Below are 57,671 nucleotides of genomic sequence, written 5' to 3' on the forward strand. Positions count from 1 at the left end.
TTGCGTCTGCAATTTCTGGATCAGTTTTTCTTATTATTTCAATATCCATGACTTTACCCCCTATGTTTCATTATCTACCTCTATTATAAATCTTTTGTATACTATATTCAACAGCACTTCTTTTTGAAGAAAATAACGCCAATTAACAAAAATTTAACATAAACTTAACAAAATTAACGAGATTTTAATTTTAAAACTCACAAATTTGGTTATAATATAAGATGAGCTCCCTTAAAGATACCCCCTATCCCTCAAAAAAATTTTATTGAGGTCTTGATTTTTTTGAAAAAGGACTGTATAATGTATACTTGGTCAAAACAATGACTCCCCCTTTAACATATGCAAGCCCTTGGAGTATTCCAGGGCTCTTTTTGTTTTTATATTAGAATTTTTTTGATAAGATTTTCAAAATTTCTGTGAGAAATCTTATCAATCTGTTCTTGGGTGTATCCTCTTTTTCTTAGTCCTTCTAAAATTGCGGGGAAATAAGATATGTCCTTTAATCCTTCAGGAGTACTGCTAATCCCATCAAAGTCAGAACCAAAACCTACATAATCTTCTCCTACTAATTCGCATATATAATTTATATGATTTAAAACATCTTCTAATGTAGCTTGACCTTCATCTCTTAAAAATTGTGGAGCAAAATTTATTCCAATTACACCGCCTTTTTGAGCTATCGCTTTTATTTGCTCATCTGTCAAATTTCTTCTGTGGGAGCATAGGGTTTTAGCATTAGAATGAGAAGCTATAATAGGTTTCTCACTAAGTTCTACTACATCCCAAATTCCTTTTTCATTAAGATGAGATACATCTACAATCATTCCTAAGCGATTCATTTCTTTTACAACTTCTCTGCCAAAGGAAGTAAGCCCCGCTTCTTTAACACCGTCTACTCCGTCCCCTAAATCGTTTCTCAAACTCCAAGTTAAAGTGAGAGCTCTTACCCCTAATTTATAAAACATCCTAAGAAGAGAAATTTCACCTTCTAAAGCTTCGCCACCCTCTATAGAAAGCAATGCTCCAATTTTTTCTTCTTCTTTTGCTTTGTCTATATCTTCTCCTTTTAATATTAATCTAAATTCTTTTGTTTCTTCGATTACTTCATGCATTTTGTCAATCATTTTTAAAGCCATTGTGGCAGCATTTTTTCTCATTTGTTTTGGGTCTACAAATACAGCAAAAACCTGCAGATGGACTTTGCCTTCTTTCATCCTTTGTAAATCCACATGACCTTCTTTTGACCTTTCAGTGAAATCTATTTTTTTGTCCACTAAACGATAAAGAGTATCACAGTGAAAATCTACAAACATATTCATCCTTCCCTCTTTTTATTTTTTCTTCATAGTATGATTGTAGCACAACAAAATATTTTTCAAAATTTGATATCATGTAATAATTTGTTCATAAATGTATAGTAAAATAATAGCATGAATGGAGGCAGAGTAGCATGATAAATAAACGGACTATTTACTTTTCTTTGTTTATTGCTTTATTAATAGGAATATCCTATATAATGAATTGGGAAATGGCTATTGCAAACTTCGCAGAAAAAGGTACACTGCCAACTTTTGATGACCCTGGGCAAAGAATCCTCATTATAGTTCCTCATCCTGATGATGAGACTTTAGGAATGGCAGGAATTATTCAAAGAGCTGTAGAACTTAAAAGGCCTATTAAAGTAGTAATAGTCACAAGTGGAGAGAGTTACAAGAAAGCTGCAATGTCATTTTGTGGTAAAACAAATCCTACTCCTCAAGATTTTTATCGTTTTGGACTTGCAAGACAGCAAGAAAGTATTGTTGCCATGAGAGTTTTGGGATTACCGCGACAAGATTTAATTTTTTTAGGGTTTGCTGATGGGAGCACCAGATTTTTGTGGAGCCAATATTGGGATAATGGCCGTCCAAGAGTGAGTGGCGGAATTCATGTGGCATATGCTCCTTATGATACAGTTTATAAGCCGGGTATTCCATATACAGGACAAAATTTAGTTAATGAACTTACGGAAATAATTAAAGATTTTAAACCTACTGATATATATTATCCTTTAGCAGATGATATGCATCCCGACCATTGGGCAGTAAGCAATTTTGTGAGATATACTATTACCGCTGTGAATATAAATGTCCGTGAGCATATGTTTTTAGTCCATCATCCACAATGGCCAGTGCCATGGATGGCGGAGAAAAATAGGCCCATGTTACCTCCTGTAGATATGAAAGATAGTAACACAGAATGGCAATCTTTTGACTTAACTCCAAAAGAAATAGATTTGAAACAAGTGGCTATAAAACAATATAGGACCCAAATAGATGTTATGGAACCATTTTTAATGGCTTTTGTAAGAAAAACCGAATTATTTGCTACAAAACCTGTCATCACTATTCCTGTAGTTGATTCAAAACCAGATTTACAAAGTAGAGCTTTGCCTCATACTCTTTTAAAAGTGTATACTGGTGGCATGTTAAATGAGGAAATATACAGAAGTGCAGCTTTAACGCGATTAGGAGCTTTTTATTACGACAATAAATTGTACATCGGCTTAGAATCGGCAAGACCAATATCTAAAAAAGTAATTTACCATGTTGAAATGAGGCTATTTTATAAAGATCAAAATGATATAAAACGTATTGATTTAGGAATTGTAAATGGAAAATTATATCAGTATAAAAGGGCAGAAAATTCTTTGACAGATGTCATAGCAGCAAAACCTATAATCAATGGAAATAAAATGTGGGTTGAAGTAAAAATACCACAGGTGAATAATTTAAGATATATATTTATGGGAGCGGATTCTATTTATAGGAATCGTCTTATAGATAAAATACCTTGGAATATGTATAAAATAGGTGAGTAAAAGAGAAGGCTTTTAAGGTTTTCTCTTTTCTTTTATGTTTAGAAATAGAAAAGTAATCATAGGTAAAATTATTTGTAGAGGTACATGTATGTAAAAAGGAGTAAATTTAAGACCTATAAGTATGTGGGTTTGATAACTGTCGGCAATTATAAAAGAAGCAGCAAAAATCATCGACAAAACAGGGAAAAGCAGGTATTTATAACTTTTTAATTCCAACGCATTTTTTATCATGGTAAGTCCTGCATAAGTAAATACGCTAATCTTAAAAAATACCCCTATAATCATTATAAATACATACAAAGTGTCTAGGTTTTTTAAATTTCCTAAATTTATTAATCTTATAACTTGATACAATGGGAAATTTTCTCTTGAAGCTTCATCTGCTCCTAAAGAAGAAATTATAATGATATTGTTAAAGGACAATAGTAGACCAGTAAAAACAGTGGTTATCAGCATTATCTTTTTTATCTTTTCCTTTTGTTTTACTTTATCAAAAACTGTAGTAAAAGCAATAAGTTCACCAAATGGAAAAGTCACAATTAGAGGAATTGCTGCTTTGATTACGGGAACAATTCCATTTTCTAAAATTGGTAAAAGCCTTGAAAAACTAAAATTATCTCCCATCATTATCATAGTTGTTTGAAAAGCCATAATAGCTAAAATAAGAGGGAGCAAAATTTTAGCAACGCGGGCAAGTACACATATATCAAATAGGAGGTAATACATTACTAATATAAGCATAAAAGAAGAAAAAATATATGTAGGTGTTCGAGAATATATTGTATTTACACTGAGTTCTACATAGTCTCTTACGTTTCTTGAAGCAATGTATAAAAAGTACAGAGCATAAATTAGAGATAAAGTTTTACCTATATATTTCCCATAAACAAACTCAAGTAACTGTGGAAGATTTTTTTGCGATTTTTCAAAAGAGGAGACGTACATAAGTGTAATTGGCAGAGAAATAAGCATTGCAATTAAAATAGAAAGCCAACAATCTTGTTTTGCTTTAATTCCCAAACAAAAGAGTACTGATGTTCCAATCTCAAAAGTTATCATTAAAAACAATAAATCGCTAACTTCTAATCTTTTGTTCATTGTTACCACCTTGAAAATAAACTTTAATATTAGGATTCCTATTAATTGAATTTTTTATTTATTTACTAATTTATCTATTAAAACAAAAAGTTGCTTAAGAAAAGGAATTATCAAAAGTGCAGAAAAAAGATTAAAAAATGTGTGGGCGTTTGCCACCTGTCTTAAAGGATTGTGGGGGGAGATGAGTTTCAAAAACTCTGCAAAAAAATTTGTAAAAGGCAAAAAGAGTATAGTGCCCCCTATATTAAGAAAAATGTTAAAGAGAGCTATTTTTTTCCCTTCTTTGTTAGAGGCAAAGCTCAGTATGATAGCCTCTGAGCAAGTTCCAATATTTAAACCATATATTATTGGCAATGCTTGAGGCAAGGTTATTAGTTGAGAGGAGACCAAAACTTGTAGTGTTGCTATACCTACATTACTTGATTGAAGGATTAATGCTGTGATTATTCCAGCAAGAATTCCCCAGAAAGGATTTGAAAGATTAGCACTAATAAGCTCGAAGTTAGAATTTTTTTTAAGAGGCATTGTAGCCAGTTCCATTATCTTAAGACCATAAAATACTAATCCAAATCCTAAAAATACATTTCCTACAAATTTTAATTTAGTATTGCAATTTTGGAAATGTAGTACAGAACCTATAAAAACTAAATAAGGGGCTATTTTAAACAGATTAAATGCGTAAAGCTGCACGGCAATAGTAGTTCCAATATTAGAACCTATAATTATACCTGCTGCGCTTTTAAGAGTTAAAAGCTCTGCTCCTGCCATTGTTACTGCGATTACAGTTACCATGCTACTGCTTTGAATAATTAAGGTTATAAAAAAACCTATTATTATTGATTTTAATAAATTGCTTGCAAAATTGTTAATAATTTGAGAAATTTTTTGTTGTGAGAAGACCTTTAATCCCCTTGTTAAAGTAAAAATTCCCCAAATAAATACTCCTATTCCTGCCGCGAAATATATTAAAGAGATTATCATTTTTACTCCCCCGCAAAGTCCTTTCCTATTTCAATTTTATGTTGCCAATGTCTTAAAATGAATAATTTTTCATTAAATAAAAAACACTAAGAATTAGAGGTTAATAATATTTTTTAGAGGTGGTTGGATGAAAGGGATAATCATGGCGGGTGGAGAAGGAAGTAGACTAAGACCTTTAACAGCCGATATACCTAAGCCTATGGTACCTGTTGCAAATAAACCTGCGATAAAGCACATAGTGGAACACTTACACAAATATGGAATCAAAGATTTAGCTGTTACGCTTTTTTACTTGCCTCAAAAGATTAAAAAATATTTAGAAGAAGAATATGGGGATGAAATAAAGTTTTATATAGAGGATAAGCCGTTAGGGACGGCAGGCAGTGTCAAAAATGCTAGAGACTTTCTAAATGATACTTTTATTGTTATGAGCGGAGATGTAATTACTGATGTTAATATAAAAGAAGCTTATGAGTTTCACAGAAAGAAAGGGGCAAAAGTTACTCTTATTTTGACAAGAGTAGATGTGCCGTTGGAATATGGTGTTGTGATTGTGGATGAGGAAGGCAAAATAAAAAAATTTTTAGAGAAACCTTCTTGGGGAGAAGTGTTTAGCGATACAGTAAATACGGGTATATACATAATAGAACCAGAAATATTGGAGTTTATACCTCAAGATAAGCCTTTTGATTTTAGTAAAGATTTATTTCCTATGTTGTTGAAAAATGATATTCCAATGTACGGTTATATTACAGGAGGATATTGGTGTGATATAGGAAATACCAATCAATACATCACTAGTCATTTTGATATTTTAGAAGGAAGAGTAGATTTAGGATATAAGGATAAGTTACTTAAAAAGGGAAAGGTAATAGGTAAAAATGTTACAATTTCTCCTGAAGCTAAAATCATCCCTCCTGTGATTATAGGAGACAATGCAATAATTGAAGCTAACGCTGTTGTAGGACCTAACGTAATAATTGGTAAAAATAACTATATAAAGAAAGGGAGCAGTTTAAAAAATGCTGTATTGTGGGATGAAATAATTGTAGATAAAAATTGTGAATTAAGGGGTTGTGTAGTTTGCAATAGAGTGAGAATCGGCAATAATGTCCGAATTTTTGAAAACAGTGTTATAGGGGAGAGTTGTAAAATAAAATCCTTTGCTGAAATAAAGCCAGAGGTAAAAATATGGCCCTATAAAATAATAGATGAAGGCTCTGTTGTCGCAAAAGATGTAGTGTGGGGGAATGGAAGGAAGCCCTTGACTTTTGGATATAGGGGAATTAAAGGGGTTCTTAATGAGGACATTACTCCTCAAATTGCAGTTGAAATTGGAGAAGTTTTTGGCAATATAATTAATAGCAGTGTGTTGGTAGGACACGATGGGGATATTGTATCTCAATTTATAAGCGATTTAATAAGTTTCGGGCTTGTATCTGGTGGTTGTGAGGTTTTAAAAGCCAATAATACTCTTCTCCCCTCTTTAAGATATGGAATTAAGAAAAATAAGTGTGGAGGAGGAATTTATGTAGAGGAGGAAGAAGGAAATTTAAGAATTTTGTTTCTTGATAAAGAAGGGTGTGATATCGATAGAAACTTAGAAAAGAAAATAGAAAACAAATTGAGGGTATATGATATTGAACGAGTTGATGGGAAAAATTTAAAATCTATAAGAGAAATTGATATAAACAATGATTATCTTAACTTTCTTTTTAAAAAAAGGACTGCCTATAAAAGTTTTAAAATTAAACCTTACGATGAAAAAACAAAACTGCTATTAGAAGCCGTAGGTAAAAATGAGTTTTTTATAACGCAAGAGTCTTATGATGTAGGGGTGCTTTTTTATAAAAATGGGGAAAAAGTTAAACTCTACGACGAAAAGGGAAGAGAATTTGATGAAGATGAACTTGAGTTTATAAGAATGTTAATTGCTAAAGAGCAAGGGGCCAAAAATTTTGTACTTCCTTTCGATAGTTCCAAATACTTGACAGAATTTGCGAAGGAATTTGCTATTGAGACTGTAAGCAGCAAAATTTCCCATAAAGATAGAATGAAAACAATAGTGTCGAAGGAAGGCGTAGAAAAAGATCTACAGATTAATTTAAATTTTGACGGATTTAGTTTTTTACTAGACCTTTTAGAATATTTACAACATACCTCTCAAAAACTTTCCTCTATAAAAGATAGTTTTCCTTTAAGATATAGAATAACCAAAAGTATAAAATGCGATTGGAGAGATAAAGGAAAAATAATAAGAATGCTTTTTGAAAAGGCCGATGGAGGGGCAGAATTTTTAGATGGTTTAAAGTTTAATAAAGAAGATTCATGGGTGTTAGTAGTACCGGATTATGAATTACCTGCTTGTAATATTTATATAGAAGCTCCTACAAAAGAAAGAGCTGAAGAGTTATTTTCAATGTATGAAAAAGAAATTAAAAGTATTGTACAAAAGTAAAATTTTATTTGAAGTTTGCGAGACAAAGAGACGTAGGCGGGGCCGGATGCAAGGATGCCGGAGGCTGGCCTTATGCACGCACTACAGTTTGAAGCGGGTTTTACCCCCGTTTTTTTATATGGTATAATAAGGGCATGAAAAATTTCTCTTGAAGGTGTTTTATTATGAAAAAAGAGGGTAAATATATTTCCGCTACAGAGATAAATCAATTTCTTTATTGCCCTTATCAGTGGTATTATATAAAAAAATATGGATTTGAATATATCAATGGTTTGAGAGAACCAAAAGAGCAAGACTTGCAATTTAGTAACTTTAAGAAAGGGATAGAATATCATGAAAAATATTACAAGGATATTGTGAAAGTGCGATATAAAAAATATGCAATTATTTTTGGAATTATAGCTATTTTATTAATAATTGCAATTATGAGGGTTTTAAAATGATTCTCAATATAATTTTTTTATTTTTCACCATATATTTACTTGTTCAGTCAATTATCGAACAAAGGCCTTATTATAAAAAAATGAAAAGAAGCATAGGATTTCGAGGTGGCAAAATAATATACATAGATAAGCCGCAAGAAGTGAAGAAAAAAGGAGTAATATATGGAAAATTATTAAAATCAGATAAATATGGTTTATCGGGAAAACCAGATTATATTTACCAATTAGGAGAAGAATTGATACCAATAGAATTAAAAAGCAGTCAAGCAGAGGATACACCTTATTATAAAGATGTTATGCAGCTAGTTGCGTATTTTTTGATAATAGAAGATGTATACCAAAAAAGGGTAAAAAGAGGGCGAGTAGTTTATAAAAATTCAATGTTTGAAGTGTATAATAGACGATCGCTAAGAAGAGAGCTTTTTAATATATTAAAGCAAATGAAAAAAATGCAAGAAGGTAATTATTTGCCTGAAGTAAATCCTTCGTATGCTTTATGTAAATTTTGCCCCTGTAAAGAAACTGTTTGCGAAATATACAAAAATACTTCCAAATAAATACAGAATATTGCGTTTATATAGAGAAAAAATAAAAAAGAAATATAGAAAAATTGAAGTGAGGTATGGCTATGGTAAGAAAATTATTCTTTATCTTAATAGGAATTTTTCTGTGCTTTTCGATTGTCTCTTGTGGAATAGCTAAAAAAGACATTACAAAAGCAGAAAGAAATGAAGCTTTACAAAAGCCTTTAGAGAAACCTAAAGAAAAAGTATCTAATACAGTTAACAAGACGGTTTATACTAACACAGAAAATTTGGACAACACTTTATATGGTTGGGGAGTAAGAGTGTTGCCAAATCATCAAACTCCAGAAATAACTCCTAAGGCGATGGAGCTTATAAAAAAATACGACGCTATTTTTGTAGGTGACACGACAAAAAAGGTAGTTTATTTGACTTTTGATGAAGGATATGAAGCTGGTTATACTCCTAAGATACTAGATATACTCAAAGAAAACAATGTAAAAGCAGCTTTTTTTGTAACTGGACCTTATGTAAAGGAACATGCTGATTTGGTTAAAAGAATGGTGGAGGAAGGACATATAGTTGGCAATCACACTGTCAATCATCCAAGTTTGCCTACTTTGTCTGATGAAAAAGTAAAAGAGGAAATAACTAAATTGGGGGATATGTTTAAAGAGCTAACGGGGAAAAAGATGAAATATTTTAGACCTCCCAAAGGAGAATATAGTGAAAGGACTCTTTATCTTACTAAGTCTTTAGGATACAGGACTGTTTTTTGGAGCCTTGCTATGGCTGATTGGCAGCCACTTCCTGGAGGTCCAGAAGAAAGCTATAATACTGTTATGAAAAGGCTTCATCCGGGGGCGGTAATACTTCTTCATGCAGTTTCAAAAGACAATGCTTTAGCCCTTGATAGAATAATTAAGAGTATTAAAGCTGAAGGATATGAATTTAAAACTCTAGACGATATACCATGAAAAAAGCAAAATTTATACTTCCTCCCAGTAAGTTAGAAATTTTTATAAATATATGGAGATTTTTTGTTTATTATGTTTACTTAGGAATTTTGGCTATAGGATTTTTTATGGCAATAAAAAATCAAGAGGAAAAGAGAATGTTAATTAAATAACATTTTGATACTAATTATCATGATAAAAAATGACCTTTGATATTTTATACCAAATAGTTATTTTTTTTACTCATTTTACTGAAGAGTTTTTTGGCATATTACTTGCATAAAGAAAAGATGGGGGTATAAAAATGAGAGAAAAGATTCTGGATGCAATGAGAGACTTCCCGATAATAGCTGCAGTGCGAGAGGCAAAAGATTTAAATACGGCTCTTTCTTCAAATGCACAGGTGATATTTTTACTTACTGGTGACATAATGAACATTTCTGAAATAGTTCAAGAGGTCAAAAGACATGATAAAATTGTTTTTGTGCATTTTGATTTGCTTGAAGGTTTAGGAAAGGACAACAAAGCAGTAGAGTATTTGGCTGAAAAAATAAAGCCCCATGGTATAATCTCTACCCGCAATAATATTTTGATACACGCTAAACAATTTGATCTTTTCTGCATCCAGAGACTTTTCATTTTAGATTCCCAGGCATTAAAAACAGGGTTTGCTTCAGCAAAACAAATAGTTCCAGATGCAATAGAAGTAATGCCTGGGATAATTCCCTCAGTGATAAGTGAAATATCAGTAGATGTGCATCAACCAGTCATCGCAGGAGGTTTAGTCAAGACAAAAGAAGAAGTTATAAATGCACTTAAATCTGGAGCTATTGCCGTATCAACGAGTGAAAAAAATCTGTGGTTTATTGAGTGAAAGGAGGGTGAGAGACATAAAAATTGAGTTTTAAAAAATAAAACTTAATAAATTTTGGAATCATGGAGGGATATTTTATGAGTGACCTTGCAAAATATGTTGCTGAATTTTTTGGTACGATGATACTTATATGGTTAGGTGATGGCGTGGTTGCAAACGTTGTCTTAAATAAATCTAAAGGGCAAAACAGCGGTTGGATTGTAATCACCGCGGGATGGGGATTTGCAGTAATGGTAGGAGCGTATACAGTTGGGTGGATAAGTGGTGCTCACTTAAATCCAGCTGTGACAATTGGCTTAGCAACGATAGGCAAGTTTTCATGGAGTTTGGTGCCAGGCTACATTATAGCACAAGTTTTAGGAGCTTTTGTGGGAGCTATAATTGTTTATTTGATGTACATGGATCATTATGCAGCAACTGAAGATCCCACAGCTAAGCTTGGTACTTTTGCAACTATTCCAGCTATAAGAAAGTTGGGTAAGAATTTTATGACAGAGGCATTTGGTACTGCTATGCTTTTAATAGGAATACTGGGTATAACAAATGGCAACAATCAATTAGTTGGAGGATTAGGACCGCTTCTAATTGGTTTACTTATTTGGGCAATAGGGTTAAGCTTAGGTGGACCTACAGGTTATGCAATTAATCCAGCAAGAGACTTTGGACCAAGGCTTGCTCATGCTGTTCTTCCTATTCCAGGTAAAGGGGATTCTGATTGGGGATACGGCTTAATAGTTCCAATATTTGGGCCGATAGTCGGAGGAATACTTGGAGCCATAGTTTACCAACTTATTGTGAATATACATTAGTGAAAGAGCTTAAATCGGCGAGAGTTTTTCTCTCGCCGACAAATATAACAAAAATTATGAGGGGGAAAAGAGATGGCAAAGTACATTATGGCTTTTGACCAGGGGACAACAAGTTCCCGTGCGATAATTTTTGACCGCAGCGGGAAAATAATAGCTTCACTAAACCAGGAATTTAAGCAAATTTATCCTAAGGCAGGTTGGGTAGAACATGATCCAATGGAGATATGGGGTACACAAATAGGTGTTGCAAAAGGTGTTATAGAAAAAGCGGGTATTAATCCGGAGGATATTGCAGCTATTGGCATTACAAATCAGAGAGAGACAACTGTTGTGTGGGATAAAAATACAGGAAAACCTATTTACAATGCAATAGTATGGCAATGCAGGAGGACTGCTCCTATATGCGATGAACTAAAAAATAAAGGTTTTGACAAGAAAATTAGAGAAAAAACCGGACTTGTAGTAGATGCATATTTTTCTGGTACTAAAATAAAATGGATTTTGGATAATGTTGAAGGAGCAAGAGAAAAAGCAGAAAAAGGAGAATTGCTTTTTGGAAATATTGATACATGGCTTATTTGGAATTTGACAAGAGGTAAGGTACACGTAACCGACTATTCCAATGCTTCAAGGACGATGATCTTTAACATACATGAGCTTAAATGGGATAAAGAGATATTGGCTGAACTTAACATACCAGAGCAAATGCTTCCGGAAGTTAAGCCTTCCAGTTATGTATATGGCTATACTGATAAAAGTATATTTGGAGTAGAGATACCTATTGCCGGAGATGCGGGAGACCAGCAGGCAGCTTTGTTTGGTCAAGCTTGTTTTAAACCTGGGATGGCAAAAAACACCTATGGAACAGGCTGCTTTATGCTTATGAATACAGGGGAAAAGGCCGTGCCTTCAAATACTGGACTTCTCACTACAATCGCTTGGGGAATTGATGGAAAAGTAGAATATGCCTTAGAGGGTAGTATATTTATAGCAGGTGCTGCGATACAGTGGTTGAGAGACGAACTTAGAATAATTGACAATTCACCGCAAAGTGAAGAATATGCGATGAAAGTTGAAGACACAAACGGTGTATATGTTGTTCCTGCTTTTGTAGGACTTGGAGCACCTTATTGGGATATGTATGCAAGGGGTACGATTGTAGGACTTACAAGGGGAGCAAAAAGGGAACATATAATAAGGGCAACACTGGAATCCATTGCTTATCAGACAAGAGATGTACTAGAGGCTATGCAAGAGGATTCGGGAATCAGATTACAAGCTTTAAAAGTTGACGGTGGAGCAAGTGCTAATAACTTCTTGATGCAATTCCAATCTGACATTTTAGGCGTTCCGGTTGACAGGCCTCAAGTAATTGAAACTACTGCTTTAGGTGCTTCTTATCTTGCAGGATTGGCAGTAGGATTCTGGAACAGCAGAGAAGAAATAGAAAAGAATTGGAATGTTGATAAGCATTTTGAACCTGCTATGGATAATGAAAAGAGAGAAAAATTGTATAAAGGTTGGAAAAAGGCTGTAGAAAGGGCTATGAAATGGGCTGAAGAATAAAATAAAAAATTGATAAAAAGTAGCAGGAATTTTAAAAGATTTGTAGAATATATCTTATTAAAGGGAGAAAAAATAAATAATAAGTATGGTGGAGATTTGGAGAACCATATATAGCCGATAGGATCGGTTATATATGGTTTTTTATCTTTTAAGGAGGTTTTAATGACTATGAAAGAAATGTACGATGTTTTAATAATAGGTGCTGGAGTGGTTGGTTGTTCAATTGCGAGAGAACTTTCAAAATACAAATTAAAAATATTAGTTGTAGAAAAAGGTGAAGATGTGGCTTCAGAAGGGGCTTCTAAAGCTAATAGCGCAATACTACATGCGGGTTATGACCCTGTACCTGGTACTTTAAAAGCTATGCTGAATGTCAGAGGAAATGAAATGTACGATGAGTTGTGTAAAGATTTGGATGTTCCAATAAAGAGAACAGGTTCTTTAGTTGTGGCTTTTTCTGAAGAAGAGGTAAAAGAGCTCTATGAATTGTTTGATAGAGGAATAAAAAATGGTGTCAAAGGGTTGTCTCTCATTACAAAAGATATGGTCAAAGAGATAGAACCACACATAAATGACACTGTAGTTGCTGCTTTGTATGCCAAAACAGCAGGAATAATATGTCCTTATGGATATACTATTGCAGTGGCAGAAAATGCTGCACAAAATGGAGCAGAATTTGTTTTTAATTCAGAAGTAATTGATATCAAAAAAAATGGGGACTTCTTTATAGTAAAAACTCACAAAGAAGAATTTTACAGTAAATATGTTGTCAATGCTGCAGGACTTTATTCAGATGTCATAAATAACATGGTAGGGGCGAAGCCATTTTCTGTGCATCCTAGAAAAGGAGAATATTTGATATTAGATAAAGACCAAGGATATCTTGCAAGGACAGTAATATTCCAGGTTCCAACTAAAATGGGTAAAGGAATACTAGTTTCTCCTACAGTTGATGGAAATCTATTGATAGGACCTACTTCAGAAGACATACAAGATAAAGAATTTAAAGCAACTACCAGAGAAGGGCTCAATAAAGCAATTACAGTTGCAAAAAGAAGTGTGGATAAATTTGATGTCAGAAAGACTATCACTCAGTTTACAGGACTTAGAGCGACTCCTGATACAGAAGACAAAGACTTTATAATTGGAGAATCTGATGTGAAAGGATTTATAAATGCTGCTGGAATAGAATCTCCTGGTTTTACTGCAGCTCCTGCTATCGCTGAAATGATAAGGGATATACTTAAAGATGCTGGACTTCAGTTGATTGAAAAAGTAGATTTTAACCCAAAAAGAAAACCAGTCATAAGATTTACTGAACTTTCAGACGAGGAAAGAAACAAGCTTATAAAAGAAAATCCTGCTTATGGAAGAATAATATGCAGATGTGAGACAGTGACGGAAGGAGAGATAATAGATGCGATAAGAAGACCTGTAGGTGCAAAATCTTTAGATGGTGTTAAAAGGCGTGTAAGAGCTGGAATGGGAAGATGCCAGGGAAGTTTTTGTGGGCCGAGAGTTGTTGAAATATTAGCAAGAGAACTTAATATTTCTCCTCTTGAGGTTACAAAGCATGGAAGAAATTCGAATATACTAACTGCAGAGACAAAAAAATTTTTATTAGAAAAAGCATCGGAGGTTTTAAAGAAAGAGGTGTATGAGAATGCTTAACTATGATATAGTCATAATAGGTGGCGGCCCTGCAGGCTTGGGTGCTGCTGTAGAAGCCTATGAAAAGGGTGTAAAAAATATAGTCATAATTGAAAGAGATAAATATCTTGGGGGTATTTTAGAGCAGTGCATACACAATGGATTTGGACTTCAGGAATTTAAAGAAGAATTGACAGGACCAGAATATGCACAAAGATTCATTGATAAAGTAGAAGAATATGACATAAATGTAATGTTGGAAACTATGGTTTTGGAAATAACTCCTGATAGAATTGTAAAAGCTGTTAATTCTAAGGAAGGTGTGTTCACAATAAAAGCTGGAGCTATAATTTTAGCTATGGGATGCAGGGAAAGGCCGAGAGGTGCTATTATGATACCTGGCACTCGCCCAGCAGGTATTCTCACAGCAGGTACTGCTCAGAGGTATGTAAATATGGAAGGATATCTTCCAGGGAAAGAAATAGTGATATTAGGTTCTGGTGATGTTGGGCTTATTATGGCGAGAAGGCTTACATTAGAAGGAGCAAAAGTCAAAGCAGTTGTAGAACTCATGCCTTACTCTAGTGGACTTACAAGAAACATCGTTCAGTGTTTAGAGGACTTTAATATTCCTCTTCTTTTAAGTCACACTGTCATTGAAATTCACGGCAAAGACAGGGTAGAAGGAGTTACAATTGCCAAAGTTGATGAAAATAGAGAGCCAATTATGGAGACTGCACAGTATATAAGTTGTGATACGTTAATACTTTCTGTTGGCTTGATTCCTGAAAATGAGCTCTCTCAAAAGGCCGGTATAGAGCTAGACCCTATAACAGGAGGACCTATTGTAAATGAAATGTTAGAAACAAGTGTTCCTGGAATTTTTGCTTGTGGCAATGTCCTTCAAGTTCACGACTTAGTTGACAATGTTACTGCAGAAGCGAGATTGGCAGCTAATTCAGCAATACGATTTATTCGAGAAGGTGAATTTGGAAAAAGCAATATTGCCGTAAAAGCTGGTAATGGCATACGTTATGTTGTTCCGCAAAAGATAAATGTAGATAACATAGAAAAAAGGATAAAATTCAGAATGAGACCTGTTAACGTTTATAACAATGCTATGTTAGCAGTAAAGTCAGGAGACAAATATTTACTAAGACAAAAAAGGCAGCGCTTAACCCCTGGTGAAATGATTGATGTAAATTTAAGTAAAGACATACTAAAAAATGCAAATCTTGAAGAAGGTATTGTCTTTTTAGTTGAGGAGGGATAAAATGGAACTAAAAGAAATTACATGCATAGTTTGCCCCTTGGGCTGCAGGATACAAGTTGAAATGGAAGGAGGGGAGATAAAAAGCGTAAAGGGATATTCTTGTTCTAGAGGATTAGAATATGCTAAAAATGAAGTTACTATGCCTAAAAGGACTATTACTACAAGTGTGAGAGCGATAGGGGGGCATCTTCCACTTTTATCAGTTAGGACAAAAGAGCCTGTTCCAAAAGAAAAGATACAAGAAATAATGCTTGAATTGGCTAAGGTAGAGGTTAAAGCTCCTGTAAAAATAGGAGATGTAGTGGTGAAGAACATTTTAGGTACGGGGGTTGACATAATTGCTACAAGAAACCTCTATGTAAAATAAGTTTTTGCGTGGTGATAAAATGGAGGGAAGAAGGGAAATATTAAGAACTCCTGTGAGTATCCATTCTCAGATTGCTGCCCATATTGTTCAAAAGGTTAGTCACATAAGCAGACAAAACAATGTAAGCATATTTTTAAGGAAGATAAATGACAATAGGTTGATTCCTGCAAATAGTATGTTATCAATGGTGACTTTTTTTGCTTCTCGGGGAGAAGAAATAGAAGTAGTGGTAGAAGGAGCAAATGTGGACAATGCTATAAAAGAGTTTAAAGGCTTTTTTTACAACGAGTTAGGGAAAGAAAAGGAAGAAAAAACTACTTATGAACTTTTAAAAAATACCTCAATAGCCTATGAGAAAATATTTAATTCTATTGGCTCAGGACTTATAGTTACTGATGAAAATGGGGCAATAATGATTTTTAACAAAGCAGCTGAAAGTATTACAGGGATTAATATGGACCAGGCTATAGGGAAAAAAATACAAGAAGTGATGTCGGATATAAAAATTGCTGATGTGTTAAAAACTGGCAAAGAAGAGATGAATAAAAAACTAAAAATAGGCACAAATGTGGTGTTAACAAATATAACACCTATTTATACAGGTACAAAAATAGAAGGGGCGGTTATAGTATTTTATGACTTCCCTCAAATAGAATATTTGGAAAATGAGCTGAAAAGAGATAGAAAACTTGACAAAGCTTTTGACATAATAATAGGCAATAGCGGAAAATTAAAAGACGCTCTTACTATTGCTTCTAAAGCTGCAGAAACTGATTCAACAGTCCTCATAAGAGGGGAAAGCGGAACGGGGAAAGAGCTGGTGGCTAATGCGATACATTACGCCAGTAAGAGAAAGGATAAACCATTTATAAGGGTAAATTGTGCGGCTATTCCTGTGACTCTATTGGAGAGTGAACTTTTTGGGCATGAAAGAGGAGCTTTTACTGGAGCTGTAACTCAAAAGATAGGAAAATTCGAATTAGCAGATGGAGGAACGATATTTCTTGATGAAATAGGAGATATTCCACCTGAGATTCAGGTAAAGCTTTTGAGAGTGATTCAAGAAAAGGAATTTGAAAGAGTAGGGGGAATAAAAACTATAAAAGTAGATGTGAGGATAATCGCTGCGACAAATAAAGATTTAGAGAAGGCAATAAAAGAGGGGACTTTTAGAGAAGATTTATACTATAGATTAAACGTTATACCTGTGATTTTGCCTCCATTAAGAGAAAGAAGAGAAGATATTCCTCTTCTTGTGGAACATTTTATAGAAAAGCTTAACAAAAAATTAAATAAAAATGTAAAAAAGGTTACTAGAAAAGCTATGCAAGCATTGATATATTATGATTGGCCTGGGAATATACGAGAATTAGAAAATATAATTGAAAGATGTATAACATTGAGTGATAATGATTACATCGATTATAAGGACTTACCTCATTATATTCGAAATGAAAGTGCTGTTCTCTCAGATGATGATATTATTTATCTTGGAGAAAACAACAAGCTACTTACAATGGAAGAATATGAGCGCAAAATAATAAAAGCTGCGCTACAAAGGTATAAAAGTTTTAATAAAGCAGGAAAAGTTTTAGGACTTACCCATAAAACTATTGCTGCAAAAGCAAGGAAATTTGGACTTGTTGATAGATAATACCAAAAGAAATAAATAGTTGATACTTTTTACCAAAATAGCCTTTGAAGGCTATTTTTTTATTACCTGTTCGCTACAATTTATTTGGCACGTAAATTGCATTTAAAAACTAACAAAAGTAAATTAAGAGGAGGTAAATTATGAAAAAGTTGATTAATAATCCTAATGATGTCGTGAAAGAAATGATAGAAGGTTTGCTGGCTGCTCACCCATCTTACCTGAGAAAGCTTGACAACATAGATGTAATTGTCAGAAAAGACGCACCTGTAGAAGGAAAAGTTGGACTTGTAAGTGGTGGTGGCAGTGGCCATGAGCCTGCTCATGCAGGATATGTGGGCTATGGAATGTTAGATGCGGCTTGCCCTGGTGCTGTCTTTACTTCACCTACACCTGACCAAATTTATGAAGCGATTAAGGCAGTGGATGGAGGAAAAGGAGTATTATTGATTATTAAAAATTACACAGGTGACGTAATGAATTTTGAAATGGCTAGAGAAATGGCACAGATGGAGGGAATAGAAGTAGATGAAGTGATAGTGAACGATGATGTTGCAGTAGAAAATAGCACTTGGACGCAGGGAAGGCGTGGCATTGCTGGAACTGTTTTTGTTCACAAAATTGCTGGTGCAAAGGCACAAGAAGGGGCTAGCTTACAAGAAGTAAAAAGAGTAGCTGAGAAAGTAATTGCAAATGTAAGGTCAATGGGAATGGCACTAACACCCTGTATTGTTCCAGCAGCAGGGAAACCCAGCTTTACTCTTGCAGAAGATGAGATGGAGATTGGTATAGGAATACATGGAGAGCCTGGAACTCACAGAGAAAAAATAAAACCTGCAGATGAAATAGTAGAACATTTAATGGAGAAAATAATAAATGACCTGCCTTATAAAGAAAATGACGAGGTTGCTGTTATGATAAACGGGCTTGGTGCAACTCCTTTAATGGAACTTTATGTTGCGAACAGGAAAGTAGCAGAAATCTTAGAGAGTAAGAAGATCAAAGTTTACAAAACATACGTAGGAGAATTTATGACCTCTCTTGAAATGAGTGGATTTTCTATAACATTATTAAAATTAGATGAAGAACTTAAAACATTGTTAGATGCAAAGGCTGATACACCTGCTTTCAAACAATTATAAATTTTTAGGAGGTAGAAGATGGTTATCACAAAAAATGATGTCCTAAAAATTGTGGACAAAATTGTAGAGGTTATAAAAGAAAATAAAGAGTACCTTACAGAGTTGGATGCTGCTATTGGTGATGCGGACCACGGAATAAATTTAGATAGAGGATTTGATGCCGTAAAGCAAAAATTGACCACATTGCCTGAAACTACTGATATAGGGACAATATTAAAAACTATAGGCATGACTCTTGTATCTACGGTGGGAGGAGCTTCTGGTCCTTTATATGGTACAGCTTTTATGAGGGCTGGACAAGTAGTTCAGGGTAAAAATGAACTTTCTGAAGAGGATATAGTTAAAATCTTTGAAGCTGCTTTAGATGGCATCAAACAAAGAGGAAAAGCCGAAGCAGGAGACAAGACTATGATAGATTCTATTGAACCTGCATATAAAGCTTTAAAAGAGAGTTTAGAGAACAACATTGCATTACCTGAAGCATTAAATAGAGCAGCTAATGCTGCAAAAGAGGGAATGGAATACACTAAGAATATTTCTGCAAGAAAAGGAAGAGCAAGTTACTTAGGAGAAAGAAGTATTGGACACTTAGATCCAGGGGCAACATCAGCATATTTGATGATAAAGTCTTTTTCTGATGTTGTCAATTTATCATGATGGTGGAGGAAAAAATGGTTGGAATAGTGTTAGTCTCTCACTCAAGAAAAATAGTAGAGGGGATTTATGAACTTGCAAGCCAAATGACAGGTGGAAAAGTTCCTATAGGGATAGCTGGCGGGACACAAGATGGCAGATTGGGAACAGATGCTACAGAGATAATGGAGGAAATTAAAAAAGTAGACGAGGGAGAAGGAGTAGTAGTTTTAGTTGATATTGGAAGTGCTGTAATGAGTGCGCAAATGGCGATAGAACTCCTGGGAGAGGAATATGAAGGTAAAGTAAAAATTGCTGATGCACCTTTAGTGGAGGGAGCAATTGCAGCTAGTGTAGAGGCTTCTATAGGTAGTGATTTTGATAAAGTTCTTTTAGTGGCAGAAGAAGCAAAAAAACTTAATAAATTTTAATATTTTTGAGTCTGGACAAAATCCAGACTTAGTTTTTGTGTAGAATTTTTACTCAAAAGGTATTAAAATAAAAACATAAGGAGGTGATGGAATACGTCATTTTTAAATATTTATGATGTATACGATAACAACCTAAAAGAATTTATAGAAAAGGAGGATTATATAAATGCTTATTGGTATGTTTTTCAGCAAAAAAGTTTGGTAAAGAAATTGGACAAAAAATTATATGAATATTTGCTGTTGTGGCAGATAATACTTGAAATTTATATAGGTATTCCTGAAGAGGCAAAAGAGCATTTTTTTGAGCTAAAAAGCGAATTAGAAATTGATGAACATAATTTAGCTTTGTTTATAAAAAGTGTGATTCTTTTAGATTTGGTAGAAGAATCTTTAAAAACAAAAAACCTTTTTGAAGCATTAATGAATTATAGTGGGGAAGACCAATGGATAAAATTTTATTTATTGTTACTTTCTTTTAAAAATAAAAGAAGGATTTTAGAAGTTTTGGAAGAATTACTTTATATGGAGAAAAAAGTAGAAGATAAATTGTTACTGCCTAAAATATATGGGCTTATAGCTGAAATATACGAAGAAATTGGTGAGATAAAATGGCACCAATTCTTAGATAAAGCTTATAAATTAAATCCTCAAGATTTATATATATTGCGGCTAAAATTAAAATATGGCCTTATTAGTGAAGAAGAAAAACAAAATCTTAAACTTTATCGTTTGTTTCCAGAAGATTCGAAATTAATCAATGAATATTACCATAAAACCAGAAAAAATTTTAACTCCATCCATAACTTTAAATTTTTTTGTTGGGGAGGGGATAATATTGGTGCTAGCTCTTATTTGGTATCCTATGAGGGAATAAATATTTTACTAGATGCGGGAGCTTTGATTAAGGATAAAACCTTATATTACAATTCTATAAAAAATTTACCTATAGATATTAAAGATATTGATTTGGTAATTATTACTCATGCTCATTTAGACCATTCTGCAGGAATTGTGGAATTATTAAGAAAAGGTTTAAACTCTCCGATTATAATGTCAAGACCTACTAAAGAAATTTTGAAGCAAATATTTTTGCGGGGACATACAAGATTAGAGATAAAAATAGAAGAGGAGATTATAAATTTTGACAGTCAGATTATAAGTTTTGATACAGAAGAAGAAAGTAGTTTTAGAATAAAAAATAAAGAAGTAAAACTTAAGTTATTTCCTGCGGGGCATATATTAGGGGCTGTAGCTGTGTATCTTGAGATTGAGGGGATAAAAATTTTTTATACAGGTGATTTTACATTAAAAGATGTGGAAAGCAATAAAGGACTTAGATTTCTTCCCGATTTAAAAGTAGATATTTTAATAACTGAGGCTACTTATGGGTATGGCAATAACTTTGGTGTCCAAAATAAGTATTTACAGGATAAATTGATACTTAAGTCGATAGAAAAACTATTAAAAGATGAAGAGAGAATACTTTTGCCTGTATATGCTATTGGTAAAGGGCAAGACATATTATTATTTTTTAGAAAAACTTTTTCCTATATTCCTTTTAATGTGTATGTAGATGGAGATGTAGCATATTTTAGTAAATTATACGAAAATTTTGCTGGGCCCATATATGGAAATGGAATACTAAATGTGGCTGAAGATACTTTATACACTGATAGAAAAGATTTTATAAAGAAGGAAATAGCCCTAGGCAATTGTGTGGTTCTCGCCAGTTCAAATGACTTAAAAGAGGGAAGTGCATCTTTTGTATATGCTACTGAAATGAAAAATTTTACAAAGGGCTGTATTATGAATCTCGATTCTAATAATAGAGAAATTGCAGGTCTAAAAAATTATCAAATTGGAATGTTAAATCATGCAAATATAGTAGACCTATTAGAAACAGTTATAAAGATGGCTCCATCTGCTGTTTTTGTAATTCACAGGGGATACGAAAGTAAGAGTGAAATAACTATAGAAACAATTTTAAAAAGAATTGAAGGAATAAAAGTTTTTGCACCAAAAGAAGGAGAAATAATAGAACTTCAATAGGGGGGAGTTTATGAAAAGATATGTAGGAATAGATTTGGGTACTACGAATACGGTTGCATCAATTTTGGAAATATCTCGAGAAGGGGAATTACTGCCTCGGGTCATAGATATTGGACAGTTTAATGAAGACTATGAATATATTTATGATAAAATATTGCCTTCTTGTTTATATGTAGATGAAAGTGGAAATCAGTATGTGGGCAAAATAGCACAGTATATGAAAGCTAAGAAACCAGAAAGAGTTATTTATAACAGTAAAAATTATATAGGAACGCCAGGTTATTTTTGGGAAATTGATAAAAAACTTTTTTCACCGGAAGAAGTGGCAGCTTTAATATTAAAGGAAGCTAAACAGAGTTTGGAGAGGGAAATTGGCGAAGAAATAGTAAATGCGGTTATAACTGTGCCAGCATCTTTTAATCACGACCAAATTCGGGCGACAAAAAAAGCTGCAAAAATGGCAGGATTTGATGAACAAAATACTTATTTTATTTCCGAGCCTACAGCAGCACTTCTTGATTTTATAAATACTGAAAAGAAATTGCCACAAAACAAAAGACATTTAGACTTTTCACAACCGAGAAAAATGTTGGTATTCGATTTGGGAGGAGGCACTTGTGATGTCTCGATATTAGAAGTCCAAATGACGGATAAGGACTTCATTGTAGAAGAAATAGCTATCTCTTCCCATACTCTGGTAGGAGGAATAAATTTTGATTTAATAGGGGGCATTTATCTTTTGGAAAAATATTCAAAGGAAATGGGGATTTATTTGATAATGAAAATGAAAAAAGGCATGTATATAACAGAATGGTTTGGGAGATGGAAAAGGCAAGAAAGTTTTTTAGTATTTCAGGTGGGGAAGAAGTAATATATGAAAATATTATAGAAAATTTTATAAAAGGGAAACCTTACAAGTTTAAAATATCTAGTAAGGAATATGAGGAGTGTATAAGACCTTTATTGGTTAAAGAAGGAAACATGGGATATAATGTCGTAGACCCTATTTTAGATACTTTGGAAAAAGCGGGGCTTATGATTCAAGATATAGATGATGTACTTTTGACAGGAGGTATGAGCAATTATAAGCCTGTGCGAAATGTCATAGAGAAATTATTTATGAAAAAAGCCTTAATAAGTTTACACCCTATGTTTTCGGTGGCGAGGGGAGCAGCAATCTACCACTATTTAAGCGAAAAACTGGATAAAGGAAATAACAATATCAAAATTGAGCCTGTTCTGGCTTCCAACATATACATTGATATAAAGAATGGGTTACCTTTTTTGATTGTTTCACAAGGTACAAAAGCACCTTATGAAAGAGAGTATGACAAGATTTTAAGAGTAACTAATGCTACGGGTATGCGCTTGGATGTATTTTCAGGGAAAAATTTATGGGATCCAAAGATGAAGCGTTTAAAAAGCGTACAATTAAATTTTTCAAAGTTAATAAAACCCGGCACGCCTATTTCTCTAAAAATAAGTTTTGATAGAAATAGGATTTTGACTTTGAGCGCATGGGTAATAGCTTCTACGGAGCAAAGAGTCCAAGTGGCTATTGACGAGGAGAGTGAAAACTATGAGCATTGACTGGAAAGAGTTGCTTTTGGAGAATAAAGATTTTTTTATAAATGTTTCTAAAGAGGTGATGGATGATGGAATGGAATATTTGGGAGCAAAAAGGATGAAGGATAAAGATAAAAACTTTAAAAGAGAACTATTTAAATATTATATTAGCGAAACTAATGCAAAACTTGTTGGAGAAAAAATTCAATTGCTATCTACTCTTCACCAATCTGCACTAGCTTCTTTAGAAAAAGACATTGTTGAATTAGGGAGAAATATTTTATCAGAGGGGCAAAATCCAATTGAGATGATAGTATATAGTGCAAAAGCTTTGGATTTAAGACAAGAGGAAATTTTTAAAAGAATGGTGAGAATTCTCAAAAATATATCAAATAACAGCTTAGAGGCCCGCGATGCTCTTATCACTATTTTGCAAGAATGGGAATGGGAAGAACAAATTAAACTTGTCATTCAAACGCTTAGAGAAATAAAAGAAATAAGGGCTTATGAGCAATTAATTACACTTTTAGAAAATGATAATTTAAAGGAAATAGCAGCAGAAACTCTTATAGAATTGGGAGAGAAAAAATGCATTCCTTATATATTGAATATGGTTAATTCTCTTAATGGATTTAATAGTAGAGAAAGACATTTTGCTTTTAGAATTTTAACAAAGCTTGCTGGCTTGGGAGATGAAGCACTAAAGCAGATAATAGAAAGATATTTAGAGAATGAAAATAGCAGCTTGAATATTGTATATTCTAATGTTATAGCGAATTTAAAGGAAAAGGCCGTTGAAAATATTGCAGAGCTGCTATATGAGGAGAAATATAATCAAAAAGCTGCGATAACATTAGGGAAAATGAGGACAAGTATTGCTACAGAGTATTTACTTAAGGCTTATTATGATCCTAGCATAGAAAACAAAATGAATATAGTAATTGGGTTAGGGTATACGAAAGATGAAAGATGTGCAAATGTAATGTTGGAAATTTTGAAAGAAGAAAATCAATCGTTAGAGTTAAAGGCTTGTGCTATTACTTCTTTAGCAAATTTACAAATATTAGAAGCAAAACCTATGATAAAACAGATTTTAAAAAATAATTATTTGGCTATTAATGCTTATTCGGCTTTGGTTCAGTTGGGAGAGATAAAATATCTAAGTAATTTATTCTATTATATTGTAAAACCAGGTTTTTCTGTAGAGGAATTATTAAATGCAATAAAAGAAATTAAAAGATTGAAGGGGCTTAGGAACAGTGACATAAATAGGCAAATTGCGGAAGGGATAAAGTATATTATTAAAAATGATGATGGTTATGCTTGTGTAAACGCTTTAAAAATAATAGAAACAAATCTCGACGAGGAAATAGCAAAAGAATTAATGCAAAAATTAAAAAACACTGCAAAGGAAGAAATACAGTATTTGATTTATAAAATTTTAGGTAAAAATGCCAAAGGATTGAAAAATATAATTGATGAAAAAATATTTAGGGATGCAATGGAAAGCGATAGTGCTAGGATTAGGTATTTAGCACAAAAAATCATTGAAGAGAGCTATAAAAAAACAGACAAGCTCATTAGAATGTGAGAAGGTGAAAATATGTTGGAATTTAAAAATGTGACAGAAAAGAAGTATATAGATATTTTTTTATCTACTCTCCCCTATGATGTGCTTATAAAACCTTTCAAAAAAAATACTAATTTACAAAAAAAGTTGGCCGGTTTTCGATTAATAGAAAGTGCTTCTCCACCTAAAAAGATAATTCCAATTCTCAGAGAAGAGATTTTGAAAGGGAATATAGAGGAAGAAATGTTTATAAAAGAATGGGAAAAAATTTATGCAGATTTGGTAAGGCAGATACAGCCTTTGACTCTTGAAAAAATAGAGGAGAAAGTACCAGAGCTTTTGAGTTTATATAAGCCAGAAGTTATTTTTTCCGCACTTCTATTTTCAAAAGATGAAAGTTATAAAAAAATATTGCAGGACTTATTAGATGTAATTGAAGGGGAAAAAGAAAAAATAGAAAAAAATATTGAGGGGCAAGAGGCTATTGATAAATCAGTAAAAATCAACAAAAAATTATTGAAAGAGATTGAAAAATTACGGAAAAAATTGATTCTGCAAGAAAAAAAGAATATAATGGAGATAGAAAGGCTTACTGAAAAAATAAAAGAGCAAGAAGGAGAAATTTTAAACTATAAAAATAAAATTTCACAGTTAGAAAAGGAAAAAGAAATGTTAGAGGAGAGAATAGAAAAAATTGGATTAGAGTTTGAAAAAAGAATGAACAAGATTATTGAAAATGCTTCATCAAAAGAAAGACAAGCCGAAAATTTAAAAATCTTAGTGAATAGATTGCTAGTAGAAATCCAACAGCAAAAGATAGATTTTAACAATGCTTTGCTTGAAATAAAAGAAATTTTGAGTAATATAGAAGAGAAAACAAATTTTTTGTTTGACAACACTGTAGCTCAAGTAGCTGTAACTAAAGAAGAACAAGAGTATTCTTTAGTAGAAGACCTGTCGCGAATGCTAAAGATAATTGACTGAGAGGTGTAACAATGCAACAAGATGAAGTAAGAGAATTGCGGGAACAACTCAATAAAACTCCGAAGACACCAAATGAAATTTCTCTGTTGTTAAAAAGAATAATAAAAAAACAAAAAGAAATAGTACAAATAATTAGCATTTTGGAGCTTTTTAATGAGACGGTGTACTTATACCATGTACTATTTAGGAAAAAGAATGTGGCAAATGCTTTGGCATATTTAGATAAAGAAACACAAAACATTTTGGAGGTTGTTAAGAATATAGCAAATAATACAAAATATTTCAGCCTTATGGAAGAAAAAATGAAAAGAAATACAGAAAAGACGATTAGAAAATATAAAGAGTACTTTGAAAATGCTATAGATGTTTTGTATGGATATTATGTAGAATCGAGATATGTTAACGAAGTGGTAAGTGATAGAGCAAGAGATTTCTTTTCTGAGGAATTAATAGATGAGGAAGAATTTTATGAAAATGTTATTAATTTTATAAATGAGGTTGAAGAGGAAAAAGAAGAAAGGATAAAAGAAATAATATCCAGCATTCCTTTTGCTATGTCTAAAAAACGCTTTTATGAATATTTAACAAAGGGATTGGAGAAGGATTATTCAAATTATGAAGCTTTTTTGGAAAATGTAATAGATATAGAGGAAAATTTTTATGGAAAATTAATAGAAGGCTACGGCGAAATTTTCCCTCGTATTGCTAAAAAAATTGAGTACTTACAGTCACTGGATTTTAAAGAAATGACTCGGGAAGAAGTAGACGTGTATTTTAGAAAAAGTGTAGAGTTAATAAAAAGTGTTCAAAGTCTAAGAGAGATTTCTTTTTCTGTTTTAAAAATTATAAATAGACTATTGGTAGTGTTTTTGTCAGAAAATAAATTTGAAACTTTATTTAAAAAAGAGCCTTTTATTGGGGAGTATATAGATTTTTATGGTAAATTAAATAAAAATTCTTTAGATTACAAAGAAATAGAAAAAAATATCAAAACCTGTGATAATGTAATTTCAAATTGGTATTTTGAATTGTATAGGTATAATCTACTATTAGGAGAAATTGATTATTCTGATCTGGAGATTATGGAAATTATAGATGAGGGTATATTAGAAGACATTGAAACGCTTTCAGAGTACGAAAACTTGTTAAATGATACCAGTGAGGTAGTACTCGAGGATGGTCAAATAGAAGAAGAACCTATAGATATGGCTCTGATAAAAGGCGAAATAAAAAATGTCATTTCTTTAATTGAAGATATTTCAAGAAACATGAAAAATGAGTATAGAAAAGCGAGAATGAGAAGACTTATGGGAATTATTCCTGTGCCTCAGAATTTTGAAAAAGAAGTCTTGCATTATATAAAAAACTCCATTGAGCTTGATAATTCACGGAGTAGAAAGTTATCTTTTATGCATACAGTAAAGAAAAAAATAGAGCTTTACAAGGATTTAAAAAACCAAAAAAATTTTTATGAGGCTATAATAAAAGGCGCAAAGGATGTTATTTAAAATGGTGAGGAAAATTATTCATACCTTCCTTATTAGCGGCATGGTGGTTTCACTGTTTTTGGCTGTTTTTCTTACTAGTTTGCAATATGTGGCTTTTAACCGTAATTTTTATAAAGAGGAATATGAAAAAAATAATGTAATGTCAGTAACTGGCATGAGTATTGATGAACTTATGAAAGTAACCCAGATAATGCAGAAGTATTTAATGGATAAAGAAGAAACTTTAGATGTAATGGCAAAAATTAATGGCAGTATGCAGAGAATGTTTAATGATAGAGAATTAGCTCATATGAAAGATGTAAAAGATTTGTTTCAAATGGGTTTTTTAACAAGAAATATATCAATAATAGTTTTTATACTCATTTTTACATACTTTCTTTTTGAAAAATCCTTTTATAAAGCCTTTGATTATCTTCTAAAAGGTACAATATTTATAATAATTCTACTGTTGGTTTTTGCGCTGGCGGTGACTTTGAATTTTGATAATTGGTTTACTGGTTTTCACCTTGTATTTTTTGACAATGATTTATGGCTATTAAACGTTGAAACAGATAGACTTATACAAATGTTTCCTTTAGAATTTTTTCAAGATGCTGTGTTTGTAATTTTCAGAAATACTTTCTTTACTTTTATAGTTATACTTGCTATAGTATATGGAGTAGTGAAAATGACAAAAAAGCCTGTTTTTAAATAGGCTTTTTTGTCATACGCATAAGGTATTTTCTTCTTCCCATAATGTTTCTAATTCTTCTTTTGTAATTGATTCTTTTTCTAAAAGCTTTTCGGCTATTGCAATAACTTTATGTTTATTTTCCAGCAATATTTTTTTGGCAAGTGTATAACAGCTATTTATAATTTTGTCAATTTCTTTATCGACAATTTCTGTGGATTTTAACATATGAAGGTCAATAACCCTGTTTCCCAATTCACTCATTCCATAATTGCAAACCATCTGATAAGCAATTTTTGTAGCTTCTTTTAAGTCATTTTCGGCTCCTGTTGAAATTTCATTGAATATTATTTCCTCAGAAGCTCTACCCCCTAAAAGCATGGTTATTTTATTTTTCAACTCTGTTTTTGTTAGTAAAAAGGCATCTTCTTTTGGAAAGTTTAATACATATCCTAATGCTTCACCTCGAGGAACGATTGAAATTTTTTCTATAGTATTTACGTTTAAAATTTTTCCAATAAGAGCGTGACCTGCTTCGTGGTATGCAGCAATATTTCGTTCTTTTTCTAATACAGAAGGATTTTTCTTTTTAAGACCTGCGATTACGCGCTCTAATGCTTCTTCAAACTCTTCCTTTCCAATTTTACTTTTGTTTTTCATTACAGCCAGTATTGCTGCTTCGTTGCACATAGCAGCCAGATGTGCCCCTGTCATACCGTGAGTTTTTCGAGCTAATTCACTTAAAGATACACTTTCGTCAAGGGGTTTATTGCGAGTATGTACCTTTAATATTTCCAACCTTGCTTTCATATTAGGTGCTCCAATGTGTATGGTTCTATCAAATCTTCCAGGCCTTAATAAGGCTTCGTCTAACATGTCAATTCTATTAGTTGCTCCTATGACTATAATCCCTTCGTTGCTATTAAAACCATCCATTTCTACTAACAGTTGATTTAAAGTTTGATCTTTTTCTGAATTGTTATCAGTGTTTCTCTTTGTTCCCACAGCATCTATCTCATCTATAAATATAATACTGGGAGCGCTTTTTTTTGCTTTTGCGAAAAGAGCTCTTATGCGACTTGCACCTACTCCTACATATTTCTCTACAAATTCTGAACCGGAAGCACTGATAAAAGTAGAATTGGTTTCACCAGCTAATGCCGTAGCCAAAAGAGTTTTTCCTGTGCCTGGTGGTCCGTAAAATAATATACCCTTAGGAATTTTTGCACCCATTTTGTTGTACTTTTCTGTATTTGTCATAAAGTCGATTATAACTTTTAATTCATCGATTACTTCATCTAATCCTGCCACATCCTTAAAAGTGATATTGGTTTTTCGATGACTGGTATCTTCCTTTGTCTCAGTGATATTGTTGTAGTTTACAGGCATGAGCTCCGAAAATTTATTTTTAAATAGTAGGTAGGTTACAACAATTACTGCTGCTGTCAAGATAAAAGAAAGGTTGAGATTTAGATTTGGTTTTACTTCTGAGATAAAAATGTAAATAAAAAGTAAATTTATAAAGATAGAAAGCGCCAAAATAATAATATGCAAATTCTTTTTCATAATTTCTCGCCCCCACTTTTATTCTGAATGTAGTTTTTGCTTATTAATGCAATTTATTCGTTAATTGAAAGAGTATAAAAAATGATTTTGAAGGTAAAAATGTAAAATAAATGAACGATTTTAGGAGGTTAGATATGAAAGGTTACATGGGGATAGACGTAGGTTCTGTTAGTACTAATATTGCAGTAATTGATGAGAATAATAGAGTAATAGATTCTGTTTACATAAGGACACAGGGTCAACCTATTAAAGCAGTTCAAAATGCTCTTCGTGAGATAAAAAATAAAATAGGAGATATGGTTATTAAAGGAGTAGGCACCACAGGGAGTGCAAGGCAATTGACTGGCTTAATGGTGGGGGCAGACATTGTCAAAAATGAAATTACTGCTCATGCCGTGGCAGCTTCCAATGTAATAAAGGATGTCAGAACGGTAATTGAAATAGGGGGACAAGACTCGAAGATCATAATTTTAAGAGATGGGGTAGTAGTAGATTTTGCAATGAATACAGTCTGTGCAGCAGGTACCGGTTCTTTTCTTGACCAGCAAGCATACCGGTTAAATATTCCCATCGAACAGTTTGGAGACATAGCTTTGCAATCTAAAAGTCCTGTCAGAATTGCGGGTAGATGTAGTGTTTTTGCAGAATCTGACATGATTCATAAGCAGCAGATGGGATATGCTCTTCCAGACATAATAAGTGGCTTGTGTGATGCACTTGTTAGAAATTATCTAAATAATGTAGGGAAGGGAAAAGAAATAAAAGAGCCAATAGTGTTTCAAGGTGGTGTTGCTGCTAATAAAGGAATAAAGGCAGCCTTTGAAAAGGCATTAGGAATGAAAGTATATGTGCCTGAACATTACGGTGTAATGGGAGCCATCGGGGCAGCAATATTGGCAAAAGAAGCAGTGAAAGAAAAAGGATATACTTCCTTTAAAGGCTTTGAAGTAAGTGACTTTAAATATAGAGCGGTAGGTTTTGAGTGTACTGCTTGCCCAAATCGATGCGAAGTCGTAGAATTCATACAAGGAGATGAGGTAATTTCAAGATGGGGAGATAAGTGTGGCAGGTGGTCTAACAGTACTAGTAAGAAAGTCCATGCAAATACAGCTAGTTAATTAATGGGAGGCAATATAAGCCTCCCAATTTTAAACCTTATTTTTTTATATATGTCCATTTCCAATCATTATCCACGCCAACTGCATGCCTTACAATTCCTTTTACGTAATCCTGCTGTTAAAAATGTTAATCTATATTAAACTTACTAAAAACTCTTCCGAAATAATATGTAAAATTGTATAATAAAATTATAAAGTAATAATTTCGGAGGTTAAAGGATGGATAACCGTGATATTATTTTTGCTCTTGACATTGGGACAAGGGTAGTTGTAGGGATAGTTGGAATTGAAAATAATGGGAAATTCCAAGTGCTTGCTGTTGAACAGATGGAACATGAAAGTAGGGCAATGTTTGATGGGCAAGTTCATGATATAGATAAAGTTGCTAATGTTGTTGAAAAAATAAAGAGAAGGCTTGAAGATTCTTTAAATATAAAATTGACGGAAGTGTGTATTGCGGCGGCGGGAAGGTCTTTAAAAACTCAATTTGCGAGAGCGGAAAAAAATATTGATGAAGAGCACGAAATAACAGTAGAAGACATAAACAATCTCGAATTGGAAGCCCTTGAGATTGCACAAAATTCCATCATTTCTCAATCAGGAGTTACAAGATATCATACCGTCGGTTATACAGTATCCAATTATTACTTAAATAGTTTTCCTATTACCAATTTAAAAGGACATAAAGGCCGTGAAATAGCAGTAGAAATTTTAGCTACTTTTCTTCCTTACGATGTAGTAGAGGGACTCTATGCTGCAGTAAAAAAAGCTGGGTTGGAAGTTTCATATATCACTTTAGAGCCTATAGCAGCAATAAATGTGGCAATTCCACCTGAAATTCGGATGTTGAATATAGCTCTTGTAGATATAGGAGCAGGTACTTCTGACATTGCTATATCAAAAGAAGGAAATATAATAGCATATTCTATGGTGCCTTATGCCGGCGATGAAATTACCGAATCAATTGCTACCCATTTCCTCACCGATTTTAATACTGCCGAAAAAATAAAAAAAAGCACAAAAAAAGAAATAAAATTTAAAGACGTGTTAAATATAGAGCACAAAATAACAAAAGAAGAAGTAATGGAAATTATAGCGCCACAAGTTAAAGTTTTAGCGCAAAAGATATGCGAGGAAATTATAAAATATAATGGTAAAAGCCCTTCTGCAGTATTTTTAGTGGGTGGCAGTAGTAATCTTCCTAATTTGCCTGAAGAAATAGCCTCTATATTGAATTTACCTATAAATAGAGTATCTGTGCGAGATATAAAATCAGTAGAAATTTTAGATTACAAAGGGAAGACGTTAAAAGGCCCTGAAAGCATAACTCCAATAGGAATAGCTTACTCTGCAATGATAAATAAGAAAAAGGACTTTATAAAAGTTTCTATTGACAATAAAACAATAAAGATTTTTAACATAAAAAATCCCACGGTAATGGATGCTTTAGTTGCTATAAACTATGACTCTAAAAATTTAATTGTGCAAAATGGTGAAGATTTAGTTATCAAGCTTAACGGCCAAAAAGTTGTTATTAAAGGTGAAGAAGGAACACCTCCCAAAATATATGTAAATGGTTCATTAGCAAATTTAAAGACTCATATAAACGATGGGGACAAAATAACAATTGTAAAAGGTCAAAAAGGGCAAGATGCTACAATAACCGCTGGTGAACTACTAAAGCAGCAAAAGGGGAAATTAATTTTTGTAAATGATTCCAAAGTGGACAAAAATTATGTTATAAAAAATGGGGATGAGATAGTTATAAAAGAAGATTTAACAAGTTTTGTTGTTACAGTAAATGGGAAAGAAGTAGAGTTAAAGGGGAAAGAAGAGTATCTCTTTGTAGACGTATTTAATTTTATAGATTTGAAACTGGATAATAACAAGGTGCCAGAAATGAAAGTTAATGGAAGGCGTGCCTCCTATACAGATATATTAAAGCCAGGAGATAATATTGAAATTGAAATATAAAAGTAGGTGAAGTCTCCACTTTTAAAAGGGTGGAGACTTTATAAAGTTGTGGAATTTTGACATTGCTGATATAATTAAGGGAGAGGTGAAAAGAGAATGGATATATTTATTGAAAAATTGGTCAAAAAACAAAAAACTTCGAAGGATACTCTATTTAGTATTGGTGTTGTGGTGGCTACATTAATTATTGTGTTTGGCGTGATACCTTTAATACCAATAGTTAAAAATTTCTTAATTTTCTTTTTGTTTTTGTTTGGCTATTTAGCGCATTACTTAATAAGGTCGAGAAACATTGAGTTTGAGTATTCGCTTACAAACAGTGAATTGGATGTAGATAAAATAATTGACCAAAAAAGAAGGAAACATGTTATAAGCGTTGACTGCAGAGATTTTGAAATCATGGCAAGAGTTAACAGTGACAGATTCACACAAGATATAAAAACTATTAAAAATCGAATTGAAGCGGTAAGTTCTATGTCTTCTCCTGATGTATATTTTGCAGTTTTTGAAAATGGGGGAGTAAAAACTTTGCTATTTTTTGAGCCAAATGAAAAAATGTTGGAAGCGATAGCAAGGTATATACCAAGGAAGCTTTTTAGATAATATTGAGAGGTTTGGGATATGAAAGGAGAATTAGAATTTCTAGATATTAGTAAGAAAACAGGATTGTCTGTCACACTATTGAAAGAAATAATAAAGGTGATATCAAAATATACAAGTGTTGAAAAAGCAGTTATTTTTGGTTCCAGAGGTCGGGGAGACTTTAAAAAAACGTCGGATATTGATATTTGTATTTTTGGAGATGAAGTAACACATACAGAGATAAATCTTTTAGAATTTGATTTAAGAGAATTAAATACTCCTCTTGACTTTGATGTAGTAAGTTTTAAAAGTATTACGAAAGAGGAATTAAAAGAAAACATATTGAAGGATGGAGTAGAGGTATATGATAGAAAAAAGATTACTTCAGAGATTTGAAGATTTTAAAAATGCTTTTATGCGTTTAAAAGAAGCCTTTGATATCGAGATAGAGAATGAGATAATTATTGATGGGATAATACAAAGATTTGAATTTACTTTTGAATTAGCGTGGAAACTTATGAAAGATTATCTTGCTTATGAAGGGATTGAAGTAAACAGTCCGAGAAGTGTTATCAGGGCAGCTTATGAAAATCATTTAATAGATGATGGAGAAGCTTGGATAGATATGTTAATGGATAGAAATAAAACTTCACATATTTACGATAAAAAATTATCTTTAGAGATTTATAACAATATAAAGGATAAGCATTTAAAATATCTTGAAGATTTAAAAAGAAAATTGGAAATGATCATTGAGAGAGAAAATAAGTAAGATTCCTTTATCTTAATTTATGCTGCTATAAGGGGATTATTTGAAAATAGAAAGAAATAACTAATAAATTATAAGGAGTTGATGAAATGATTAAAGCAGTTATTTTTGACATGGACGGTGTAATTATTGACAGTGAGCCAATACACATTAAATTAGAAGAGGAATTATTCAAAAGTTTAGGAGTAGAGATAAGTGAAGACGAACATTTGACATTTGTGGGGACTTCTTCTTATTATATGTGGAGGAAGGTTAAAGAAAAATTTAATCTTTCTCAAAGCGTAGAAGAGCTTGTAGAAATAGATAGAAAAAGGTATTTAGAACATGTCTTGAAAACAGGCGAAATAATTCCTATAGAAGGTATAACAGAGACGGTAAAAAAGCTTTTTGAGAAAGAGTATAGATTAGCTGTTGCTTCTTCCTCTCCTATAGATGTGATAGAATTAGTTGTGAAAAAGTTGGGAATTGATAACTGTTTTGAGGTGCTTGTATCTGGAGACTATGTAAAAAATAGCAAACCAGCCCCAGATATATTTTTATATGCAGCAGACAAATTAAAAGTAAAACCTCATGAGTGTGTTGTAATTGAGGATTCATACAATGGAGTTCATGGTGCTAAAAAAGCAGGGATGAAAGTGATAGGTTTTAAAAATCCTAATTCCGGAAATCAGGACTTATCAGAAGCTGATTTTATTATAGATTCTTTGGGAGAAGAATTATTAGAAATTATAGATGAATTAAACAATGCGGAAGATGTTGTTAAAAACTAATAAAAATAAATGGTGCGCCTGACAGGAATTGAACCTGCGACCTCTCGGTCCGGAGCCGAACGCTCTATCCGCTGAGCTACAGGCGCACACTTTACACATAAAAGTTTACTATGAAAAAACTAACCTGTCAAATGGATTTGATATTTATTAAACGTAGTGGTAAAATAATATTTGGAAACAATAAACAAAAGGAGGAGTGACAGATGCAGAGCGTTAGTATCGAAGCTATAAAAAGAGATACTGGTAAAAATGCAGCTCGCCGTTTGAAAAATCAAGGCTATATTCCTGCTATTTTATATGGCAAGGGTATGGCGGAGAGCATTCCTTTGGCAGTTGAATATAACAAGCTTCAAAGGTTGCTACAAAAACATGGAAGGAATGTCCTCCTCAATGTGATTGTGGATGGTTCTACTCATAATGCGGTTATTAAAGAGATTCAAGAAGATACTTTGAAAGGGAAAATAATTCATGTTGATTTCCAAAGAGTGTCAATGTATGAAGAAATTGAAGCTACTGTTCCATTGAAATTTGAGGGAACAGGCCTTATTGAAAGTAGAGGTGGAATTGTACAGCATCAACTTTGGGAGTTGACAGTGGAAAGCTTACCCGACAAAATTCCTCAAGAAATTGTTGTGGATTTAAGCAATTTAGAGATTGGAGATACACTTTTTGTAAAAGATATACAAGTTCCTGAGGGAGTAAAAGTTGTAGATGACCCCGATGAGATTGTAGTTTCTGTATTGGCACCTAGAGAAAGTGAAGAAGAGGCAGAAGAAGAGGCTACTGAAACAGCGAAAGAAAGTGAATAATAAAAAAAGAGAGGTTATACCTCTCTTTTTTTAATAATTAGCTATTTTTCTTTTTTCATTGGTTAGCCTTTCTGGGATTATATCATTTCGGATTAGGTCTTCATAAGTTTCTCGCGCAACAATTATATCAGCCTGACCATTAGATACGAGTACTGCAGCAGGACGAGGTAACCTGTTATAATTGCTGGCCATCGAATAATTGTAAGCACCTGTACAGGTTACAGCTAGTATATCTCCTTCTTCAATTTTAGGTAGAGTAATGTCCCAAATTAGCATATCACCTGATTCGCAAAGCTTTCCTGCTATTGAAACTTTTTCTGATTTTATATTCTTAGCTTTATTAGCTACAATAGCATCATATTTTGCTCCATATAAAGCGGTACGTATATTATCAGACATTCCTCCATCTACCGCTACGTATTTTCTGACACCTGGTATGTCTTTAATTGCTCCTACTGTGTAAAGAGTAGTTCCGGCATTTCCTATTATAGAACGACCTGGCTCTACAATTATGTTTGGCATTTTTATATTTAAAGCAACGGAGTATTCTTTTACTGCTTGCATTATTTCTTGAGCTATTTGTTCGATTGGCTGGGGATCGTCCTCTTCTACATATGCTATTCCAAAACCTCCACCTAAATCTAGTTCCCCTACTTCCCAACCTAAAAATTCTTTTACTAATTTTAAGAAATTCATCATAATTTCTATTTCAGCTTTATAAGATTCTGCATCAAAAATCTGAGAACCGATATGAGAATGTAGACCTACTAGATTTACATTTTCCAAAGTTAAAGCATATTCTATGGCTCTCATTGCGTCTCCATTAAAAAGAGGGAAGCCAAATTTTGAATCCATTTGTCCTGTTTTTACATATTGGTGAGTATGAGCTTCTACACCAGGAGATACTCTTATATAAATATTAGGAACTTTATTCATCTTTTTTGCCAAGTCATTTAACATATTTAGTTCATACCAATTATCTACAATGATTCTCCCAATATTATTTTCTAATGCCATTATAAGTTCTTCTTTTGATTTATTGTTGCCGTGAAAGTATATTTTTTCAGCAGGGAATCCTGCTTTTAACGCAGTATATAGTTCTCCACCAGAAACGACATCAAGACCCAAGTTTTCTTCTTCAATTATTTTGCATATTGCCATTGTCATGAAAGCTTTGCTGGCATAAATCACTTCATTTCCTGGATAATCTTTTTTAAAGCCATTATAAAATGCTCTACAATTTTGCCGCAATAACTCTTCGTCTATTACATAAAGCGGTGTACCAAACTTTTTTGCAAGAGTTACAGTATCGCAACCACCTATTTCCAAATGACCCTTTGAATTTATCTTCATTGTCCCATGCAACATTCTATCAACCTCATTTACTTTAATAATTTAAATTATGAAACTAAATAACAAAATAAAATACAGCTAAGTATTACCTCAGCTGTCTAGTTTGCACATAGACATGGTAATACCTCCTTCCCCCTATAGCGAGATAGCTCTTCACTGAAGGCTCGGGAAACCTCCAGTGACAGTCCTATACCTATTCGGCATAGGCCCAGCTGCGTAAACTTTAAGGAATTTACGCGCTTCGGCGAGCATCCCTTTCATATACCTTCATCGGCCCTTAAATACCTCTGGTATACTACTCTTGATAACCCGCGCCTCTACCTCACCTTCCAAGAAGATGAGGTATTGTTATTCAATTTTTTTATTTTTTTATTATAATATCATTTATGAAAACACCTGTCAATAGATTTTCGAAAAATTCTTATTAGAAATTAAAAAATGGATAAACTAAATGAGAGGTGTTTATAAATGCCATGGATAATAACTTTCATAGTTTCATGGATTATATTCTTTTTGTTAGTTGATTGGAGGTATATAAAATATACTGTATGGGGAGGACTATTAGCTTTAAGCTTTCAACTTGTTGTAGATGAAATTGCAATTGGTCTTAATCTTTATGATTTTTCTAATGTTGTTATTAGGATCTTTGATTCAAGTTTATTTTTTACTTTAGGTGCGCCTTTTTGCATAGGGGTATTGTATGCACAAACATATCCTAAAAATAATATTTTGCGCCTTATAGATGTGATCATTTCAACCGCATTATTTTTTATAATGGAATATTTATTAGTGCATATAGGGGCACTAAAGTATTTTCACTGGCACTATTTATATAGTCTAATTATAGACGTGGCAGCACTTTTGGCCTTAGGAAATCTCATCACTATTTTTAAATTGTCCCCCTGGATGAGGAGGGAAAAATAGTGAAACTATATGTTTTTTTGAGTTTGATTGTTATTGATGGGGTATTGGTGTTCTTGTGGTTTAATTTTTTAAATAAAATTCAAAAAAAAGAGGGTTAAAGAAAAAAATACCTACTATTGTAGATATATTGTACAAAAATTTGTGCTAAATATCATATTTATTGACGATAGTAAAGTAGAAGAAATAGTATTATAATAAAGGCATCAAACGTTTTCTAATAGGGGGAATCTAAAAATGGCTGATGTTGTACTCAAACATGTTTACAAAGTCTATCCAGGTGGTGTTACCGCAGTTAAAGATTTTAATCTGGAAATTCAGGACAAAGAGTTTATAGTATTGGTTGGACCTTCCGGTTGTGGTAAAACTACAACATTGAGAATGATAGCAGGACTTGAGGAAATATCAAGTGGGGAACTTTATATTGATGGCAAACTTGTGAATGACGTGCCACCAAAAGATAGGGATATCGCAATGGTATTCCAAAACTATGCTCTTTATCCTCATATGACAGTGTATGACAATATGGCTTTTGGTCTTAAACTTAGAAAGGTTCCAAGAGCGGAAATTGATAGAAAAGTAAAAGAAGCAGCTCGAATTTTAGGATTGGAAGAATATTTAAACAGGAAACCAAAAGCTTTGTCAGGTGGACAAAGACAGAGGGTTGCATTGGGACGTGCTATTGTCCGCAATCCAAAAGTATTCTTGATGGATGAACCTTTGTCCAACTTAGATGCAAAGTTGAGAGTACAAATGAGAACCGAGTTGGCTAAACTACACGATAGATTACAGACGACTTTCATATATGTTACCCACGACCAAACAGAAGCTATGACAATGGGTACAAGAATAGTAGTTATGAAGGATGGCGTTATTCAGCAAGTAGATAAACCTCAGACTATTTATGATTATCCAAATAATTTGTTTGTAGCTGGATTTATTGGAAGTCCTCAAATGAACTTTATTGATGCAAGATTAGAAAATAAGAATGGCAAAGTATATGCTACTTTTAAGGGATTCAGCATTTTGGTGCCAGAAGGGATTTTAAAGAGATTAAAAGATCCAAGCTACGTTGGAAAAGAAATTGTGCTAGGAATAAGGCCAGAAGATTTGCATGACGAAGAAGTGTTCTTGGAAGCATATCCAGAGGCTGTAGTTGAAGCAAAAGTAGATGTTACAGAGTTGATGGGTCCAGAGACATATCTATATTTGGATGTGAATGGTGTTCCATTGACAGCAAGAGTAGATCCAAGAACAAGGGCAAAAGCAGGAGACGTAATTAAAATAGGATTTGATATAAATAAATTGCACATGTTTGATAAAGAAACAGAAATGTCAATTTTGAATAGAGTAATAAGCTAAAAGGCGGTTATTCCGCCTTAGACTGTAGACAAACTTTTTATATAACATGTTAGCATTTTGCATAAGTGTAGCGACTTGATAGAGCAGTAACTAAACTTAGCGAGGCTGAGAGGCGAAAGCGGGGCCGAAGCCAAGGAAGGCGGAGGCGGGCACTAAGTCAAGGATGACGAATGTGCCCGGAACCCCGCTTGAGCCCGAGGGCGAGCGATAGTTTAGTCTGCGATATCACCGGAGCGAACGATGCAAAATGCTAACAACGATAATTAGTTTGCCAGCAAACTGAGGCGGTTATTCCGCCTTTTATTTTTTGTGTCAAAATACCACATAAATTTACATTTGCCTATTATTTCTTCTAGGAAATAGTGTATAATTATTGTATACTATAAAGTAAGGTGGTATGAAAATGATCGGCTATGACCTTATAAAAAAGGTGGCTTACGATATTCAAAAAAATCTTCAAATGCCGTTATATATAATAGATAAGTCAGGAAATTTAATTTACGGTAACAAAGATTTTTTTGAAAAAAAAGCAGGATTTTTAGAGATAAAGGTAGAATATATTGATGAAAAAGATATATATGAAGTAGGAGAATTTATATGCTATAACATATTTTACAATAATGTTCTCTTTTTTACTATCGCTTTAGAAAGAAAAGATGAACAATCAAAAAAAGTGCTTTATCTAATTTCTCTAATTTTTGAACAATTGCTGCAGAAATATAATAGAGAAGAGTTTTTGATAGAGGCTTTAACAGGTAAATTAAGCGTAAATTTAGTGTCGTATTATGCTGAAAAATATAAAATAAATAAGAATGTGAAATACACAGTAGCAATTGTCGAATCGAATAATGAAATTGATGATGCGATAAAGATAATTACAAATATTTTTGATAAAGGCAATTTATATACTGTAAAATTTGATGATAAAAGATTTGTAACGATATTTTCTTACAAAGGAAATAACTCTTTAATAGAACTTTATAAAACTATGAAAGATATGATAGAATCTGAAGGCTATATGAAAGTAAAAATAGCTAGTTCTTCTTCCTTTGTGCCAATTGAGAATATACATATCGCCTATAGGGAAGCAGAGACAGCCTTACTTATTGGACAAAAATTGGAAGATGAAAAAGGAATATATATTTACGAAGATTACAGCTTTCCAGAAATTTTATGGGGAATTGATATAGAGAAGGTAAATAATTTTATTAAAAAAAGAAATATTGATTTTGGTATTTTCAAAGATGAGGAATTGATACAAACCTTAAATGCTTTTTTCAGGAATAGTTTAAATTTGAGTGAGACTGCCAGAGAGTTATACATTCATAGGAATACATTAGTTTATAGACTTGATAAAATTTTTAAAATGACAGGTCTGGATGCTAAAAATTTTGATGATGCTGTCCTATTAAAGACGATCATGATTTTGACCAAATTATATAATATTCCGAGGTGAGAAAATTTGATTAAATTTATAAATGTATCCAAAAGATACAATAAAGATATAATTGCTCTTTCAAATATTAGTTTTGAAATTGAAAGTGGGGAATTTGTATTTATTGTTGGGCCTAGTGGCGCAGGTAAATCAACTTTAATTAAATTATTGCTAAAAGAGGAAGAACCTACTTCTGGCAGTATTATGATTAATAAAAAAGATATAACAAAACTTAAAAAGCGTGAGATACCTTATTTGAGAAGGAGTATGGGGGTAGTTTTTCAAGATTTTAGATTGCTTCCTAATAAAACAGTGTTTGAGAATGTTGCCTTTGCTATGGAAATAGTTGGAGCACATCCAAAGGAGATAAGAAGAAAAGTCCCAATGGTATTGGCATTAGTAGGGTTAAGTGATAAAGCGGACAAGTATCCTAGGCAGCTGTCTGGTGGAGAACAACAAAGGGTTTCTTTAGCAAGAGCTATTGTAAATGAACCTTCTATTCTTATAGCAGACGAGCCTACTGGTAATCTTGATCCTGATACTTCCTGGGAAATTGTAAAACTCATTTCTGAAATAAACAAAAGAGGCACTACAGTTGTTATGGCCACCCATGCAAAAGATATAGTAGATGCCATGAAAAAAAGAGTAATAGCGCTGGAGAAAGGAAACATAGTACGAGACGAAGTAAGGGGTGCTTATGGATATGCTCTTTAGAAATTTAAAATATTTTTTAAAAGAAGGTTTTAATAATTTAGCAAGAAATAGGCTTATGACAATAGCTTCTATAACTTCTGTAATGGCAGCAATGCTTATTTTAGGTTTGTTTCTTGTTATTATTTTAAATGTTAATAGCTTGACTAATCAGGTGGAATCTCAATTAGAACTTAAAGTCTTTTTAAAAGATAATATTTCTGAACAAGAAGTTAGCCAGATAGGTAATGAGATAAAATCAATACATGGTGTTACTTCAGTAGTTTTTGAATCTAAAGAAGAGGCTTTACAAAAATTCAAACAACAATTAGGAGATAAAAGCTATTTAGCAGAAGGTTTAGAAAAGGACAATCCCCTTCCCCAATCTTATATAGTAAAAGTGAAAGATGCTAATTTGATGAAAAATATTTCAAACAAGATAAAGCAGATAAATGGAGTTGACAAAGTAAGTTATGGGCAAGATGTTGTAGATAAGCTTCTTGGAATTATAAAGATAATAAGGATAGTGGGGCTTTCTATTATACTTATTCTCTTTATAATTTCAATTGTCATAATTTCCAACACAATAAAATTGGGGGTTTTTGCAAGGAGAAGAGAAATCAACATAATGAAGTATATTGGAGCGACTGATTGGTTTATACGATGGCCATTTTTGATTGAAGGTATAGTATTAGGATTGGTAGGTGCCTTGCTATCAGTTGTAATATTAGCTTTAATTTATGGATATATGCTTGATATTATTAATAATAAATTAATGGTGTTTAAACTATTGCCATTAGAAAAAATAGCAGGGGACATTATAGTATATTTTTCTATAATTGGTGCAATTATTGGAGCCTTAGGAAGTGGACTTTCAATTAAAAGGTTCTTGAATGTTTAAAAATTTACAAGGGGGAAATAGCATTGCGAAGATATAGGTGGAAATGGCTAATCTTTGTCGTTATATTTCTCTTTACAGTGCTCTTTACGTCCTATCCAAAAGCAGACCAGCTTCAAGATGCTAAAAACAAATTAAATCAAATCCAAAAATCCATTACTGAGACTAAGAAGAAAAAGGAAGAAATAATTAATCAAAAAAATGATATTGCCGCTCAAATAGCAGATTTGGATAAAAAACTTAATGCTACACAGCAAGAATTAGCAAATGCACAAAAACAATTGTCTGATATTACTGCAAAACTTAACAAGACGCGAAAAGAATTAGAAGCGGCCAAACAAAAGGAAAATACCCAGCTCCAAACAATGAAAGAGCGTATAAGGGCTATATACATAAGTGGCGAATGGGGATATTTAGACGTACTTCTTGGTGCCCAAAATTTTGGAGATTTTATAACGCGATTGGATATTGTAAAACGCATAGTAGATTTTGATTCTAGTTTATTTGAATCCTATAAGCAACAGAGAGAACTTATTGAACAAAAAGAAAAAGAATTAGCACAAATGCAAAGAGAAGCGCAAAATTATAAAAACCAAATAGTTTCTCGACAAAGGGAATTACAAGTAGCTATGGCCTCGCGGGAAGGTTTGATGAGAGATTTAGAGAGACAGCAAAAATTATATGAACAACAGGAAGATGAGCTTTTGCAGCAGTCGAAACAGTTAGAGACAGTTATTCAACAATTGCAAGCGAAGTCAAGCATCAAATATGGCGGTGGAAAACTCTTATGGCCTGTTCCTTCTAGTAATGTGATTACCTCACCTTTTGGAATGAGATTGCATCCTGTACTTGGGGTTTATAGAATGCATACAGGTATTGATATTGCCGCCAATACGGGGGCTTCAATAGTAGCTGCGGCAGATGGACAAGTAATTTTTTCAGGATACTATGGGGGATATGGTTATACGGTAATTATAGACCATGGGGATGGAATATCTACCTTGTATGCTCATAATTCTGCCTTATTAGTAAAAGAAGGAGATACAGTTAAAAGAGGCCAAGTTATTGCAAAGGCAGGAAGTACAGGTTTAAGCACAGGTCCGCATTTGCACTTTGAAGTGCGTAAAAATGGTGTTCCAGTTAATCCGATGGACTGGTTAAAATAACCAGTCTGTTTTTTTTATTTCATGAATGTTGTATAATAAATAAGAACATATATATAATTTTAAGAGACTAAAAAAGGTGGGGAAATTATGGCAAAAAAAAGATTTTATATTTTGTTAGCAATGCTTTTGATAGTTACAAATGTCATAACTTTTGCACTCGCAAATGTGGTGTCAGTGGCTCTTCCCAATGGTAAAGTAATTGTTTCTCGCGAGGAGTACCAGTTGATAAAAAAATATAGTAAACTTTTTGAAATTGAGAAAACCCTTGAAAATAGATATGTGGATAGAGTAAATTCTTCAATTCTTTTAGAAGGCGCTCTGAAAGGAATGGCTAATTCTTTAGAGGACCCTTATACTGTATACATGAATAAAAAAGAATTTTCTGATTTTATGACTCAAACTACAGGTACTTATGGGGGAATAGGGATAGTTGTAGCAGTTGATAAAGAAGACCATATTGTGGTGGTTTCTCCAATAAAGAATACACCGGGGGAAAGAGCAGGAATAAAATCCGGAGATATAATAGTAGAAGTGAACAATAAAAAAGTAAGTGGCAAAAATTTAGATGAAGCAGTAGCTATGATGAGAGGACCTCAAGGAACAGAGGTAACCCTTACTATAATGAGAGAAGGAAAAACTTTTACTAAGACAATTACAAGAGAGATAATAAAATTAGAAACAGTATATGATGAAATGCTTCCTGATAAGATTGGGTATATTAAGATTACAATGTTTGACCAAAGCACAGCTGATGACTTTAAGGCAGCTCTTGATAAATTAAAGTCTCAGGGTATGAAAGGACTTATACTAGATTTAAGAGATAATCCTGGTGGACTTTTAGAGGAAACTATAGATATTTCTAATTTAATTTTGCCAAAAGGGGTTGTTGTGACGACCAAAGGGAGAGTTGACAATAAAGAATATTATTCTAAAGGACCTGGTCTGGGATTGCCACTTGCTGTGCTTGTAAATAAAGGCAGTGCTAGTGCCTCAGAAATTTTAGCAGGTGCAATAAAAGATAGGAAAGTAGGAGTTTTAGTTGGATCAAATACTTTTGGAAAAGGACTTGTACAAACTATTGTTGACTTTGGTGATGGTACAGGATTAAAATATACTATTGCAAGGTATTACACGCCAAATGGCACAAATATTCAAGGCAAAGGAATTGAGCCCAACTATGTAGTGGAGCTTCCTGAAAGTTACACTCTTCAAGATACTCCTGACTTAAAAGGAGATACTCAGCTTATAAAAGCTTTTGAAATTGTAAAAAGTGAGATAAAGTAGGGTGTTAAAATGACAGCTTTTATTAAAGTTTTTTGGTGGGCAATAGAGACGATAGCTTTATCAGTTTTTAATCCCTTTTTCTGGATAGTGATAATTCTGATAGTAATGCAGTATAGAAACAAAATAGCCATAGAAAGGGAAATTATGGGACAGGAGCAAGAACCAATGAAAGAATTGGTTCTTGACTCTGTCTTTTATGGTGTAATTGCTGCAATAATTGGGAGCTTTCTCATGATATTTTTAGGAATAACAATAGAAAATATAGGGCTTCAGTATGTATGGCCTTTGGTCATAGTATTGATGCTTGTCAATCCTAGATATATTTGTTTTTCTTATGCAGGAGGAATAGTTTCTCTATTCAGCTTGTTTTTTGGATTTCCTAATATAAGTGTGCCTGCCCTTATGTCTATTGTAGGTATTCTTCATTTGATGGAAAGCCTTTTAATATATATAGATGGTCCAAGGAATGCCACTCCTATCTTTGTAAGGCTTAAGGATGGGCGAGTGGCAGGAGGCTTTACTATGCAAAAGTTTTGGCCTATTCCTTTTGCTGCATTAACTATTGCTACTGGGATAACAATAACGGGACAGGGTGTAAATATGCCAGATTGGTGGCCCATCATCAAACCCTCTGGCATTGATTTAAATAATGTAATTTTTTTGATGATGCCAGCAATTGCAGCTTTGGGATATGGAGATTTAGCTTTAACTCAACTTCCAGAGAAGAAAACGCGCATTTCTTCGCTGCGTTTATTTTGCTTTAGCATAGTTTTAATTATATTAGCAGTATTAGGAATCTATATTAAATTATTTCAATATTTGGCAGCTATTTTTGCTCCAGTAGCTCATGAGCTTTTGATTTTGATAGGACAAAGAGAAGAAAGGGAAAATCCACCTCTTTTTGTAGCGCCAGATACAGGAGTGATGATTTTAGCGACAGCAAAAGGTTCTCCCGCTAGAGAAATGGGAATTAAACCGGGGGATGTAATATTAAAAATTAATGATATTCCTATTAATGAGCCAGATGATATAATACGAATACTCAATGAACGGCCTTCTGTGATGTGGATCACTGTAAAAGATTTAAATGGCAATTATACTAACTATGAATATAAGGATCCACAGGGAATTTTGGGATTAGGAGTTTTAATAGTGCCAAAGGCAACTTCTATGATTTATGAAATTAATGGGGAAGGAATATTTATAAAAAAATTAAAAGAAATCTTTAAAAATATTTTTAAGAAAAACAGATAAGGAGGCAGGGTGAGTGTTTTTACAAACTTTTGAAACATATAATTCTTTTAATGAAAGAGAGTTAAAAAATAAAAACGTCGTTGTAATAGATACCCTACGAGCTACAAGTGTTATTACTACTGCTTTATACAATGGAGCTAAAGAGATTATTCCAGTTTCAGAAGTGGAAGAAGCGATCGAACTTGTAAAAAGTTTAGATAAAACGACTTATCTTTTGGGTGGGGAAAGGAACTCTACAAAGATTGAAGGCTTTGACTTATCTAATTCTCCTTTGGAGTATACTCGTGAAAAGGTGGAAAATAAAACAATAATTTTTACTACTACTAATGGGACAAAAGCTTTAAAAAAAGTCTCTTTAGCAGATAATGTAATTTTAGGATGTCTTTTAAATGCTTCTGCGGTTGCTAAGTATATATATACCAGCAATAAGGATACAATAATTGTATGTGCCGGGACAGAAGGGAAATTTTCTCTTGACGACATAATAACTGCTGGAGTGATATATAAAAAACTGCAAGATTTAATGGAATTTGAAAGTGATGATTTATCAAAAGCCAGTTATTTTTTGTACAAACCTTATGAAGATAACTTGTATGAAATAATGAAACATGGCTTTCACTTTAAAAGATTAAAAGACTTAGGGTATGATGAAGACATAGAGTTTTGCTTGACGGTTGATAAGTTTGATATTGTGCCAAAACTTAAAGACGGAATTATAAAAAATTCAGCCGACCTGTAAAGGCCGGCTGTTTGGTATGTGCAAAATGTCAGCCATTTATAAAGTGTAGCTACATCTTTACCTACAAGATCTTGACACGGACGGCTGTTTGGTTATGTTTGTGTTGACAAGTAGGGTATGCTATAATAATAAGATGATAATTGCAAAGAGGGTAGAAAAAATGAGTGGATTTAAGTTGGTATCTAATTTTAAACCAACAGGAGACCAACCTCAAGCTATAGATAAATTAGTTGAAGGGGTAAAAAAAGGATATAGATTTCAAACCTTATTGGGTGTGACGGGTTCTGGAAAAACCTTTACTATGGCTAATATAATCCAGAAGTTAAATCGTCCTACTCTTGTCATCGCTCATAACAAGACCTTGGCTGCACAATTGTACAGCGAATTTAAAGAGTTTTTTCCAGACAATGCGGTAGAATATTTTGTGAGTTATTATGACTACTACCAACCGGAGGCTTATATACCCCAAACTGATACTTATATTGAAAAAGATGCTTCTATAAATGAAGAAATAGATAAATTGAGGCACTCTGCTACGGCAGCTCTTTTTGAGCGAAGAGACGTTATAATTGTCGCCAGTGTTTCTTGTATATATGGCTTAGGTGACCCTGTAGATTACGAAAATCTTATGCTTTCTCTAAGGCCGGGAATGATAAAAGATAGGGACGAAATAATTAAAAAGCTTGTAGATATACAATATGAAAGAAATGATGTGAATTTTACAAGAGGCAAATTCAGGGTAAGAGGAGATGTTATAGAAATTTTCCCTGCTTCTTTTTCCAATAAGGCGATAAGGGTTGAGCTTTTTGGAGATGAAATTGACAGAATAGCGGAAATTGATGTGTTAACAGGTGAAGTACTGGGATTAAGAAAACACGTGGCTATATTTCCGGCTTCTCACTATGCTACTTCAAAAGACAAATTGGAAAGAGCGATAAAAAGCATTCGAGAAGAACTGGAGCAAAGGTACAAAGAGCTTAAAGATGCTGGCAAAATAGTAGAGGCTGAAAGACTAAGACAGAGGACAAATTACGACTTAGAGATGCTTCAAGAGATGGGCTACTGCCAAGGAATAGAAAATTATTCAAGGCATATTTCAGGAAGACCTCCAGGAAGCCCTCCTTATACTCTTTTAGATTATTTCCCTAAAGATTTCCTTATCTTTATAGATGAGTCTCATGTGACAATTCCTCAGATTAGAGGGATGTACAATGGAGATAGGTCGAGAAAAGAAGCATTAGTAGAATACGGATTTAGACTTCCTTCTGCCTTTGACAATCGTCCTCTTACTTTTGAAGAGTTTGAAAAGAGGATAAATCAAGTTATCTTTGTTTCTGCAACACCAGGACCTTACGAGCTTGAACATTCGGAGCAAGTTGTTGAGCAGTTAATACGACCGACAGGTCTTATAGATCCAGAAGTGATTGTAAAACCTGTAAAAGGGCAAGTAGATGACTTAATAGGAGAAATTAGAAAGACGGTAGACAAAGGCTTTAGAGTACTTGTTACAACTCTTACGAAAAAAATGGCAGAGGATTTAACGGATTATCTAAAAGATATGGGAATAAAAGTAAAATATTTACATTCTGATATTGAGACGATTGAAAGGGTGGAAATAATAAGAGATTTAAGGCTGGGTAAATTCGATGTTTTAATAGGCATAAATCTTTTAAGAGAAGGGTTGGATATACCTGAGGTTGCTTTGGTGGCAATATTAGACGCAGATAAAGAGGGATTTTTGCGTTCAGAGACTTCCTTAATACAGACTATAGGACGTGCCGCAAGAAATGCGGAAGGACGAGTAATAATGTATGCAGATACTGTAACAAATTCTATGAAGAGAGCAATTGATGAGACGAATAGAAGAAGAAAGATACAAATGGAATATAACAAAAAGCATGGTATAACTCCAAAGACAGTAATTAAGGGAGTAAGAGATGTAATTGAAGCTACTCACGTAGCTGAAGAAGAACAGAAGTACAGAAGAAAGAAAGTTAAGACTTATGACCCTGAAATTATTAAGTCAACTATAGAGCAACTTGAAAAAGAAATGAAAGAAGCTGCAATTGAGCTGCAGTTTGAAAAGGCTGCAAAATTGAGAGATGTGATTTTTGAATTGAAGAAACAGTTGGAGGAAGTAGTTTGAGGTGAAATCATGGCGAAAGACAAAATTGTAATTAAAGGGGCAAGAGTTCATAATTTAAAAAATGTAGATTTGGAGATTCCACGAGATAAATTAACTGTGATAACGGGTTTATCAGGTTCTGGTAAGTCTTCTCTTGCCTTTGATACCATTTATGCTGAAGGTCAGAGAAGATATGTGGAGTCGTTGTCAGCTTATGCAAGGCAATTTTTAGGACAAATGGACAAACCAGACGTTGATTATATAGAAGGTCTTTCACCGGCAATATCTATAGACCAAAAGACCACAAATAAAAACCCTCGTTCTACGGTAGGAACGATAACTGAGATTTACGACTATCTAAGACTTTTATATGCAAGGGCTGGGATTCCCCATTGTCCTGTTTGTGGAAAAGAGATTAGCATGCAAACTATAGATCAGATGGTAGACAGAGTCAAAGAATTGCCAGAAGGTACAAGGATACAGGTACTGGCTCCTGTTATTAGAGGAAGAAAAGGGGAATATGCTAAGCTTTTAAATGACATAAAAAAGAGCGGATATGTCAGAGTGAAAATTGATGGAGTCATGTACGATGTAAATGAGGAGATTAAACTTGACAAAAATAAAAAGCATACTATTGAAGTTGTGGTAGACAGGGTTATTATAAAACCGGGAATAGACATGAGGTTGACAGACTCTATAGAAACAGCTTTAAAATTAGCAGATGGGATAGTTTCTATTGATGTAATAGACGGAGAAAGCTTTACACTCTCTGAAAAATACGCTTGTACAGAGTGCAACATAAGTATTGAAGAACTTTCCCCGAGAATGTTTTCCTTCAATAGCCCTTATGGGGTTTGCCCTGTTTGCACTGGATTGGGAGAATTTATGAAGGTAGATCCAGAGCTTTTAATACAAGACCCTAAAAAATCATTAGCAAATGGGTTGTTGCCGGGGATTGTTGCTTCACAGGATAGTTATGCTTATTACAACATTTTAAGATTAATTGAACATTTTGGATATACAGAGAATACTCCTTATGAAAAGTTTAGTGAAGATTTAAAGAATGTACTGCTTTATGGCAAAGATACAAAAGGTAAGTCCTATGGATTTGAAGGTATAGTAAACAATCTTGAAAGAAGGTACAACAATACTTCTTCAGATTTTATAAAAGAAGAGATAGAGAAATATATGAGACCGGTTACTTGTCCTGCATGCCATGGGGCTAGATTAAAGCCAGAAGCGCTAGCTGTGACTGTTGGTGGACTTTCCATAAAAGAAATGACAGACCTTTCTGTTGGCGAGCTTATAAAATTTATTGAGGAACTCAAATTAACAGAAAAACAAGAGATTATTGCAAAGCCAATTTTAAAAGAAATAAAGGCAAGGCTTAATTTTCTTGTGGATGTAGGACTGGATTATTTGACTCTTTCAAGACCTGCAGCTACTTTATCAGGTGGAGAAGCACAAAGGATAAGATTGGCAAGCCAGATAGGCTCTGGGCTTGTAGGAGTCACATACATCCTGGACGAGCCGAGCATTGGACTTCATCAAAGAGATAATGAAAGGCTTATAAATTCCTTGAAAAAATTAAGAGACCAAGGCAATACTCTTATAGTAGTAGAGCACGATGAGGATACAATATATGCGGCAGACTACATTGTGGATGTAGGACCAGGCGCAGGTGAGCATGGAGGAGAAATTGTAATTGCGGGTACGATAGAAGATGTGTTAAAATGTGAAAAATCAATTACAGGCCAGTATTTAAGTGGTAAAATAAAGATAGAAGTGCCAAAACAGAGGAGAAAACCTAATGGAAAAGCTTTAATAGTGAAAGGAGCTAAGGAAAACAATTTAAAGAATATAGATGTGGTTTTCCCCCTCGGAGTATTTATATGTGTTACAGGGGTTTCTGGCTCAGGCAAAAGCACCCTTATAAATGAGATACTGTACAAAGCATTGGCACAGAAGATTTATAAGTCCAAAGATAAACCAGGTATGCACGATGCAATAGAGGGTATCGATAATATAGATAAAGTAATAAATATTGACCAGTCTCCTATAGGCAGGACTCCTCGCTCAAATCCTGCTACCTATACAGGAGTTTTCGACTATATAAGAGAGGTTTTTGCAAATACTCCAGAAGCTAAAATGAGAGGCTATAAACCAGGAAGATTTAGTTTTAATGTTAAAGGTGGAAGGTGTGAAGCCTGTGGTGGAGATGGTATAATTAAAATTGAGATGAACTTTTTGCCGGATGTGTATGTCCCTTGTGAAGTCTGCAAAGGGCAAAGGTATAATAGGGAAACATTGGAAGTAAAATATAAAGGGAAAAATATTTCGGATGTACTTAATATGACGGTAGAAGAGGCGTTAGAATTTTTTGAAAATATACCCAGGATAAAAAATAAATTGATGACTTTATATGATGTGGGTTTAGGATATATTAAGCTAGGGCAACCTTCTACTCAGCTTTCAGGAGGAGAAGCACAAAGAGTAAAATTAGCTACTGAACTTTCTAAAAGGCCTACAGGTAAAACACTATATATTTTGGATGAGCCTACAACTGGATTACATTTTGCAGATGTGCATAGGCTTCTTGAAGTTTTAAATAGATTAACTGATGCGGGCAATACTGTTATTGTAATTGAACACAACTTAGATATCATAAAAAGTGCAGACTATATCATTGACTTAGGACCAGAAGGTGGAGACAAGGGTGGAAGGGTAATAGCTACAGGGACACCTGAAGAAGTTGCTGCTAATGAGAATTCTTATACAGGCCATTTTTTGAAAAAAGTCCTTTCTCAAAAATGAGGTGAATTTATGTATTATGCCATAGCTTCTCAGATATTAAAATATGTCCTTATTTTTCTCATCTACCTGTTTTTATACAGGGTTTTTAAAATAGTGTATATGGACATAAAAGGGGTAAGATATGAGAGGCAAATAACAGCGGCTAAACTTTCTTTTTTAAATGGAGAAAGGACTTTTAATCTTTTTGAAGTTACTACCATAGGAAGGTCGGAGGAATGCGATATAGTTATTGAAAGCCCTTATGTGTCTGCCAGACATGCTATCATACGAAAGAGAGGCAAAAGATTTTATATCCAAGATTTAAATAGCACAAATGGCACTTTTATAAATGGCAAAAGAATAAAAGGAATTGCTAAAATAAGGAATAATGATGTAATTACTTTAGGTGATGTCGACCTCAAATTTATTTTGTAGGTGAAATCTTATGGAAGAATATATAAAAACCGGTTCTAAAGCTATGAAAAATGTTTTTTGGATATTTGTAATAGCCTTTTTGCTGCTTTTTATACACAATAAACCGAAGGGATTTGACACTATATATTTTACATTAGCATTTCCAATATTAATTTATATTGTTTATTACTTACATGTAAGATTGTTTCCCTTGGGGGAAATCCAATTTGTCATTTTAACTTCTTTTTTGACCGAAATGGGACTTATAATGATATACAGAGTTGCGCCGAATTTGCTCGTAAAACAGATTGTCTGGATTGCAATAGGATTTTTACTTTATTTCATTTCCTCATATATCTTCAAACACTATTATTTGCTTTATAAACTCAAATATGGGGAAGCTATTTACATTGCAATTACAATAGCGCTATTGGCTTTACCATTGATTTTTGGAAGAGAGATAGGTGGTGCTAAAAACTGGCTTACTTTTGATGGCATATATGTTCAGCCAGCTGAGCTTGCTAAGATAATATATATAATTTTCTTGGCAAAATATTTGTGTACTAGGAGAGAAACGAAAGACATAATTATGTTAGGATTAATAACTCTTGTAATCGTAGGAATATTTGTATTGGAAAAAGACTTAGGGATGGCGTTTTTGTTTTATGCTACTACAGTATTATTAATTTTTGTCTCTACTTCTAATCTATTGTACACAGCAGTAGGGATTGGGCTATTTGTTCTAGGAGGTATAATATCCTACTTTTTGTTTTGGCACGTAAGAGTAAGAATTGAGGCATGGTTGAATCCTTGGATGGATGTACCAGGAAAAACATATCAAATTGTACAGTCCCTTTTTGCCATTGCGGCGGGAGGTTTTTTTGGTACAGGGCTTGGCATGGGGCATCCCGAATATATACCGGCTGTGGCAACTGACTTCATTTTTTCTGCCATTAGTGAAGAATTTGGGTTTTTAGGAGCGGTAGCTATAATTCTTGTGTATTTTGTTATAATGTATAGAGGGATTAAAGTGGCACTAAATGCTAAAGACGAGTTTGGTGTATTAGTAGCTACAGGCCTCATTTCAATGTTTAGCTTACAAGTTTTTACTATAATTGGTGGTGTCATAAAATTCATACCTCTGACAGGGGTAACCCTTCCCTTTGTAAGTTATGGCGGTAGTTCTATGGTGACGAGCTTTGTGACATTGGGCATGCTCAATGGCATAGCTCTTAAGGAGGAGCAACAGGATGTCCAACTTAAATCGCAATATTAAAATTCTGTTTTGGTTTTTTTCTGTACTTTTTTTCGGCCTAATTGCCTATTTAACTTATTTCCAAATATATGAAAGAGATAAATTAATTACTAGTTCTTATAGTGTTTACAATCGAAGACTTATAGAACAGGAAAAAAAGATATTGCGAGGTAGTATTTTGGACAGAAATGGGATTGTGCTTGCAAAAAGCGTGCAGGTAGATGGTTTACAAAAAAGGGAATATCTAGATGGACCTGCTTTTGCCCATGTGATAGGATACAGCCGTAGAATATACCAGCAAGGAAACACAGGGATAGAAAAAGCCTATGATAGGGAACTACTTGGAATGGTAGGAAATGACCCGATGATTCTTTTGAGGAAATTAATTTTTGGAAAAGGACAAATGGGGAATAATGTTTATTTAACAATAGATAAAACATTACAAGATATTGCTTATAAGGATATGGAGGGTAAAAAAGGAGCGGTTGTGGCTTTAAATCCAAAGACTGGTGAAATTTTAGCGATGGTTTCTACACCTTCTTATGACCCCAATACTTTAGGAGAGAATTGGGAAGAAATAATGACAAGTTCTGAGCACGTAGTTTTAAATAGAGCTACGCAAGGTTTGTATCCTCCAGGGTCTGTCTTTAAAATTGTAACTACCGCAGCAGTTTTGACATATAACCCTGAGTTATATGACAAGACTTTTTATTGTAAAGGATATATAATTGTAGATGGTAATAGAATAAATAATTTTGGAGGTATTGCTCACGGAATAGAAGATTTTAAACAAGCTTTTTATAGGTCTTGCAACTCCTTTTTTATACAGGCTGGTTTGGATTTAGGAAGTGAAAATTTGCAAACAATAGCTTATGCTTTTGGACTAGATAAACGAGTTCCTTTAGAGATAGATACAACAAAAAATCAATTTCCTCCTATTGATGGGAAGTCTGATTTAGCTGAGACTTCTATAGGGCAAGGGAAAATGCTTGTGACACCTCTTACAATGGCCTTAGTTGCTTCTGCCGTTGCAAATGATGGGGTTATAATGAAACCCTATTTGATGAAATATGTAGCAGATCCTATTTCAGGGGCTGTCATTGAAAAAAGCACTCCTTCACAGTATTTAAATCCTATATCAAAAAAGGTGGCAGATGCTATTAAACAATTGATGATAGGCGCAGTTAACGATAAAGAGGGGACAGGTAAAGCTGCACAAATTCCTGGTATTACAGTTGCAGGCAAAACTGGGACTGCAGAAAATCCTCACGGTGATCCTCATGCGTGGTTTGTAGGTTTTGCCCCTGCAGAAAACCCACAGATAGTTGTAAGTGTAATAGTTGAAAATGGCGGTGAAGGTGGGAAAGTAGCAGCACCTATAGCGAGAGATATAATAAGAGCTTATTTAACTAAATGACCTGAAGGTGATGGATAATGACCATAGAAGAAAAATTAAAGCTTTTGCCTGAAAAACCTGGCGTTTATATAATGAAAGATAAAAGTGGCAAAATAATTTATGTAGGTAAAGCGGTAGTTCTCAAAAACAGAGTGAGGCAGTATTTTCAAAACAAAGAAAAACAATTGCCAAAAGTAAAAGTAATGCTTTCTCATGTAGAAGACTTTGAGTACATTGTTACTGATACTGAACTTGAAGCTTTAATGTTGGAATGCAACTTAATTAAAAAGTATAAGCCTAAGTATAATGTATTATTAAAAGATGACAAAAATTACCCCTATATTAAAGTTACAGTAAATGAAGAGTATCCCCGCATAATGTTTACGAGAAGGATTGAACCCGATGGGGCGAAATACTTCGGACCTTATAGCAGTGCCTTTGCAGTGAGGGAGACTATAAAACTTGTCAGAAAAATGTTTCCAATAAGAACATGTAACAAAAATATTGAAAAGGACATGGGTAAGGTTAGAGAATGTCTCTATTACCACATAGGATTGTGTTCTGCCCCTTGTACTAACAAAATAAATAAAGAAGATTATATAAAATTAGTTGATCAGGCAGTTCTCTTTCTTGATGGAAAGAGGGATTGGCTCATACAAAAACTTAAAGAAGATATGAAAAAAGCGGCGGAAGAATTGAGGTTCGAGGAAGCGGCGAGGATTAGAGACCAGATTTTTGCTATTGAAAGGACATCAGAAAAACAAAAGGTGGTATCAGTAGGAGAAGATGAGCAGGATATAATTTCAATGGCCCGAAGTGCGGATATTTCCTGCATACAGGTGTTCTTTGTACGAGACGGAAAATTAAGCGGAAGAGAGCATTATTATATGAAAAATACAGAAGGGATGGAAAGAGGAGAAATAATCTCTTCTTTTATAAAGCAATTTTATGAAGGTGCTCCTTACATTCCCAAAGAAATAATAACTGATGTGGAATTAGACGAAAGTGAGCTTCTCAGTGAATGGTTATCACAAAAGAGAGGCAATAAAGTTTTTATAACCATTCCTGTTAGAGGTAAGAAAAAAGAGCTTGTGGATATGGTTTATCAAAATGCCTTAGAAGCCCTTAAGAATGACATATCAATAAGAGAGGAAATTTCAAAAGCCCAGGTTGTATTAGAACTTTCTAATTTAGTGGGACTTGACTACGCCAAGAGGATTGAAGCCTATGATATTTCAAACACAAGAGGTCAAGACAATGTAGGGTCTATGGTGGTGTTTGTAGATGGAAAGCCCAAGAAAAGTCAGTACAGAAAGTTTAACATAAAATATGTAGAGGGACAAGACGATTATGAGAGTATGAGAGAGGTAATAGAAAGGCGTTTTTTACATGCCATTGAAGAAAAAGAGCTTATTGAAAAAGGTGAACTTGAAGAGGATAAGGCCAAATTTGCTGAAATGCCAGATTTAATATTTGTAGATGGTGGCATAGGGCATGTAAATGCTGTACTGCAGGTGTTAAGTGGCTTGGGGATTTCTATTCCTGTTTATGGTATGGTAAAAGATTCAAAACACAGGACTCGAGGCCTTGTATCACCTCAAGGTGAAATTGACATACCTATGACTTCAAAAGCTTTTCGCCTGATTGCTCAAATACAAGAAGAAGCTCATAGATTTGCCATAACTTTCCACAAAGAAAAGCAAAGCAAAAGATTTAAAAGCGAACTTCTCAATATCCCCGGCATAGGAGAAAAGAGGGCAAAAGCTTTATATGATGCCTTCAAATCCATAGAAGAAATAAAAAGGGCAAGTGTGGAGGACCTTAAAAAAGTGGAAGGAATGAATGAAAAAGCTGCTCAAGCTGTATATGAATATTTTAGGAAATAAAAAGCGTCAAGATTTTGTCTTGACGCTTCAGACTATAGACAAACTTTCGTAAAGGAGATATTTTGCATAAGGAGCGACTTGTTACAAAGCGATAACAAAACTTAGCAAGACCGAGGGTGGAGGCAGGGCCGAAGCCATGGATGGCGGAGGCGGGCACCTTAAGGCATGGATGCCGATTGTGCCCGGTACCCTGCCGGAACCTGAAGGTCGAGCTTTAGTTTTGTCGCTTTGGAACACCGGAGCGACGATGCAAAATATCTCCTTTGAACATTTTTTAACTTTGTCAACAAACTGGAGCGTCAAGATTTTGTTTAAACATAATCCAGTAACCCCCTTACAGACACATCTCCTGACATAATACTAAGTCTTTTGCCTTCTTTTGTCTCTACTACCAAACTTCCATTATTGTCAATAGTGACAGCTTTTCCTTCAATTTCACCTTCATTGGCAATGACTTTTATCTGCCTTCCTATTGTTATGGACTTTTCAATGCATATAGGCCTTATGTATTCAAAGCCTTTTTGTAAATATGCATTATAATAAAATTCCAGGTTATTTAAAATGCTGGCGGTAAGTTTTTTCCTATCAACTTTAGAGTTGGTTTCTAAGTACAAGGAAGTGGCTTTCCCTTTTAATTCTTCAGGGAAATTGTCACAATTTACATTGACTCCAATTCCTATTATCACATAGTTTATTTTGTCAATTTCTGAACTCATCTCTGTCAATATTCCACACACTTTTTTATTGTTTAGTATTATATCATTTGGCCACTTTATTTTGCTTTCTACATGAAATACTTCTTCAATAGCTTTGACTACAGAAATTGCCGCTACTTGTGTGAGATTAAGTGCCTCCTGTGGCTGTATATTTGGTTTTAAAATGATAGACATCCAGATGCCACAGCCTTTTTGAGATATCCAACTTCTTCCTAATCGGCCTCTTCCTGCTATCTGCTCTTCGGCAATAATTACTGTACCATCAGGAACCTTTGATGCCATTTCTTTTGCGAAGTTGTTTGTAGAATCAATGACTAACTTATGTATATAATT

49 protein-coding genes, 1 tRNA gene, 1 pseudogene and 1 riboswitch (2 of these 52 only partly in view) are annotated in these 57,671 nt (G+C 33.6%); of the genes and pseudogenes, 43 read left to right on the forward strand and 8 right to left on the reverse strand.

From position 1 onward, the window contains the following. Together THEBR_RS02700 and THEBR_RS02705 are read right to left on the reverse strand one after the other, a co-directional pair. On the reverse strand, positions 1 to 49 hold the beginning of the coding sequence (locus tag THEBR_RS02700) for a serine hydroxymethyltransferase (RefSeq protein ID WP_003866547.1). Its footprint begins 1,193 nt before the window's first position; 49 of the gene's 1,242 nt are visible here — the first part of the coding sequence; it begins with the start codon at positions 47 to 49; its stop codon lies beyond the left edge, outside the window. A gap of 328 nt (positions 50 to 377) precedes the next feature. Beyond that, positions 378 to 1,313, reverse strand: coding sequence for a dipeptidase (locus tag THEBR_RS02705; RefSeq protein WP_041589971.1), 936 nt, complete (start codon positions 1,311 to 1,313; stop codon positions 378 to 380). A 137-nt stretch (positions 1,314 to 1,450) separates the two neighbouring features. Between THEBR_RS02705 and THEBR_RS02710 the strand changes: the two genes are divergently transcribed. Further along, positions 1,451 to 2,860, forward strand: a complete 1,410-nt coding sequence (locus THEBR_RS02710) for a PIG-L deacetylase family protein (RefSeq protein WP_012269048.1) — start codon at positions 1,451 to 1,453, stop codon at positions 2,858 to 2,860. Positions 2,861 to 2,872: 12 nt separating this feature from the next. Here THEBR_RS02710 and THEBR_RS02715 read toward each other — a convergent pair whose 3' ends face one another. Both THEBR_RS02715 and THEBR_RS02720 read right to left on the reverse strand, forming a co-directional pair. Then, positions 2,873 to 3,958, reverse strand: a complete 1,086-nt coding sequence (locus THEBR_RS02715) for a GerAB/ArcD/ProY family transporter (RefSeq protein ID WP_004400576.1) — start codon at positions 3,956 to 3,958, stop codon at positions 2,873 to 2,875. Between the two features lie 54 nt (positions 3,959 to 4,012). Beyond that, entirely contained in the window at positions 4,013 to 4,939 is a 927-nt protein-coding gene (locus THEBR_RS02720; protein WP_004400573.1) for a Na/Pi cotransporter family protein, read from the reverse strand. Positions 4,940 to 5,066: 127 nt separating this feature from the next. On the opposite strand from THEBR_RS02720, the gene THEBR_RS02725 reads away from it, so the two are divergent. The 20 genes and pseudogenes from THEBR_RS02725 to THEBR_RS02820 all read left to right on the forward strand — a co-directional run bounded on the left by THEBR_RS02725 (position 5,067) and on the right by THEBR_RS02820 (position 28,087). Then, on the forward strand, positions 5,067 to 7,397 hold the full coding sequence (locus tag THEBR_RS02725; protein WP_012269049.1) for a sugar phosphate nucleotidyltransferase: 2,331 nt from the start codon (positions 5,067 to 5,069) through the stop codon (positions 7,395 to 7,397). A 164-nt stretch (positions 7,398 to 7,561) separates the two neighbouring features. Further along, a complete protein-coding gene (locus tag THEBR_RS02730; protein WP_012269050.1) occupies positions 7,562 to 7,840 on the forward strand; it encodes a hypothetical protein in 279 nt (92 codons plus the stop codon). Next, a complete protein-coding gene (gene cas4 / locus THEBR_RS02735) occupies positions 7,837 to 8,397 on the forward strand; it encodes a CRISPR-associated protein Cas4 (RefSeq protein ID WP_012269051.1) in 561 nt (186 codons plus the stop codon). The genes THEBR_RS02730 and cas4 overlap by 4 nt, the downstream gene beginning before the upstream one ends. Positions 8,398 to 8,468: 71 nt before the next feature. After that, positions 8,469 to 9,341, forward strand: a complete 873-nt coding sequence (pdaA, locus tag THEBR_RS02740) for a delta-lactam-biosynthetic de-N-acetylase (protein WP_012269052.1) — start codon at positions 8,469 to 8,471, stop codon at positions 9,339 to 9,341. 283 nt (positions 9,342 to 9,624) lie between these two features. Beyond that, complete coding sequence (locus THEBR_RS02745; RefSeq protein ID WP_003871376.1) at positions 9,625 to 10,194, forward strand: glycerol-3-phosphate responsive antiterminator; 570 nt, start codon at positions 9,625 to 9,627, stop codon at positions 10,192 to 10,194. A gap of 77 nt (positions 10,195 to 10,271) precedes the next feature. Next, positions 10,272 to 11,003, forward strand: a complete 732-nt coding sequence (locus tag THEBR_RS02750) for an MIP/aquaporin family protein (RefSeq protein WP_012269053.1) — start codon at positions 10,272 to 10,274, stop codon at positions 11,001 to 11,003. Between the two features lie 72 nt (positions 11,004 to 11,075). Next, a complete protein-coding gene (gene glpK, locus THEBR_RS02755; protein ID WP_012269054.1) occupies positions 11,076 to 12,569 on the forward strand; it encodes a glycerol kinase GlpK in 1,494 nt (497 codons plus the stop codon). Between the two features lie 168 nt (positions 12,570 to 12,737). Next, a complete protein-coding gene (locus THEBR_RS02760; RefSeq protein ID WP_003866563.1) occupies positions 12,738 to 14,240 on the forward strand; it encodes an NAD(P)/FAD-dependent oxidoreductase in 1,503 nt (500 codons plus the stop codon). Further along, entirely contained in the window at positions 14,233 to 15,492 is a 1,260-nt protein-coding gene (locus THEBR_RS02765) for an NAD(P)/FAD-dependent oxidoreductase (RefSeq protein ID WP_003866564.1), read from the forward strand. Before THEBR_RS02760 ends, THEBR_RS02765 begins: the two co-directional genes overlap by 8 nt. 1 nt (position 15,493) lies before the next feature. After that, positions 15,494 to 15,859: a DUF1667 domain-containing protein gene (locus tag THEBR_RS02770; protein WP_003866565.1), complete on the forward strand. Its 366-nt coding sequence runs from the start codon at positions 15,494 to 15,496 to the stop codon at positions 15,857 to 15,859. Between the two features lie 19 nt (positions 15,860 to 15,878). After that, positions 15,879 to 17,513 carry a sigma 54-interacting transcriptional regulator gene (locus tag THEBR_RS02775; protein WP_013570787.1) on the forward strand — a complete coding sequence of 545 codons (1,635 nt, stop codon included), beginning with the start codon at positions 15,879 to 15,881 and terminating at the stop codon, positions 17,511 to 17,513. A gap of 140 nt (positions 17,514 to 17,653) precedes the next feature. Continuing rightward, positions 17,654 to 18,652 (forward strand): dihydroxyacetone kinase subunit DhaK, encoded by a 999-nt coding sequence (gene dhaK, locus THEBR_RS02780; protein WP_012269058.1) that lies wholly within the window; start codon positions 17,654 to 17,656, stop codon positions 18,650 to 18,652. An 18-nt stretch (positions 18,653 to 18,670) separates the two neighbouring features. After that, positions 18,671 to 19,309 (forward strand): dihydroxyacetone kinase subunit DhaL, encoded by a 639-nt coding sequence (gene dhaL / locus THEBR_RS02785; RefSeq protein ID WP_006569500.1) that lies wholly within the window; start codon positions 18,671 to 18,673, stop codon positions 19,307 to 19,309. A 14-nt stretch (positions 19,310 to 19,323) separates the two neighbouring features. Beyond that, the gene (gene dhaM / locus THEBR_RS02790; RefSeq protein ID WP_004400541.1) at positions 19,324 to 19,716 is read left to right on the forward strand and encodes a dihydroxyacetone kinase phosphoryl donor subunit DhaM; all 393 of its coding nucleotides are present in this window, start codon (positions 19,324 to 19,326) and stop codon (positions 19,714 to 19,716) included. A 198-nt stretch (positions 19,717 to 19,914) separates the two neighbouring features. Beyond that, entirely contained in the window at positions 19,915 to 21,765 is a 1,851-nt protein-coding gene (locus THEBR_RS02795) for an MBL fold metallo-hydrolase (protein WP_012269059.1), read from the forward strand. A gap of 10 nt (positions 21,766 to 21,775) precedes the next feature. Next, positions 21,776 to 23,355, forward strand: a pseudogene (locus tag THEBR_RS12670) (Hsp70 family protein). Continuing rightward, positions 23,345 to 24,922: a HEAT repeat domain-containing protein gene (locus THEBR_RS02805; RefSeq protein ID WP_012269060.1), complete on the forward strand. Its 1,578-nt coding sequence runs from the start codon at positions 23,345 to 23,347 to the stop codon at positions 24,920 to 24,922. Before THEBR_RS12670 ends, THEBR_RS02805 begins: the two are co-directional and overlap by 11 nt. 12 nt (positions 24,923 to 24,934) lie before the next feature. Next, positions 24,935 to 25,885, forward strand: a complete 951-nt coding sequence (locus THEBR_RS02810) for a hypothetical protein (protein ID WP_012269061.1) — start codon at positions 24,935 to 24,937, stop codon at positions 25,883 to 25,885. An 11-nt stretch (positions 25,886 to 25,896) separates the two neighbouring features. After that, complete coding sequence (locus tag THEBR_RS02815) at positions 25,897 to 27,393, forward strand: hypothetical protein (RefSeq protein ID WP_012269062.1); 1,497 nt, start codon at positions 25,897 to 25,899, stop codon at positions 27,391 to 27,393. After that, positions 27,383 to 28,087: a TIGR01906 family membrane protein gene (locus THEBR_RS02820; protein WP_013570788.1), complete on the forward strand. Its 705-nt coding sequence runs from the start codon at positions 27,383 to 27,385 to the stop codon at positions 28,085 to 28,087. Before THEBR_RS02815 ends, THEBR_RS02820 begins: the two co-directional genes overlap by 11 nt. A gap of 9 nt (positions 28,088 to 28,096) precedes the next feature. On the opposite strand, the gene THEBR_RS02825 is transcribed toward THEBR_RS02820, so the two are convergent. Then, a complete protein-coding gene (locus THEBR_RS02825) occupies positions 28,097 to 29,629 on the reverse strand; it encodes an ATP-dependent metallopeptidase FtsH/Yme1/Tma family protein (RefSeq protein ID WP_012269064.1) in 1,533 nt (510 codons plus the stop codon). Between the two features lie 134 nt (positions 29,630 to 29,763). Here THEBR_RS02825 and THEBR_RS02830 point away from each other — a divergent pair, with 134 nt between their 5' ends. From THEBR_RS02830 to THEBR_RS02855, 6 genes are all read left to right on the forward strand, one after another. After that, entirely contained in the window at positions 29,764 to 30,747 is a 984-nt protein-coding gene (locus THEBR_RS02830; RefSeq protein ID WP_003866578.1) for an acyl-CoA dehydratase activase, read from the forward strand. A gap of 219 nt (positions 30,748 to 30,966) precedes the next feature. Next, positions 30,967 to 32,721: a cell division protein FtsA gene (locus THEBR_RS02835; RefSeq protein WP_012269065.1), complete on the forward strand. Its 1,755-nt coding sequence runs from the start codon at positions 30,967 to 30,969 to the stop codon at positions 32,719 to 32,721. Between the two features lie 96 nt (positions 32,722 to 32,817). Next, entirely contained in the window at positions 32,818 to 33,324 is a 507-nt protein-coding gene (locus THEBR_RS02840) for a hypothetical protein (RefSeq protein WP_012269066.1), read from the forward strand. Positions 33,325 to 33,342: 18 nt separating this feature from the next. Beyond that, positions 33,343 to 33,699: a nucleotidyltransferase domain-containing protein gene (locus tag THEBR_RS02845; RefSeq protein ID WP_003866582.1), complete on the forward strand. Its 357-nt coding sequence runs from the start codon at positions 33,343 to 33,345 to the stop codon at positions 33,697 to 33,699. Further along, positions 33,668 to 34,075 (forward strand): nucleotidyltransferase substrate binding protein, encoded by a 408-nt coding sequence (locus THEBR_RS02850; protein ID WP_003866583.1) that lies wholly within the window; start codon positions 33,668 to 33,670, stop codon positions 34,073 to 34,075. Before THEBR_RS02845 ends, THEBR_RS02850 begins: the two co-directional genes overlap by 32 nt. An 86-nt stretch (positions 34,076 to 34,161) precedes the next feature. Further along, positions 34,162 to 34,842: an HAD family hydrolase gene (locus THEBR_RS02855; protein ID WP_009052772.1), complete on the forward strand. Its 681-nt coding sequence runs from the start codon at positions 34,162 to 34,164 to the stop codon at positions 34,840 to 34,842. A 10-nt stretch (positions 34,843 to 34,852) separates the two neighbouring features. On the opposite strand, the gene THEBR_RS02860 is transcribed toward THEBR_RS02855, so the two are convergent. Further along, positions 34,853 to 34,928, reverse strand: a tRNA-Arg gene (locus THEBR_RS02860). 117 nt (positions 34,929 to 35,045) lie between these two features. On the opposite strand from THEBR_RS02860, the gene THEBR_RS02865 reads away from it, so the two are divergent. Next, positions 35,046 to 35,651, forward strand: a complete 606-nt coding sequence (locus tag THEBR_RS02865) for a 50S ribosomal protein L25/general stress protein Ctc (RefSeq protein ID WP_003866585.1) — start codon at positions 35,046 to 35,048, stop codon at positions 35,649 to 35,651. A gap of 30 nt (positions 35,652 to 35,681) precedes the next feature. Here the strand turns inward: THEBR_RS02865 and lysA are convergent, their stop codons facing one another. Next, positions 35,682 to 37,019, reverse strand: coding sequence for a diaminopimelate decarboxylase (gene lysA / locus THEBR_RS02870; protein ID WP_003866586.1), 1,338 nt, complete (start codon positions 37,017 to 37,019; stop codon positions 35,682 to 35,684). Between the two features lie 123 nt (positions 37,020 to 37,142). After that, positions 37,143 to 37,332: riboswitch (Lysine riboswitch) on the reverse strand. 140 nt (positions 37,333 to 37,472) lie between these two features. On the opposite strand from lysA, the gene THEBR_RS02875 reads away from it, so the two are divergent. The 15 genes from THEBR_RS02875 to uvrC all read left to right on the forward strand — a co-directional run bounded on the left by THEBR_RS02875 (position 37,473) and on the right by uvrC (position 56,622). Next, positions 37,473 to 37,928, forward strand: coding sequence for a hypothetical protein (locus THEBR_RS02875; protein ID WP_009052771.1), 456 nt, complete (start codon positions 37,473 to 37,475; stop codon positions 37,926 to 37,928). Positions 37,929 to 38,162: 234 nt separating this feature from the next. Then, positions 38,163 to 39,287, forward strand: coding sequence for an ABC transporter ATP-binding protein (locus tag THEBR_RS02880; RefSeq protein WP_009052770.1), 1,125 nt, complete (start codon positions 38,163 to 38,165; stop codon positions 39,285 to 39,287). A gap of 403 nt (positions 39,288 to 39,690) precedes the next feature. Next, a complete protein-coding gene (locus THEBR_RS02885; RefSeq protein ID WP_009052769.1) occupies positions 39,691 to 40,743 on the forward strand; it encodes a PucR family transcriptional regulator in 1,053 nt (350 codons plus the stop codon). A 6-nt stretch (positions 40,744 to 40,749) separates the two neighbouring features. Next, positions 40,750 to 41,436, forward strand: a complete 687-nt coding sequence (ftsE, locus tag THEBR_RS02890; RefSeq protein ID WP_003866591.1) for a cell division ATP-binding protein FtsE — start codon at positions 40,750 to 40,752, stop codon at positions 41,434 to 41,436. After that, positions 41,420 to 42,313 (forward strand): permease-like cell division protein FtsX, encoded by an 894-nt coding sequence (gene ftsX / locus THEBR_RS02895; protein WP_009052768.1) that lies wholly within the window; start codon positions 41,420 to 41,422, stop codon positions 42,311 to 42,313. Before ftsE ends, ftsX begins: the two co-directional genes overlap by 17 nt. 23 nt (positions 42,314 to 42,336) lie before the next feature. Next, positions 42,337 to 43,476, forward strand: coding sequence for a murein hydrolase activator EnvC family protein (locus THEBR_RS02900; RefSeq protein ID WP_003866593.1), 1,140 nt, complete (start codon positions 42,337 to 42,339; stop codon positions 43,474 to 43,476). Positions 43,477 to 43,563: 87 nt separating this feature from the next. Continuing rightward, a complete protein-coding gene (locus tag THEBR_RS02905) occupies positions 43,564 to 44,760 on the forward strand; it encodes a S41 family peptidase (protein ID WP_003866594.1) in 1,197 nt (398 codons plus the stop codon). Positions 44,761 to 44,769: 9 nt separating this feature from the next. After that, complete coding sequence (locus THEBR_RS02910; protein ID WP_009052767.1) at positions 44,770 to 46,014, forward strand: PDZ domain-containing protein; 1,245 nt, start codon at positions 44,770 to 44,772, stop codon at positions 46,012 to 46,014. A 13-nt stretch (positions 46,015 to 46,027) separates the two neighbouring features. After that, a complete protein-coding gene (locus THEBR_RS02915) occupies positions 46,028 to 46,753 on the forward strand; it encodes a 2-phosphosulfolactate phosphatase family protein (protein WP_003866596.1) in 726 nt (241 codons plus the stop codon). Between the two features lie 160 nt (positions 46,754 to 46,913). After that, positions 46,914 to 48,899 carry an excinuclease ABC subunit UvrB gene (gene uvrB / locus THEBR_RS02920; RefSeq protein WP_009052766.1) on the forward strand — a complete coding sequence of 662 codons (1,986 nt, stop codon included), beginning with the start codon at positions 46,914 to 46,916 and terminating at the stop codon, positions 48,897 to 48,899. 9 nt (positions 48,900 to 48,908) lie between these two features. Beyond that, on the forward strand, positions 48,909 to 51,692 hold the full coding sequence (gene uvrA, locus THEBR_RS02925) for an excinuclease ABC subunit UvrA (RefSeq protein WP_009052765.1): 2,784 nt from the start codon (positions 48,909 to 48,911) through the stop codon (positions 51,690 to 51,692). 9 nt (positions 51,693 to 51,701) lie between these two features. Next, on the forward strand, positions 51,702 to 52,106 hold the full coding sequence (locus tag THEBR_RS02930; RefSeq protein ID WP_012269067.1) for an FHA domain-containing protein: 405 nt from the start codon (positions 51,702 to 51,704) through the stop codon (positions 52,104 to 52,106). A gap of 10 nt (positions 52,107 to 52,116) precedes the next feature. Next, positions 52,117 to 53,361, forward strand: a complete 1,245-nt coding sequence (locus THEBR_RS02935; RefSeq protein ID WP_003866601.1) for an FtsW/RodA/SpoVE family cell cycle protein — start codon at positions 52,117 to 52,119, stop codon at positions 53,359 to 53,361. Further along, positions 53,336 to 54,757: a peptidoglycan D,D-transpeptidase FtsI family protein gene (locus THEBR_RS02940; protein ID WP_009052764.1), complete on the forward strand. Its 1,422-nt coding sequence runs from the start codon at positions 53,336 to 53,338 to the stop codon at positions 54,755 to 54,757. The genes THEBR_RS02935 and THEBR_RS02940 overlap by 26 nt, the downstream gene beginning before the upstream one ends. A 17-nt stretch (positions 54,758 to 54,774) precedes the next feature. Further along, complete coding sequence (gene uvrC / locus THEBR_RS02945) at positions 54,775 to 56,622, forward strand: excinuclease ABC subunit UvrC (RefSeq protein WP_012269068.1); 1,848 nt, start codon at positions 54,775 to 54,777, stop codon at positions 56,620 to 56,622. A gap of 311 nt (positions 56,623 to 56,933) precedes the next feature. Here the strand turns inward: uvrC and THEBR_RS02950 are convergent, their stop codons facing one another. After that, on the reverse strand, positions 56,934 to 57,671 hold the 3' portion of the coding sequence (locus tag THEBR_RS02950; RefSeq protein WP_012269069.1) for a biotin--[acetyl-CoA-carboxylase] ligase. The gene runs 243 nt beyond the window's last position; the window shows 738 of its 981 coding nt (coding positions 244–981); the start codon falls outside the window, past its right edge; its stop codon occupies positions 56,934 to 56,936.

This window comes from Thermoanaerobacter brockii subsp. finnii Ako-1, assembly GCF_000175295.2.
Taxonomy (GTDB): Bacteria; Bacillota; Thermoanaerobacteria; order Thermoanaerobacterales; family Thermoanaerobacteraceae; genus Thermoanaerobacter; species Thermoanaerobacter pseudethanolicus.

Excerpts from the sequence above, each read along its gene's own strand:
- THEBR_RS02705 (WP_041589971.1), bottom strand. The coding sequence starts at position 1,313 with ATGTTTGTAGATTTTCACTGTGATACTCTTTATCGTTTAGTGGACAAA.
- THEBR_RS02710 (WP_012269048.1), top strand. The coding sequence starts at position 1,451 with ATGATAAATAAACGGACTATTTACTTTTCTTTGTTTATTGCTTTATTA.
- THEBR_RS02715 (WP_004400576.1), bottom strand. The coding sequence starts at position 3,958 with ATGAACAAAAGATTAGAAGTTAGCGATTTATTGTTTTTAATGATAACT.
- THEBR_RS02720 (WP_004400573.1), bottom strand. The coding sequence starts at position 4,939 with ATGATAATCTCTTTAATATATTTCGCGGCAGGAATAGGAGTATTTATT.
- THEBR_RS02725 (WP_012269049.1), top strand. The coding sequence starts at position 5,067 with ATGAAAGGGATAATCATGGCGGGTGGAGAAGGAAGTAGACTAAGACCT.
- THEBR_RS02730 (WP_012269050.1), top strand. The coding sequence starts at position 7,562 with ATGAAAAAAGAGGGTAAATATATTTCCGCTACAGAGATAAATCAATTT.
- cas4 (WP_012269051.1), top strand. The coding sequence starts at position 7,837 with ATGATTCTCAATATAATTTTTTTATTTTTCACCATATATTTACTTGTT.
- pdaA (WP_012269052.1), top strand. The coding sequence starts at position 8,469 with ATGGTAAGAAAATTATTCTTTATCTTAATAGGAATTTTTCTGTGCTTT.
- THEBR_RS02745 (WP_003871376.1), top strand. The coding sequence starts at position 9,625 with ATGAGAGAAAAGATTCTGGATGCAATGAGAGACTTCCCGATAATAGCT.
- THEBR_RS02750 (WP_012269053.1), top strand. The coding sequence starts at position 10,272 with ATGAGTGACCTTGCAAAATATGTTGCTGAATTTTTTGGTACGATGATA.
- glpK (WP_012269054.1), top strand. The coding sequence starts at position 11,076 with ATGGCAAAGTACATTATGGCTTTTGACCAGGGGACAACAAGTTCCCGT.
- THEBR_RS02760 (WP_003866563.1), top strand. The coding sequence starts at position 12,738 with ATGAAAGAAATGTACGATGTTTTAATAATAGGTGCTGGAGTGGTTGGT.
- THEBR_RS02765 (WP_003866564.1), top strand. The coding sequence starts at position 14,233 with ATGCTTAACTATGATATAGTCATAATAGGTGGCGGCCCTGCAGGCTTG.
- THEBR_RS02770 (WP_003866565.1), top strand. The coding sequence starts at position 15,494 with ATGGAACTAAAAGAAATTACATGCATAGTTTGCCCCTTGGGCTGCAGG.
- THEBR_RS02775 (WP_013570787.1), top strand. The coding sequence starts at position 15,879 with ATGGAGGGAAGAAGGGAAATATTAAGAACTCCTGTGAGTATCCATTCT.
- dhaK (WP_012269058.1), top strand. The coding sequence starts at position 17,654 with ATGAAAAAGTTGATTAATAATCCTAATGATGTCGTGAAAGAAATGATA.
- dhaL (WP_006569500.1), top strand. The coding sequence starts at position 18,671 with ATGGTTATCACAAAAAATGATGTCCTAAAAATTGTGGACAAAATTGTA.
- dhaM (WP_004400541.1), top strand. The coding sequence starts at position 19,324 with ATGGTTGGAATAGTGTTAGTCTCTCACTCAAGAAAAATAGTAGAGGGG.
- THEBR_RS02805 (WP_012269060.1), top strand. The coding sequence starts at position 23,345 with ATGAGCATTGACTGGAAAGAGTTGCTTTTGGAGAATAAAGATTTTTTT.
- THEBR_RS02810 (WP_012269061.1), top strand. The coding sequence starts at position 24,935 with ATGTTGGAATTTAAAAATGTGACAGAAAAGAAGTATATAGATATTTTT.
- THEBR_RS02815 (WP_012269062.1), top strand. The coding sequence starts at position 25,897 with ATGCAACAAGATGAAGTAAGAGAATTGCGGGAACAACTCAATAAAACT.
- THEBR_RS02820 (WP_013570788.1), top strand. The coding sequence starts at position 27,383 with ATGTTATTTAAAATGGTGAGGAAAATTATTCATACCTTCCTTATTAGC.
- THEBR_RS02825 (WP_012269064.1), bottom strand. The coding sequence starts at position 29,629 with ATGAAAAAGAATTTGCATATTATTATTTTGGCGCTTTCTATCTTTATA.
- THEBR_RS02830 (WP_003866578.1), top strand. The coding sequence starts at position 29,764 with ATGAAAGGTTACATGGGGATAGACGTAGGTTCTGTTAGTACTAATATT.
- THEBR_RS02835 (WP_012269065.1), top strand. The coding sequence starts at position 30,967 with ATGGATAACCGTGATATTATTTTTGCTCTTGACATTGGGACAAGGGTA.
- THEBR_RS02840 (WP_012269066.1), top strand. The coding sequence starts at position 32,818 with ATGGATATATTTATTGAAAAATTGGTCAAAAAACAAAAAACTTCGAAG.
- THEBR_RS02845 (WP_003866582.1), top strand. The coding sequence starts at position 33,343 with ATGAAAGGAGAATTAGAATTTCTAGATATTAGTAAGAAAACAGGATTG.
- THEBR_RS02850 (WP_003866583.1), top strand. The coding sequence starts at position 33,668 with ATGATAGAAAAAAGATTACTTCAGAGATTTGAAGATTTTAAAAATGCT.
- THEBR_RS02855 (WP_009052772.1), top strand. The coding sequence starts at position 34,162 with ATGATTAAAGCAGTTATTTTTGACATGGACGGTGTAATTATTGACAGT.
- THEBR_RS02865 (WP_003866585.1), top strand. The coding sequence starts at position 35,046 with ATGCAGAGCGTTAGTATCGAAGCTATAAAAAGAGATACTGGTAAAAAT.
- lysA (WP_003866586.1), bottom strand. The coding sequence starts at position 37,019 with ATGTTGCATGGGACAATGAAGATAAATTCAAAGGGTCATTTGGAAATA.
- THEBR_RS02875 (WP_009052771.1), top strand. The coding sequence starts at position 37,473 with ATGCCATGGATAATAACTTTCATAGTTTCATGGATTATATTCTTTTTG.
- THEBR_RS02880 (WP_009052770.1), top strand. The coding sequence starts at position 38,163 with ATGGCTGATGTTGTACTCAAACATGTTTACAAAGTCTATCCAGGTGGT.
- THEBR_RS02885 (WP_009052769.1), top strand. The coding sequence starts at position 39,691 with ATGATCGGCTATGACCTTATAAAAAAGGTGGCTTACGATATTCAAAAA.
- ftsX (WP_009052768.1), top strand. The coding sequence starts at position 41,420 with ATGGATATGCTCTTTAGAAATTTAAAATATTTTTTAAAAGAAGGTTTT.
- THEBR_RS02905 (WP_003866594.1), top strand. The coding sequence starts at position 43,564 with ATGGCAAAAAAAAGATTTTATATTTTGTTAGCAATGCTTTTGATAGTT.
- THEBR_RS02910 (WP_009052767.1), top strand. The coding sequence starts at position 44,770 with ATGACAGCTTTTATTAAAGTTTTTTGGTGGGCAATAGAGACGATAGCT.
- uvrB (WP_009052766.1), top strand. The coding sequence starts at position 46,914 with ATGAGTGGATTTAAGTTGGTATCTAATTTTAAACCAACAGGAGACCAA.
- uvrA (WP_009052765.1), top strand. The coding sequence starts at position 48,909 with ATGGCGAAAGACAAAATTGTAATTAAAGGGGCAAGAGTTCATAATTTA.
- THEBR_RS02930 (WP_012269067.1), top strand. The coding sequence starts at position 51,702 with ATGTATTATGCCATAGCTTCTCAGATATTAAAATATGTCCTTATTTTT.
- THEBR_RS02935 (WP_003866601.1), top strand. The coding sequence starts at position 52,117 with ATGGAAGAATATATAAAAACCGGTTCTAAAGCTATGAAAAATGTTTTT.
- THEBR_RS02940 (WP_009052764.1), top strand. The coding sequence starts at position 53,336 with ATGTCCAACTTAAATCGCAATATTAAAATTCTGTTTTGGTTTTTTTCT.
- uvrC (WP_012269068.1), top strand. The coding sequence starts at position 54,775 with ATGACCATAGAAGAAAAATTAAAGCTTTTGCCTGAAAAACCTGGCGTT.